This is a genomic window from Aeromonas bivalvium (genome assembly GCF_000819765.1).
Classification (GTDB): domain Bacteria; phylum Pseudomonadota; class Gammaproteobacteria; order Enterobacterales; family Aeromonadaceae; genus Aeromonas; species Aeromonas bivalvium.
Window position 1 is genome coordinate 1 of sequence record NZ_CDBT01000024.1, and the last position, 57,671, is coordinate 57,671.

Sequence of the window (57,671 nt, forward strand, 5' to 3'; positions counted from 1 at the left end):
AGGACGGGGACAGGGTCTCGACCGACTTGCCGCTCACCATCAAGGACGGCAATGCGCCGGGCTTCGTGGCGGGCAGCGGGGTGAGCCTGGATGAAGGCAACCTCGATGGCAGCAACCCTCTGACCGGCACCGGCCAGTTCCAGATTGATGCGGGCTCGGATCGGGTGAGCGAGGTGTCGTTTGCCGACATCAGCGAGCAGCCAGCCCTGACGGCCCTGGGCCAGAGCGTCAAGTACGAGCTGGTGGACGGGGATCCCGCCATTCCGGGCAACCAGATCCTCAAGGGCTATGTGGACGTGAACGGGGTGCGGGTCGAGGTGCTGCAGGTGGAGATCAGCGGCAAGCTCGACAACGCCGCCAGCAACGCGTTCGACTACAAGGTGACCCTGTTCGAGGGGGTACACCAGGCAAATGGCAGCAGCACCGAGCTGCCGTTCAAGGTCAATGTCGTCGACAGCGACAAGGGGGCGGGCAACAACGACAGCACCTCGGGCACCCTCAACATCAGCATCGCGGAAGGGGACAAGCCGACCCTCAGCCTCACCGGCGTCACCCTGACCGAGGGGCGCTTCGGCGGCGCCGCGAGCAACCAGACCGCGGACGATCAGCACGCCAGCGGCACTCTCACCATCACGGCGGACTCGGATCCCGTGGTGGATGTGCGCCTGACCCTCTCTGGCCAGGTGGTGGATGGGAGTGGCAAGGCCATCACCCACAACGGGGAGACCCTCACCTGGCAGGAGGTGCCTGGCAGCAATGGTCACGGCTTCCAGGCGGTCACCGCCAGCGGTACCCTGGTGCTGAGCGTGACCCTGCCGAGCGTGCCGGGCAGTATAGCGGCCCACAGCACTGTGACCCTGGACTATCAGGTGACGGTGCACACCAACCTGGATCACGGGGCGGATGACAGGCTCAATCTGACCCTGCCGGTCAAGGTGACCGACAGTGACGGCTCCGTGATCACCGGCGAGACCACGGCGGTGATCACGGATGCTGCCGATCCCGTGATCACCACCATAGAGAGCGTCACCGTCAAGGAGTCGGATCTCGATGGCGGCAGTGGCCAGCACGGGGGTACCAGCCCGTCTGGCACGGGAGAGGTGGCCATCGGTCAGGTGACCATCGCCGCCGGGAGCGACCGGGTGGCGTCCCTGCAACTGGATGTGGCCCGCTTCAACGCCCTCAACCAGCTGACCTCGGGGGGCAAGGCGGTTACCATCAGCGCAGACAGCCAGCCGGGTGTCTACCTTGGCAAGGACAGCGGGGGCAAGCTCATCTTCAAGCTGACCCTGGATGTGTCCGGCCGCTATACCTTCGAGCTCACCGGCAATCTGGATCACAGTGTCCAGGGCAAGGATCTGCTGGATATCCAGCTGCCGTTGCAGGCCCTGGACAGCGACGGGGATCTCAGCGCCGAGGTGATAGGCCACGTGAGCGTGCAGGATGACGTGCCCGTGGCCGTGGATGCGGGCAAGACCCTGAACGAGGGCGGCAAGGTGAGTGGCGATCTGCTGGCCACCGCCAGCGAGGGGGCGGACGATGCCGTGGTGAGATCGGTCACCATCAACGGGGTCGAACACGAGATAGCGCCCCGCGGCAACACCACCATAGCGGTCACAGACGGCACAGGTCAGCCCATCGGCACCCTGGTGATCAATGCCGAGGGCAGATACAGCTTCACCGCCCTGAGCGGGATTGACCACAACAACAAGACCCTGGTGCAGACCATCGATTTCCAGCTGGTGGACGGGGACGGAGATACCGATGATGGGGTGCTGACCCTGACCATCAGGGACGAGGCGGGCACGTTGACCGTCAGCGCCGTCACTGGAGCCGAGGACGCGGGGGCAACCGATCCTGGCCAGGGCATCCCCATCAACATGAGCCTGGACGTCGGCGACTATGATCGGGGCGAGCATGTGGAGACTTTGCTTATCCAGGCGCCCGCCAATGCCCAGGGCACCTTCTACTTCAACGGCATCGCACTGACCACCATCACCCAGGGCGGCAAGACCTGGTATCAGGTGCCGCCGGAGGCCATGGTGGCGGTGGCCAATACCGATGACAAGTTCCAGCTCAGCGGTGTCACCTTCGTGCCCGATCATGACTACTCGAGCTACAACAACGCAGGCAATCCGCTGCGCTTCCCGGTGCAGTTGCAGGTAGGGGTCACTGAGGGGAGCAAGCCCCCGGTGCTGACCGGCAACCTGGAGATCACGGTGCAGGGCATCGCCGACAAACCCCTGTGGGAGTCCGGCAGCACGCACCAGCACCACACCACGGATGAAGACAGCAACGGCATCGCCCTCAACGTCAAGGCGGGCCTCACCGACACGGACGGCTCCGAGACCCTGAGCTACCAGATAGAGTGGGCCTCCGGCCAGGGCACGCTGACCCTGAACGGCAAGGCGCTCACCCCGGGGGCGAACGGCCTCTATACGGTGGCCGGTGGCGACATCAACAAGGTGACCGTGCTGCCCGGCAAGGACTACAGCGGCGACATCAAGCTCATTGTGACCCCGGTCAGTACCGAGAAGACCCCTGTGGTCACCGGGCAGGAGACGGCCCTTGGGGATCCCATCGAGCTGGTGATCAACGTCAACCCGGTGGCGGATGACGCCAGTCTCACCATTCGTGATCTTCAGGGCAAGGAAGACACCCTGCTCGATCTGGGCAGCAAGATAGTGCTGGCCCACCCTGGCGACGCAAGTGACGGTTCAGAGACCCTGTTCGTGCGTATCGAAGGGCTGCCCGCCGGCGCCACCCTGCTGCTGGGCGGTGTGGTGGTCACCCTGGATGCCAACGGTTACTACGAGGTGCCCTATGACCAGATTGGGAACCTCAAGCTGCAACCTGCACCGGAGAGCAACGTCGACTTCACGCTCGTCATCACAGGGGTGGTGAAAGACACCGCCATCCTGACCGATGCCAATGGCCAGACCCATACCGTGGTCAACGAGAAGGTGACCGGCAGCCAGAACCTGCACGTGGATCTGGTGGGGGTGGTGGATACGCCGCTGCTGGATCTCGATACCAGTCATTGGCAGCCTGCCAGCGACAGGGGGTTCGAGATCACCATCCAGGAGGACGGTACCGCCCCTCTGGACTTCAAGCTTATCTCGGGGGAGTTCCCCAATGCGCCGGGGGATACCTCTGAAACCCTCAACCTGGTGCTCTTTGGCTTGCCAGATGGTGCTCAGGTACTCGATGGTCAAGGCAATCCGCTGACCCTGACCTATGCAGGGCTCGATGGGGACGGTCACCCCATCTATCAGGTGGACATTGGCAGTCTGGGCAACATCCAGATCAAGCCCCCCCTCAACAGTACCGAAGACATCCATCTGATCGGTCGTGTGGTGGTGACCGAGAACGACGGTGACAGCAAGTCGTTCGAGACACCGCTCACCATCAAGGTGGAGCCGGCCATCGACGCCACAGACTATGCCAAGACCAGCCATGGTCTGGAGGATCAGTTCACCGTCCTCGACTGGCATCCGATCTTGACCGATGGCGCAGAGAAGGTGACGCACCTCGGCCTCTCCGGTATCGAGCCCGGTTACGAGATCTGGATCCGGGTCGGGGGAGTGGATACCCAGCTGACGGTGAGCGGCGGCGCCGTGGACTTGAGCGACGCCGAGTTGCAGAGCCTGCTCGGCGGCGGCCAGCTGCTGGTCAAGGGGCCAGAGGATAGCGACAGGGACACCACACTCCAGAGCCATGTCACTGTGACCCAAGTGGATGTGGACTCCAGCGCCACCGCCCAGAAGGTGATCGACGGCACCCTGCATGTGGATATCCAGGCGGTGGTAGAACCCGACGGCAACCTGGTGCAGACCGGTCAGCTGGAGAGCCCGGACGGGCACGACATTCCCCTCAAGGATGTGTTCGTGTTCGAGGATCTGGACCCCAGCAGCGTCGAGACCATCGACTACCTGGTCATCAGCGATCTGCCCCCCGGCTTCGTAGTGGTGGGCGGGATCAACGATGGTCAGGGCAACTGGACCGTGCCCCACGACGCCCTCGGCAGCTATGCCCTGCGCTCGCCGGATGGCTATACGGGTACCGTCACCTTCAAGGTCAGCGCCAGGGTGATCGACCTTGGCGACAACAATGAAGGGGATGTGAGCGCGCCGGTTGTGCGGGAGATCACCGCCAGCGCCGACTTCAATGGCGCGACCCACTCGGGGCAGATTGCGGCCGACGTCGATTTCGACAACAGCACCCCCATCACGGGGGTGGAGGATCACGGCGTCGACTTCGGCAGCCAGCTCAAGCAGATGGTGACCCTGGGCACGGCGGATATCGGCGATGACGAGCTCAGCATCGTCATCACAGGCTTGCCACCGGGCGTCAACGTGCAGGGGCTCACCTATGACTTCGTCAACGGCGAGTACCTCATCAAGCTGCCGGGCGGCCTCGATGATCTCGACCGCCTCACCCTGACCTTGCCCGAGGATTACGCCGGCGACGGCCTGGGCTTCAAGGTGCGCCTGGTCAATACCGACACGGTGAGCGGTGATTCCAAGGCGGTGGAGAAGGAAGTCACCCTCTCCATCACCCCTGAGGTGGACATCAAGGGCGGGGCGGACGGCCTGCCCGAGCTGCAGCTGAACGTGAAGGATGTGAACGGCGACGGCAAACCGGACAACCTGGAAGACACCGAGATCCACCTCGATCTCTCGGTCAAGCTCGCGGACATCAGCCCCTCGGTGACCGATGGCGGTCTCGAGACCGTGGAGCGGGTGGTCGTGACCGTGGATCCCCAATATGGGCACTTCCTCGACGGCAACGGCCAGCCGGTCACTACCCTCACGGTGAATGACCCGGCGGATCTCAAGGATCTGGTGTTCGTGCCCAAGGAGCACTTCAGCGGCAAGGTGCCGCTGGCGGTGACGGTGGATATTCTCGACACCGCCACCACGGGCACGGATCGGGGCAGCTGGAGCGGCAATGCGAGCTTCGAGGTGCTGCCGGTCAATGATCCGGCCAACCTCACGGTAAAGGATGTGAGCGGCAACGAGGATGGCAGCGTGAGCCTCGGCGGGCTCGGCGCGACCCTGATTGACAATGATGGCTCCGAGCAGATAGTGGCGCTGCAGATAAAAGGGGTGCCGGATGGTTTCACCCTGTCGGCCCCGGCGGTCAACAACGGCGGTGGCGTCTGGCAGGTGCCTGTCGGCACCGACTTCTCCAAGCTGACCCTGATCCCGCCTGCGGACTTCAGCGGCACAGTGGACCTGACCCTGAGCGCCTTTACCCTGGACAAGGGGCTCACCCAGCCCCTTGAGACCAGCGCCGGCTTCACCGTCACCGTCAATCCGGTGGGGGATGCCATCATCGCCGACATAGAAAGCAAGGCGAGCGGCACTGAAGGGGATGTGATCACCCTGAACCTGGGGGTGGAGACCCGGGACACCCAGGCCACCGGCGGCAGCGCCGGCAATGTGCACGAGAACGGCCCCGAGCAGGTGCGCGTCACCCTGGAAGGGGTGCCCGATGGCGCAGAGATCCGGCTGCCGAACGGGGTGGATGGCACTGTGGTGGATCTGGGGGGCGGCCGCTGGCAGATCACCACGGAGGGCGGCAAGCTCGATGGGGTGGAGCTGGTGACCCATGACGCCAACGGCACCCTGGACATCAAGGTCACGGCCCAGAGCCTGGACAACGGCGCCCTCGGCCCCGAGGTCAGTGGCACCATCCAGGTGGAGGTGAGTCCGGTCAACGACGCTCCCGTCAATGTGCTGCCCGGGGATCCCCAGGTAGCCCAGGAGGACACGCCTTTTACCATCAATGGCTTGCAAGTGATCGACGTGGATGCGGGCAGCGGTGCCATGGAGGTGCGCCTGTCGGTGGAGCACGGCACTCTCACCCTGCCGGCAGGGAGCGGCGTGACCGTGACTGGCAACGGCACCGGCTCCCTGGTGCTGACCGGCTCTCTGGAGGATCTCAACGCCCTGCTCTCCGGTGGCGTGGTCTATCAGGGCAATGGGGACTTCTATGGTGACGACGCCCTGACCATGGTCACCAATGATCTGGGCAACACCGGCAGCGGCGGCCCCTTGAGCGACACAGACGTGCTGCCCATCGAGGTGCAACCGGTCAACGACGATCCCGTCAATATCCTGCCAGGCACCCAGGTTGCCCAGGAGGATGCGCCTCATCTGATCCAGGGCCTGCGAGTGCAGGACGTGGATGCCGATAATGGCGATATCCGGGTGACCTTGAGCGTGGACAACGGCACCCTGACGGTGGTCGATGGCAGTGGCGTCACAGTGAGCGGCGATGGCAGCGGCAATCTGGTGCTGCTGGGGTCCCAGGACGCGATCAACGCCTTGCTGGACAAGGGGGTCTCCTACCAGGGGGATGCCGACTTCAACGGCCAGGATCGCCTCACCATGGTGACCAACGATCTTGGCAACACCGGCAGCGGTGGAGGTCAGGACGTGAGCAGCACCCTGGATATCGAGGTGGCGCCGGTCAACGACGCCCCCGAGCTGACTCTGCCTGCGGGCGCACTCTCGGTGGATGAGGACGGGGATCTCATCTTGGGCGGCATCAGCGTCAAGGATCTGGATGCGGGCACGGCGCCGGTACAGGTCACCCTCAGGGTCGAGCACGGCCTGCTGGTGGCCGGTGCCGGCGCCGGGATCACAGTGCTTGGCAGCAACAGCAACAGTCTGACCCTGACCGGCTCCCAGGATGCGCTCAACGCCTTCCTGGCCGGCGAGGTGCACTATCAGCCAAGTCCCGACTACTGGGGAGACGACAACCTGAGCCTGGTGGTCTCGGATCTCGGCAACACGGGGGCGGGGGGCGCCCTGGAGGCGAGCGGCCAGGTGGGCATCGCGATCGCGGCCCAGGCCGATCAGCCCACCCTGACCCTGGACAGCCACGACGTCACCGCCCTGGCGGGGGGCTGGGTCCCCCTCAGCCTGAGCGCCTGGGTCGCCAATCCCGAGCCCGGTGAGCTCAGCATCCGGCTCAGTGGCCTGGGCGGTGCCCAGGTGCTGGATCAGGATGGCCATACCGTGGGGCAAGATCTGGGCAACGGCGACTGGCTGCTGCCCGGGGACAGCAACCTGCCCCTCTTCCTCGATGGGCTGGGGGTCGGGGATCACAGCATTGCCCTGCAGGCTGAGTCCAGTTCGGGCGGCAGCGTCATCAGCTCGCTACCGGACACATTGGCCGTGCACACGGTGGCGGGCAATGAGCTCCATGGCAGCGGCGGCGATGATCATCTGGTGGGCGGTCAGGGGGATGACATCCTCTATGGCGGCGCCGGCAATGACATCCTCACGGGGGGACTGGGCAGCGACACCTTCGTCTGGCAGTTGCCGGATGCGGGCACGGCCGGCCAGCCGGCCCTCGACACCATCACCGACTTCAACCTGGCACAGGGAGACAGGCTGGATCTCAGCGACATGCTCAAGGGGAGCGGCGCTGGCAGCATCAACGACCTGCTCGCCCATGTCCAGGTGTCGGTGACGGCGGGCAGCGATGGTGCCAGTGATCTGCGGCTGGATATCTCCCCCGATGGCAGCGGTCAGGTGACCCAGTCCATCGCCCTGAGGGACGTGGATCTTTCCAGCCTCGATCTGGGCGGGGGCAGTCAGAGCGAGATCCTGACCTCCCTCATCGACAGTCAGCACCTCATCATCAACCACCCCTGATGCAACAAGGCCGCCCTCGGGCGGCCTTGTCATGTCTGGCGCGTCAGCGTCTCACCCGCAGCACTTCTTGAACTTCTTGCCACTGCCGCACGGGCAGGGATCATTGCGCCCGGGCAGCGGCCGGGGATCGACCGCAAACTGCTCCCCGTCGGTGTAGACCCAGCGCCCCGCCAGGCGCACGAAGCGGGATCGCTCGTGCAGGCAGTGGCGCTGTCCCTGCTCGGCAAACCAGGCCTTGAACTCCACCTCGCCCTCCTCATCGCTTGCCTCGCCCCCCTGGGTGGCCAGGATCTCGAGCCCGGCCCAGCGGGTCTGCTGACGCGACAGCTCGGCGGCCGTGAGATCGCCGAGATAATCCGGGTGCCAGCTCTGCACCAGGTATTCCCCCAGTCCCAGCACGAAGGCGCTGTAGCGTGAGCGCATCAGCTGCCGGGCGCTGGGGGCCGCCTGACCCTGATGGAAGGGGGCGCAGCAGCTGGCATAGGGGAGGGTGGAATTGCAGGGGCAAGGGGTCATGGCATCGGTCGTCTGTGGATAATGGGAGCGCAATTGTAGTCAAAGCGGGGGGCCGCAGACCAGCATCGCGGCCGGTTAAGTGATCGGGGCCGGGAACTTGGTGGCGCGATTTGGGGATTGGCCGAGAATATGGGAACATTAGCCATCTTTCGCCCGCTTCGTTAACAGACCCTATGAATGAGATCGTCAAAGGCAGTATCGATTTGATCCGTCAGCTCAATTACGGCCTGGTCTATGCCAGTCTGGAGGAGCACAAGGAGCTGTCCCGCACCGATCTCTCCCGCCTGACCGGGCTCTCCCCCGCCAGCATCACCAAGATCACCCGGGAACTGCTCGATGGCGGCCTGGTGGTGCCCTGCGGCGAGAGTTCCGTTGGCCGCGGTCGGCGCCAGATCCTGCTGCGCATCAACGAGCGCCGCTTCCAGTTTCTCTCCATGCGTCTGGGGCGGGGCTATGTGGACATGGCCCTGTTCGATCTGGCGGGGCGCTCCCTGGCCCGCCATCGCCATCAGTTCAGCGACGGGGAGCGCGGCGACCTGCTGCCCAGCCTGATCCAGGCCATCGAGGCCTTCTTGCCCAAACGGGCCCTGCGCCTGGCCTGCATCGCCCTCTGTCTGCCCGGCCAGGTGGAGCGTCACTCCGGCATGGTGCGCCACTTCCCCTACTATGATCTGCGTAACTGGCCGCTCGGGCCGACCCTGGAGCAGGCCTTCTCCGTGCCCGTGCTGGTGAGCGGCGACGTGCGCACCTGGATCCAGGCCGAGCGCGAATGGGGCGCGGCCAAGAATTGCGCCGATGCGGTGCTGGTGTTCGTCCACAACGACATAGGGGTGGGCATGGTGGTCAATGGCCAGCTGATGGAGAGCGAGTCCGCCATGCTCGGGGATCTCAGCCATCTGCAGCTCGAACCCTATGGTCAGCGCTGTTACTGCGGCGGGTTTGGCTGCGCCTGTACCCTGGTCACCAATCAGGCGCTGGAGGCCCAGTATCGCGAGCTGCGCGAGCGCATGGCGGACACGGAATCCGATCTGCCCGAGAGCGTCACCATCCGCGAGCTGTGCGAGCTGGCCCTGGCGGGCAACAACCTGTGCCAGGACATATTGCACCAGGCGGCGGGGCGCCTGGCCCGGGTGCTGGCCAACCTCATCTGCCTGCTCAATCCCGGCAAGCTGCTGCTGGGGGGCGAGATCACCCGGGCCGATCGCCTGCTGTTCCCCATGCTGCATCAGGCCCTGGCGAGCCAGCTGCCCGCCGATTACCTGGTGCGCCTGCAGATCGAGTCCACCCATTTCTACGAAGATCCCACCAAGCCCACCTCGGTGCAGGTGCACAAGGCCCTGCGCGACGGCAGCCTGCTGCTGGAGCTGCTTCGCGGCGGGAGCGGCGAGTCATGAGGGGCGGCAAGGCCCGCGCCTTCGAGGCGACGGGAGGGGGGCGATGAAACTGGGACTGCAGGGACGCTTCCTTCTCATCTTGTGTTTCATCAGCCTGTTGCAACTCATCCTGCTCAGCACCGCCAGCTATTACTATGTCTCGGAGCAGCGCTACCGGGAGATAGGGGATCAGGCCCTGGACGTGGCCCAGCTGGTGGCCCGGAACCCGGCGGTGATCGCTCAGGTGCGCCGGGCCGACACGGCACGCCTCAATCCCCTGGTGGAGCGGATCCGCGCCGATGTGGGGGCCAGCTTCATCGTCATCGGCGACAGCAATGCCCTGCGGCTGGTCCACCCCAGGGCCGATCGCATCGGCAAGCCCATGGTGGGGGACGATCCGACCCGGGCCCTGGTGCATGGGGAATCTTATGTCTCCCACGCCCAGGGTTCCCTCGGGGTCTCGGTGCGTGGCAAGACCCCGATCCGGGACGAGCTGGGCCAGATCATCGGCGTGGTATCGGTCGGCTACCTGGTGCGGGACATAGATGCGGACTTGCGGGGCTTCCTGCGTTTTGGCCTCTTCATCACCCTGCTGATCGTGCTGCTCAACAGCCTGGCGGCGGGCTGGCTGGCGCGGCGCTACAAGAAGGCGATTTTCGGCTTCGAACCCGAGCAGATAGGGCGCCTCTACGCCGAGCTCGACTGCACCTTGCGCACGGTGCGCGAAGGGATCCTCACCATAGATGGCGAGGGGCGGCTCACCTCCCTCAACCCCAACGGCATCAAGTTGCTGCGCCTCGAGGAGGGGCAGGCCAGGCGGGCCATCGGTCGCCCCGTCAACGAGCTGCTGCCCGAGACCCGCATGCTCTCTCTCATCGACGATCCCACCCCGCAATATGACGAGGAGATCTGGCTCAACGGCCAGCAGCTGATCGTCAACCGCCTCCCCCTGGTGCGGGGCGGCGAGCTGATCGGTGCCGTGTCGAGCTTTCGGCGCAAGGACGAGCTGGCCGAGCTGACCGCCCAGCTCAGCCAGGTGCAGGCCTACAGCGATCTGCTGCGGGTGCAGACCCATGAACACAACAACCAGCTCGGCACCATCGCCGGCCTCATCGAACTGGGGGCCTATGAGGAGGCCCTCGCCTTCATCGGCCGGGAGGCGGAGACGGAGCAGACCCTGCTGGCCTTCCTGATGGAGGCGATCGCCAAGCCCAAGGTGGCGGCCCTGCTGCTGGGCAAGTATCACAGGGCCCACGAGCTGGGGCTGGAGCTCATCGTCGAGCCGGGCTCGCGGCTGCACGACATTCCCGCCCGGGTCTCTGGGTCCCAGCTGGTGACCCTGCTTGGCAACCTCATCGACAACGCCTTCGAGGCGACCCGCCGCCACGGCGCCCCCTATCAGCCCATCCGGGTCTCCCTGAGCGATCTGGGGCAGGATCTGGTGCTGGAGGTGGAAGATGGCGCCGGCGGCGTCGATCCGGCGCTGGCGGATCGACTGTTCGAGCCCGGGGTCAGCTGCAAGGCGGAGCCCGGCCACGGCATCGGCCTGGCCCTGGTGCGCAAGACCCTGGATGCCCTCAAGGGGCAGATCCACATCGAGCCCACCGAGCGGGGCAGCTGTTTTGTCTGTTACATTCCCAAGGACGTGTGAATGATCAAGGTATTGATAGTGGAGGACGATCCGGCCATCGCCGAGATCCACCGCCGCTTCGTCGAGCGGCTGCCGGGCTTCGTCCTGTGCGGCCTGGCCCTCACCTTAAGTGATGCTCGCGAGCAGATCGCCGTGCTCAGACCCGATCTGGTGCTGCTTGACGTCTGGCTGCCGGACGGCGAAGGGCTGGGGCTGCTCAAGCAGTTGCGCCAGGAGGGAGCGGAGGTGGATGTCATCTTGCTCACGGCGGCGCGGGAAGCCGCCACCTTGCAGGAGGCGATGCGGCTCGGGGTGGTGGATTTCATCTTGAAGCCCGTGGTATTCGAGCGGCTCAAGGGCACCCTGGAGAAGTATCAGCAGAGCAGGCTGGCCCTGGCCAGCCTGGCGGACATCAGCCAGCAGGATGTGGACGCCCTGTTTGGCGCCGGCACTGGCGCCGCCCAGCCCCTGACCCTGCCCAAGGGCATCGATGCCCTCACCCTGGAGCGGGTGCTGAGCGCCCTGGCGGGCCAGGGGGCGAGCGCCGAGGAGATTGGCGCCAGGGTGGGGGTGAGCCGCACCACGGCGCGCCGTTACCTTGAGTTTCTGGTGGGCCAGCAGCTGGCTTTCCCCGAGCTCGAATATGGCACGGTCGGGCGCCCGGAGCGGCGCTATCGTCGCCGCTGACGCCGGAGTCTGCCAAGCAAAAAAAGAGCGCCTTTCGGCGCTCTTTTCATTCATGACGGAGTATCACTCATCAAGGTCTCTGCACTTTATGGGTAGGGTACAGGGCGGCAGAGTGCCAAGGATTCAGTGATCCGTGACCGGGGTGCCCTTGGGCTCCTTGCGAGCCTGCCACCACTGCCAGAGCGGGATCAGCAGCATGGTCAGGGTGATCAGGGTGAAGGCCAGGGTGATGGGGCGCTCCCACAGGAAGCTCAGGCTGCCGTCGTTGATCACCAGGGCGCGGCGCAGGTTGTCCTCCAGCATGCCCCCCAGGATGAAGCCGAGCAGCATGGGCGCCATGGGGAAGGTGAGCAGACGCAGGCCGATGGCGATCAGCGCGACTATGGTCATCACATGGATATCCATGGTGTTGAACGACACCAGATAGACCCCGGTCAGGGAGAAGAGCAGCACCATGGGGATGAGCACGGGGCGCGGCACCGCCAGCACCTTGGCCAGATAGGGAATGAGCGGCAGGTTGAGCACCAGCAGCACCACGTTGCCCAGATACATGGAGATGATCACCGACCAGAACACATCCGGATGCTCCATGAACAGGCGCGGGCCCGGCTGGATGCCGTAGGCGACCAGGGCGCCGAGGATCAGGGCCGTGGTGCCCGAGCCCGGGATCCCCAGGGTGAGCAGGGGCACGAAGGAGCCGGTGGAGGCGGCGTTGTTGGCCGCTTCCGGCGCCGCCAGGCCGCGCAGGCTGCCCTTGCCGAACTGATCCTGATGCTTTTTGCCTGCGATGTTGCGCTCGGCACCATAGGCCATGAAGGCGGCGATGGTGGCGCCGGCCCCCGGCAGCACGCCGATGAGAAAACCCAGCACCGAGGAGCGGGCGATGGGGGGCGCTATCTCCTTGACCTCTTCCTTGCTGAGCTTGAGGCTGCCGAGCTGCTGCATCTGCTTGGCCTCTTCCTCGCTGTTGTCCTTGCCCGGGCGCAGCACCGCCATCAGGATCTCCGCGAGGGCAAAGGTGGCCATGGCCAGCAGCAGGAAGGAGAAGCCGTCGCGCAAGTCCGGCAGACCGAAGGTGAACCTGTCCACCCCGACGCTGCGGTCGATGCCGATGGTGGAGATCATGATGCCAAACAGCGCCATGATGAGGGCCTTGAGCACCTGGCCCTTGCCGGCAAACGCCGCCACGGCGGAGAGGCCCAGCACCATGAGGGCGAAGTAGTCCGCCGACTGGAAGGAGAGGGAGACCTTGGCCAGCAGGGGCGCCGCCACCATCAGCATGATGGCGGAGAGGGTGCCGCCGGTGAAGGAGGCGTAGGCGGCGATAGCCAGCGCCTTGCCCGCCTGACCCTTGCGTGCCAGGGGGTAGCCGTCGAAGGCGGTGACCACGGTGGCCGAGCAGCCGGGGGCGTTGATCAGGATGGAGGAGGTGGATCCGCCGAAGATGGCGCCGTAATAGACCCCCGCCATCAGGATGATGCCGGAGGAGGGATCCAGGCCATAGGTGATGGGGATCATCAGGGCGATGGCGGTGACGGGCCCGAGACCCGGCAACATGCCGATAAAGGTGCCGACGAAGCAGCCGAGCACCACCATCATCAGGTTGACCGGCAGCAGCGCTGTGCCGAGTCCTTGCAAGATTCCGTCTAACATGGTGACTCCTTAAAACCCGAGCAGGGTGAACAGGCGACCCGGCTCCAGATAGACGTTGAGCCCCTTGGTGAGCAGGGCCCAGAAACCGAGGGAGAAGGGGACGCTGATCATCAGGCCGTAGCGCAGGCTGGGCTCACCCAGTACCCGTATGCCCACGGTCAGGAAGGCGATGGTGGAGAGCACGAAGCCAAACCAGGTCAGCCCCAGGCCATAGACCACCATGAGCCCGAGCAGGATGAAGACCCGGCGCCAGTCTCCCTCTTCCCGGCGCAAGGGTTCGCCCCCGGGAAAGATCACCAGCAGCAGGGAGAGCAGCACTCCGAGCCCGGCCAGGGCATAGGGCAAGGTGCTGGCGGTGAAGGGTTCATACTCGTCGCCGGGGTAGCCCGGGATCTCGGTGGCGTAGTAGCCATAGGCGAGAGAGAGCAGCAAAAACAGCAGGCCTCCCAGTCGCTCCTTGGTGATGTTCATGGGTCTTCTCTCCAACATGGACGGCGGGCCAGTGCCCGCCTGTTATGTGACAACGAGGATTACTTGATGAAGCCGAGCTCGCGCATCAGGCCGCCGATCTGCTGCTCCTGGCCATCGAGGAAGGCGGTGAACTCGGGGCCGGACTTGTAGAGGTTGGTCCAGCTGTTGCGGCTGCGGACCACTTCCCACTCCGGCTTGTCGTACATCTGCTTGAGCAGGGTGGCAAATTCGGCGGATTTCTCCGGACTGATGGTGGGGGAGGCGAAGTAGCCGCGCCAGTTGGCGAAGACGGTGGGGTTGTTCTGCTCGCTGAAGGTGGGGATCTGATCCGCCCCCGGCAGACGCTGGTCGGAGGTGACCCCGAGGATCCGCATCTGGCCGGACTTGACCGCTTCCATCGCCTCGCCAAAGCCGGTGGAGATGGCCTGGGTTTCACCCGCCAGCACGGCGGCCATGGCGCTGCCACCGGCATCGTAGGCGACGTAGCGCAGCTTGCTGGCGTCGGCGCCGGCATTCTTGAAGGTCAGGGCGGCGACCAGGTGATCCAGGCTGCCACGGGCAGAGCCCCCGGCGATCTTCACCTTGGCCGGGTTCTCCTCATAGGCGGCCAGCAACTGGGCCCAGTTCTGATAGGGGGAGTCTGCCTTGACCGCCAGCGCCTGGTAGTCGGCGATGATGGCGGCGACCGGGGTCAGGTCCCGGAAGGACTGGGGCAGCTCCTTGGAGAGGGATTTGACGATGATGGGGGTGGAGTTGACCATCAGGGTCTTGTCGGACTGGGCCGAGGTCTCGATGAGATGAGCGATGGCCTTGGCGCCGCCACCGGCGGACATGTTCTGGTAGGAGACGGTCTTGATCAGGCCGGACTTGGCCAGCACTTCACCTGTGCCGCGGGCCGTGGTATCCCAGCCGCCGCCGGCGCCGCCGGGGATCAGGAAGTGGACTTCGTCGATCTGGGCATGGGCGCCGAAGCTCAGTGCGAGCAGGCTACCGATCAGGGTGCGCTTGAAGGTTCCTTGCAACATGGTGCTCTCCTTGTGATTGTTGCAGGAAGGTTAATGCGAGGTGGCCAGCCGGAAAAGATTGTGACCGAAATGGTTATTTCGGCTGTTGTGGCCATTGTGTTCATTCTGTTCGCGCCTTTCCCTGGGGCGGGATTGCCACAAGACCGGGGAATGAGGGGACGTGTCGGGTCTGCGCCGGGCCCGGGAGGCAAAGGCGGGCGAGGTCTGGGGCGACAGGGGTGCAGATAAAAAAAACCGGCGCCTTGGCGCCGGTTTTGATTCACTGCGACTGGTTTACAGCGATGCGGTGAAGGTACGGGTGATGACGTCCTGCTGCTGCTCTTTGGTCAGCGAGTTGAAGCGAACGGCATAGCCGGATACGCGGATGGTCAACTGCGGATATTTCTCCGGGTTTTCCATGGCGTCCAACAGCATCTCGCGGTTCATCACGTTGACGTTCAGGTGCTGGCCACCCTCTACGTTGGCTTCGTGGTGGAAGTAACCGTCCATCAGGCCGGCCAGGTTGGCTTTCTGGGCTTCCATGTCTTTACCCAGGGCGTTCGGCACGATGGAGAAGGTATAGGAGATACCATCTTTGGCGTAGGCGAACGGCAGCTTGGCGACGGATGTCAGGGACGCAACGGCGCCCTTCTGGTCACGACCGTGCATCGGGTTGGCACCCGGGCCGAACGGCGCACCGGCACGACGGCCATCCGGGGTGTTGCCTGTCTTCTTGCCGTACACCACGTTGGAGGTGATGGTCAGCACGGACTGGGTCGCCACGGCGCCGCGGTAGGTATTGAGCTTCTGAATTTTCTTCATGAAGCGCTCGACCAGGTCGCAGGCGATGTCATCGACGCGGGCGTCGTTGTTGCCGAACTGCGGGTATTCCCCTTCGATTTCAAAATCGATGGCCACGCCATCTTCGTCACGTACCGGCTTGACCTTGGCGTACTTGATGGCAGACAGGGAGTCGGCCGCCACGGACAGACCGGCGATGCCGCAGGCCATGGTGCGATAGACGTCACGGTCGTGCAGCGCCATCAGGGAGGCTTCGTAGCTGTACTTGTCGTGCATGTAGTGGATGATGTTCAGGGCGGCGACGTACTGCTTGGCCAGCCAGTCCATGAAGTGATCCAGACGGTCCATGACGTTGTCATAGTCCAGGTACTCGCTGGTGATCATCTCGGTCTTGGGACCGACCTGGATCTTGAGCTTCTCGTCCATGCCGCCGTTGATGGCGTACAGCATGGTCTTGGCCAGGTTGGCACGGGCACCGAAGAACTGCATCTGCTTGCCCACGATCATCGGGGAGACACAGCAAGCGATGGCGTAGTCATCGTTGTTGAAGTCGGCACGCATCAGATCGTCGTTCTCGTACTGGACGGAAGAAGTCTCGATAGACACCTTGGCACAGTACTTCTTGAACGCCACCGGCAGCTTCTCGGACCAGAGGATGGTCAGGTTCGGCTCGGGGGAGGGGCCCATGGTGTAGAGGGTGTTCAGCATACGGAAGCTGTTCTTGGTGACCAGGGTGCGGCCATCCACGCCCATGCCGGCCAGGGTTTCGGTGGCCCACATGGGGTCGCCTGAGAACAGTGAATCGTATTCCGGGGTACGCAGGAAGCGCACCATGCGCAGCTTCATGACCATGTGGTCCATCAGCTCCTGGGCTTCCTGCTCGGTGATCAGGCCCTTTTGCAGGTCACGCTCGATGTAGATGTCCAGGAAGCTGGAGGTACGACCGAAGGACATGGCGGCACCGTTCTGGGACTTGACTGCCGCCAGGTAGGCGAAGTAGGTCCACTGCACGGCTTCCTTGGCGTTTTTGGCCGGTACCGAGATGTCGCAGCCATATTTGGCGGCCATCTCTTTCATCTGATCCAGGGCGCGGTATTGATCGGAGATCTCTTCACGCAGACGGATGGTGGCTTCCAGGTTGACGCCGTTTTCGAGATCGGCCTGCAGGGACTTGAACTGGGCCAGCTTGTCGGCCATCAGGAAGTCGATGCCGTACAGGGCCACGCGGCGGTAGTCACCTATGATGCGGCCACGGCCGTAGGCATCGGGCAGACCTGTGATGACACCGGATTTACGGCAGTTCAGTATGTCCTTGGTGTAGACATCGAACACGCCCTGGTTGTGGGTCTTGCGGTACTCGGTGAAGATCTTCTTGACCATGGGGTCCAGCTCGCGGCCGTACACCTTGCAAGAGGTCTCTACCATCTTGATACCGCCGTTGGCGATGATGGCGCGCTTGAGCGGCTTGTCGGTCTGCAGGCCGACGATCTGCTCCAGGCCCTGGTCGATATAACCGGCATCGTGAGCGGTAATGGTGGAGGGCAGGTCGGTATCAAAATCGACCGGCGCGTGGGTGCGGTTCTCGATCTTGATCCCTTCCATGACCTTGTCCCACAGCTTGGTGGTCGCGTCGGTCGCGCCAGCCAGGAAGGACTCGTCACCTTCATACGGGGTGTAGTTCTTCTGGATGAAGTCGCGGGTGTTGACAGAGGTCTGCCACTCACCGGCCGCGAAGCCTTCCCATGCTGCCTGGAACTGCTCGTTAAGTTCTGCCATTTTCATTACCTCACACGGTATTGATGTAGTACCCCGTCATCATCCTTAATGATGGCGACGGAAGATAAACCAGTAAGTCAGACCAACCATGACGCCGCCACCTATGATGTTGCCAATGGTCACGGGGATCAGGTTGTGAAAGACGAAGTTCGAAACGGTCAGGTCGGCAAACTGCGCCGGGCTCTGGCCGATGGCCTGCCAAAACTCCGGGCTTGCGACGCTGTGGATTGCGATGCCAACCGGGATCATAAACATGTTTGCGATGCTGTGCTCGAAGCCCGATGCCACGAACATGGCCACGGGGAGCAGCATCACCATCACCTTGTCGGTGGCACTGCGGGCGCCGAAGGACATCCAGACGGCGAGGCACACCATGAGGTTGCACAGGATGCCGAGGGCCAGGGCCTCGAAGAAGGTGTGATGCAGCTTGTGCTGGGCCACTTTCATGGCGTTCAGTCCCCATTGACCATCCGCCGCCGTGTACTCGGCCGACATGATGATGAGGGCGACTATGATGAGGCCGCCGATGAGGTTGCCGAAGTAGACCAGGCCCCAGTTCTTGAACAGCTGGCTCCAGCTGATGCGATTCGCCGCCTTGGCCACCAGGGTCAGGGTGGTGGAGGTGAACAGCTCGGCGCCGAGCAGGACACAGAGGATGAGGCCGAGGGAGAAGCACAGACCGCCGACCAGCTTGGCCATGCCCCAGGCCATGCCGTTCGAGCCGGTGGTGACTGTGATGTAGAAGACAAAGGCGATGGCGATGAAAGCGCCTGCTGTGATGGCCAGGGGGATGACCTTGTATGCGGGCTTGGTGGCCTTGGCATAGGTGATGTCTTCGGCCAGTGCGGCTATGGTTTCGGGCTTGAGACAGTCAAAGGGGGATTCTGCTTTCAATTGTCATTGTCCTGGGATTTTGCCTGTGGAAATCATAACAAAGGGGGTGATCCCCGAAATTGATGCCGATCAAGGTTGGCCGATTGCGAATGTAATTTTACTACAGTTTTATGGCCGCAATGGCGCCGCTCTCTCGGTGCTAGTTTCAACTGATATATAAATGATATTTTTATAACTAAATGATTCTGTTCAGGTTATCAAACTCCAGTCCGGCTGAGTCCTGATCGAACCTGGCCACACCCTCCGTCCGCGTCCCCTCCGAATGCCCTCCCTCCAAAGGGGTGATTTTTGTTGGTTATTATCATGACGGGAAGCGGCGCCACCAGTATAGCCGAGGTAAAGTCGGTTACATATGACAACTATCTGTCCGGATGCCCTGACACGGGGAGGAAAGGGGGTGAACTGCGTCTGGCGCGGGCAGGCCTGGATGAGGAGACCGGGAGTGAGGGCGGGGCCGAAGCAGGGAGGGCAGGAGGGGGCGAGCCTGTGTGGTGGCCATAAAAAAAACCGGCGCCTTGCGGGCGCCGGTGTTGCTGCGAAGGGAGCGGAAGCGGGTTACACCACGCCCTGGCTGCGCAGGTAATCCTCGTAGGTGCCGCCGAAGTCGCGGATGCCGTTCTCGGTCAGTTCCATGATGCGGGTCGCCAGGGAGGAGACGAACTCACGGTCGTGGGAGACGAAGATCAGGGTCCCCTTGTAGAGCTCCAGCGCCAGGTTCAAGGATTCGATGGATTCCATGTCCAGGTGGTTGGTCGGCTCATCCATGATCAGGATGTTGGGGCGCTGCATCATCAGCTTGCCGAACAGCATGCGACCCTGCTCGCCACCGGAGAGCACCTTGACCGGCTTCTTGATGTCGTCCTGGGAGAAGAGCAGACGACCCAGCACCGAGCGTACCGCCTGCTCGTCTTCGTTGGGCTGCTTCCACTGGGACATCCAGTCGAACACGTTGAGATCGGTGTCGAAATCGTCGGCGTGATCCTGGGCGTAGTAGCCGATCTGGGCGTTCTCGGACCACTTGATGGTGCCGCTGTCCGGCGCCAGCTCTCCCATAAGGGTCTTGATCAGGGTGGATTTACCTATGCCGTTGGTCCCCAGGATGGCGACCTTCTCGCCCACTTCCAGCATCATGTTGAGGCCCTTGAACAGCGGCTCCTCACCATACCCCTTGGACAGCCCTTCGATCTCCAGGATGTTGCGGTAGAGCTTTTTCTCCTGCTCGAAGCGGATGAAGGGGTTCTGACGGCTGGAGACCTTCACTTCCTCGATCTTGATCTTGTCGATCTGCTTGAGGCGGGAGGTGGCCTGGCTCGACTTGGAGGCGTTGGCACTGAAACGGGAGACGAAGGATTGCAGATCGGCGATCTGGGCCTTCTTCTTGGCGTTGTCGGCGATCAGACGCTCCCGGGCCTGGGTGGCGGCCGTCATGTACTCGTCGTAGTTGCCTGGGTAGACCCGCAGCTCGCCGTAGTCCAGATCCGCCATGTGGGTGCAGACGGAGTTCAGGAAGTGGCGGTCGTGAGAGATGATGATCATGGTGCTCTCGCGATCGTTGAGCACCTGCTCCAGCCAGCGGATGGTGTTGATGTCCAGGTTGTTGGTCGGTTCGTCCAGCAGCAGGATGTCGGGGTTGGAGAACAGCGCCTGTGCCAGCAGCACCCGCAGTTTCCAGCCCGGGGCCACTTCGCTCATGGGGCCGTTGTGCAATTCGATGGGGATGCCGGCACCCAGCAGCAGCTCGCCGGCGCGGGATTCGGCGGTATAGCCGTCATACTCGGCCACCAGGCCTTCCAGTTCGGCGGCCTTCATGTAGTCGTCGTCGGTCGCTTCCAGATTCGCATAGATGGCATCGCGCTCGGCGATGGCGGCCCACAGCTCGGTGTGACCCATCATGACCACGTCCAGCACGCGCATCTCTTCGTAGGCGAACTGATCCTGACGCAGCTTACCGATCCGCTCGTTGACGTCCAGGCTCACATTACCGCCAGTGGGCTCCAGATCGCCGCCGAGGATCTTCATGAAGGTGGACTTGCCACAGCCGTTTGCGCCGATGAGGCCGTAGCGGTTGCCGCCGCCAAACTTGACGCTGATGTTCTCAAACAACGGCTTGGCGCCGAACTGCATGGTGATGTTGTTGCTGCTTAACAAAGGATCTGTCCCGGGTTGTCTGCCAAATGGCGCGCATTATGGCACAAGCTCCCCGAAAGTTTTAGCGAGAAGTGTGATCCGGGTCGTCCGAGGGGGTGGTTCGGGGGGAAAGCGGGGGCGCGATGGCGGCCAAAACAGGCGTCATAAGAGCCTGTTAAGACTAAAGTCGTGATTTCCTAAAGACAAACAGCTGCTAGATTGAGCGTGAAACATTTCGTTAACAAATGGAGTTGGGAAATGGCATTTGAAAGTGAAGACAAGGCCAAGGCCTACTGGCGGGAGAATCTCTCCCTGATGCTCAAGTTGCTGCTGGTGTGGTTCGCCGTCTCCTATGGGGCTGGCATCATACTGGCCGACTGGCTCAATCAGTTTCATCTCTTTGGCTTCAAGCTGGGCTTCTGGTTTGCCCAGCAGGGGGCCATCTATGTGTTTGTCGTCCTGATCTTCGTTTACGTTCACCAGATGAACAAACTGGATCGCAAATATGATGTTCATGAAGACTGAGGTGTGAAATGGATTTACAGACACTGACATACATAGTGGTCGGCCTGACCTTCGCGCTCTACATCGGGATCGCTGTCTGGGCTCGCGCCGGATCAACCAAGGAGTTTTACGTGGCCGGTGGCGGGGTCCATCCCGTTGCCAATGGCATGGCGACGGCCGCTGACTGGATGTCGGCCGCCTCCTTCATCTCCATGGCCGGTCTCATCTCCTTCATGGGGTACGATGGTGCCGTCTACCTGCTGGGCTGGACCGGTGGCTATGTGCTGCTGGCGCTGTGCCTGGCCCCTTACCTGCGCAAGTTCGGCAAGTTCACCGTGCCCGATTTCATCGGGGATCGCTACTACTCCCAGACCGCCAGAACCGTTGCCGTGGTCTGCGCCATCCTGATCTCCTTCACCTATGTGGCGGGTCAGATGCGCGGGGTGGGGGTGGTCTTCTCCCGCTTCCTCGAGGTGGACATCACCACTGGGGTGGTCATCGGCATGGCGGTGGTCTTCTTCTACGCCGTACTCGGTGGCATGAAGGGGATCACCTATACCCAGGTGGCGCAATACTGCGTGCTGATCTTCGCCTACATGGTGCCGGCCTTCTTCATCTCCATCATGATGACGGGTCATATCCTGCCCCAGACCGGTTTCGGTGCCACCTTGGTGGATGGCTCCAACACCTATCTGCTCGACAAGCTGGACACCATTTCCCAGGATCTGGGCTTTGCCTCCTACACGGACGGGATCAAGTCCAAGATGGACGTGTTTGCCATCACCTGTGCCCTCATGGTCGGCACCGCCGGTCTGCCCCACGTGATAGTGCGTTTCTTCACCGTGCCCAAGGTGCGTGATGCCCGCATCTCCGCCGGCTGGGCGCTGCTGTTCATCTCCTTCCTCTATACCACGGCCCCTGCGGTTGCCGCCTTTGCCCGGGTCAACATGGTCGACACCATCAATGGTGCCGATGGCCAGGGTACCGAGTACGCCAATGCCCCCGCGTGGGTGCAGAACTGGGAGAAGACGGGCCTCATCTCCCATGAGGACAAGAACGGCGATGGCCGCATGTTCTACTCCAACGACGATCGCAACGAGATGAAGGTGGACCGCGACATCATAGTCCTGGCCAACCCCGAGATAGCCAAGCTGCCGAACTGGGTCATCGCCCTGGTGGCGGCCGGCGGCATCGCCGCGGCGCTCTCCACGGCGGCGGGCCTGTTGCTGGTCATCTCCACCTCCATCTCCCACGATCTGCTCAAGCGCAACCTGATGCCCAACATCACGGACAAGCAGGAGCTGCTCTATGCCCGTGGCGCCGCCGCCGTGGCCATACTGGTGGCCGGCTATCTGGGCATCAACCCGCCGGGCTTCGTGGCCGAGGTGGTGGCGTTTGCCTTCGGCCTGGCCGCGGCCAGCTTCTTCCCCGCCATCATCATGGGGATCTTCTACAAGAAGATGAACAAGGAGGGGGCCATCGCCGGCATGCTGGCGGGGATCGTCTTCACCATCGGCTACATCATCTACTTCAAGGGCATCTTCATCACGCCCATGGCCGCCAACGTGCCGGAAAACTGGCTGTTTGGCATCTCGCCGGAAGGGATAGGCACGGTCGGCATGGTGATCAACTTCGTGGTCTCCTACGTGGTGAGCCTGCTCACCAAGCCGGTGCCTGACGAGGTGCAGCACATAGTGGAGAGCATTCGCTTCCCGAAAGGGGCGGGTGAAGCCCACGAGCATTGATCCACTCAGGGAGGGGCCTGGCCCCTCCCGTCGGAGGCACCATGGCCCTGGTTGAGATAAGTGACTTTCTCGCCCGAACCACCCCCTTCCAGCAGTTGGGGAAAGAAGAGCAGACCGAGTTGGCGCGAGCCATCTCGGTTTATTATTTTCGGGCCCATGAGGTGGTCCCCGCCCCGGCCGGGCGCTTGATGATAGTGCGTACCGGCCTGTTTGCCCGCCACGACGGACAGACGCTGCTGGAGAAGCTGCAAGAGGGGGACTTTGATGGCTACCAGCCGCCCGAGGGGCGCAGCGACCGGCTGATCTGCGAGGAAGACGCCCTGGTCTACTGGCTCGATGGCGAGGCGTTTGGCCGCTGTCGGCAGCGCTGGCCCGTGCTAGACAACTTCTTCCTGCGCCTGGCGGCCCGCACCCTGCACCAGCAGACACTCCCCCCGACCGAGGGCTACTTCACCCTCAAGGTGCGGGATCTGGTGCAGGATCACAAGATAGTGACAGGTCCCCGGCAGACGGTGCAGGCCGCGGCGCAGCTGATGAGCGAGCGGCGCGTCTCCTCCCTGCTGGTGGAGGAGGAGGGGCGGCTGCTTGGCATCATCACGGACAGGGATCTGCGCAGCCGGGTGCTGGCGCTGGGATTGCCTGCGCAGACACCGGTGGCCCAGGCGATGACCCGGGATCCTATCACCATCGATCGGGAAGCCTATCTGTTCGAGGCCCTGCAGCAGATGGGGCGTCGGCGGGTGCATCATCTGCCGGTGATGGGGGAGGGGCGGGTGGTCGGCATGGTGACGGTCACGGATCTGGTGCGGGCCCAGCAGGAGCATCCCGTCTATCTCCTGACCGACATAGAGCGCCAGCCCGATCTCGAGGGTCTGGTGCGCTGCAGCCGGCAGATCCCCAGGCTGACCCGTATTCTGGGGCGCCAGGGGGTGCCGGCCCACGAGGCGGCTCACATCCTGGCCACGGTGACGGACGCCTTGACCGAGCGGTTGATCGCCCTGGCCCTCTCGGCCCTGGGGCCGGCTCCTTGCGAGTTCTGCTGGCTCGTGTTTGGCTCCTTCGCCCGCCGGGATCAGGGACTGAACGGAGATCAGGACAACGGCCTGCTGCTGGCCGAGCCCGCGGTGGGGGCGGTGGCCGAATACTTTGCCCGCCTGGCGCGCCTGGTGTGCGACGGCCTGGCCCGCTGCGGTCTGCCCTATTGCCCCGGCAACATCATGGCGACCAACCCGGAGCTGTGCCTGGACGAGGCCGCCTGGCTCGCCCGGTTTCGGGGCTGGTTCCAGACTCCGACCCCCCAGGCCCTGCTCAACGCCACCGTCTTCTTCGACGTGCGTCTGGTGGCGGGCAGCCAGGCACGCTTCGATGCCATGTTCGGCGCCATGGTGGCGCAGGCGGCGGCCCAGCCCCTCTTCCTGCTGCACCTGGCCCAGACGGCGTTGCAGCGGCGGGCGCCCCTTGGCCTGTTCAAGCATTTCATCCTGGAGCCGGACGGGCAGCAGCACAGGGGGCTGGATCTCAAGACCCGGGGGCTCAGCCTCATCACGGATCTGGTGCGGGTTTATGCCCTGGCCGCCGGGGTGACCGCCGTCGGAACCCGCCAGCGTCTGCGCGACCTCGAGGCGGCTGGCGCCATGGACAAGACGCTGTGCCGCAACCTGGGAGATGCCTTCGATCTGCTGGCCGAGCTGCGTTGGAAACTGCACCTCGAACAGCAGGAGGCGCAGGAGGCGGATCACCTCTCCAATCACCTGGATCCCGGTACCCTCTCTGGGTTGCAGCGCCATCAGCTCAAGGAGTGCTTCGCCGTGATCGAGGAGGGGCAAAGCCTGCTCTCTTACCGCTTCTGCCGCCAGCTATGAGCGCGACAACCTGGTTTGGCCGCTGGCCCCACCTCTGGAGAGCCATGAGATCGGGACAGACCCTGACCGAGCGCCGCTGTCTGGCCATCGATCTGGAGCTGACCGGCCTGGATCCCCGCCGGGATCACATCGTCAGCCTGGGATGGGTGCCCATCGAGGGGCGCGAGATCCGGCCTGCCCAGGCGCGCTACTTCCTGGTACGCCCCCCCGTCAGCGTGGGACAGAGCGCCATCTACCACGGGGTGCATGACAGGGACTTGCAGGAGGCTGAGTCCCTCGAAACCGCCCTGCGCGCCCTGATGGATGCGGCCCAGGGCTGCCTGCTGGTGGCCCATAACAGCGCCCTGGAGCGTCGCTTTCTCGGGGCCGCCTGTCGGCAGACCTTCGGTCATGAGCCGGGCTGGCCGTTTCTCGATACCCTGCGCCTCGAGCTGGCCCAGTTGCATCGGGCGGGGCGCACGGTCGGGGATGATGCCCTCACCCTGGCCCGCTGCCTGGCGCGCCACCACCTGCCCCCCCTCACCAGCCACCATGCCCTGGAAGATGCCTATGGCTGCGCCCTGCTGCTGCTGGCCCAGACCCGGCCAGAGACCCGGCTCGCCTCGCTGCTGCTGCAAGCCGGTTGAGGCGCTTGTGCTCCACCTCCTTCGCGCTTAGTCTAGTGGTTCGACCAGTTTCCACGACAAGGATGACCCATGGAAATGACAGCAAGGGCGCCCATATCGGGCCGGCCCAGGGTGAGCCTCACCTTCGATGAGGGCATCGCCGAGGTGGCGCTGACGCGCCCGGACAAGCTCAACGCCCTGGATCTGGCCATGTTCCGGGCGCTGGCGCAGACGCTGGAGCAGTTGCAGCAGACGCGCGGCTTGCGGGCGGTGATCCTGCGCGGCGAGGGGCGGGGCTTTTGCGCCGGGCTGGATGTGAAATCCATGCTGAAGCAGCCGGTGGCGGCCCTCGATATCCTCAAACGCGAGGCGGACGAGGCGACCAACCTGGCCCAGCGGGTGGCGTACGGCTGGCATCAGCTGCCGGTGCCGGTGATTGCGGTGACCCAGGGGGTCTGTTTCGGCGGCGGTCTGCAGATTGCGCTCGGGGCCGATTTTCGTTTCAGCACCCCGGATTGCCGCTTCTCTGTGATGGAGATCAAGTGGGGCATCATCCCCGACATGAGCGGCAGCGTCACCCTGCGCAACCTGATGGGGGTGGACAGCGCCATGGCGCTGGCCATGAGCGGCCGCGAGCTGGAGGCCACCGAGGCCAGGGCGCTCGGGCTGGTGAGCCGGGTGTGCGAGGATCCCCTGGCCGAGGCGCGCGCCTTTGCCCGCACTCTGATCACCAAGTCGCCGGATGCGCTGGCGGGGATCAAGCGACTCTACCATCAAGCCTGGGCCCGTAGCGACGAGGTGATGCTGAAGGAGGAGACCCGGCTGCAAAAGCAGATCCTGGGGCGCCCCAACCAGTGGCGGGCCACCCTCAACAGCCTGCTGCGCTGGCGGCTGCGGTTCGGGCCGCGTCGCAACGCCCTCTGAGCAGGAGCAGGAAAAGAAAATGGCAGCCGAGGCTGCCATTTTTGATGGTGGTGTACGTGTGCTTATTTGGCGATGGTATCGGGATCCGCCTCGAAGGGGTGACCCGTGTTCTCGCGCATCAGGTTCACTTCGGCACGGTTGTCGATCCAGTAGTCCGCGTTCTTGATCCCCAGTTTCTCCGGGTGGAACACGGGGTCAACCCCTTGTGCCAGCTGGGCCTCGTAGTCCTTGAGGCAGACGAAGGCGGTCTTTTGCAGCAGCAAGATGGCGACGATGTTGAGCCAGGCCATCAGACCGACGCCAATGTCACCCAGACCCCAGGCCAGATCGGCGGTCTTGACGGTACCGTACACTGTGGCGGCCATCAGGGCGATCTTCAGCAGGAAGGTGAGCCAGGGGCGGCGGATCTTGCGGTTGATGAAGGCGATGTTGGTTTCGGCAATGTAGTAGTAGGCGACGATGGTGGTAAAGGCGAAGAAGAACAGGGCGATGGCGACGAAGTAGTTGCCAAAGCCTGGCATCATGCTCTCCATGGCCGTCTGCACATAGCCAGGGCCTGCGGCAATGCCGGCGATGCCGGTGTAGATGGCGGCGCCATCCGGCCCTTGTACGTTGTACAGGCCGGTGATCAGCAGCATGAAGCCGGTGGCGGAGCAGACGAACAGGGTGTCGATGTAGACGGAGAACGCCTGCACCAGACCCTGCTTGGCCGGGTGGCTCACCGCCGCCGCGGAAGAGGCGTGGGGGCCGGTGCCCTGGGCCGCTTCGTTGGAGTAGACGCCGCGCTTGACGCCCCACATGATGGCCAGACCCAGAATGGCACCGAAACCGGCTTCCAGACCGAAGGCGCTCTTCCAGATCAGCAGAATGATGGAGGGCAGCTGGCCTATGTTGAGGGCGATGATGACGCAGGCGACGATGATGTAGCCCAGCGCCATGAAGGGCACCACGGTACTGGCGAAGTGAGCGATGCGCTTGACGCCGCCGAAGATGATGAAGCCCAGCAGCAGGGCCAGCACGGCCGCGGTGACGTTGGGGCTGATATCAAAGGCGGTCTGCAGGCTGGAACCGATGGAGTTTGCCTGTACCCCTGGCAGCAAGACGCCGCAGGCGAAGATGGTGGCGATGGCGAAGATCCAGGCGTACCAGCTCATGCCCAGGCCCTTCTCGATGTAGAAGGCGGGGCCGCCGCGATACTCACCGTTGATCTTCTCCTTGTAGACCTGACCCAGGGTGGATTCGACGAAGGCGGAGCTGGCGCCGAGGAAGGCCACCATCCACATCCAGAACAGGGCGCCCGGGCCACCGAAGGTGATGGCGGTGGCGACACCGGCGATGTTACCGGTACCGACCCGGCCCGCCAGGGTCATGGAGAGCGCCTGGAAGGAAGAGACCCCGGCGTCGTTGGATTTTCCCTTGAACATCAGGCGGATCATGCCTTTGAGGTGACGCAGTTGCAAAAAACGGCTGCGCAGGGAGAAGTAGAGGCCGACCCCCAGGCACAGATAGATGAGCGCAGGGCTCCAAATCACGCCATTGATGGCATTCACGATCTCGTTCATGTACAACAACTCCTTTGTTGTGGGTCTCATGGCGGGCTTTTGCCCACTCGATGCTTGTTATTTGGTCATTTCTGCTGTCGGCATTGGCCGAGGCGTCTAACATATCGACTTGTTTCGGCGCTTCCCAGTGAAATTTGCGATCATGTTGCCAATTTGTGAACTGGTAGTGGTGTCGGGCCTGATCACTGGGCTATACCGGTGGGGTTAACTGGGTTATTTTCTCCTGAAACAGTACCTTGGCAGTGATTAAGCAAATTTGGGGCCAACCATGAAAGAGCAGCAAGACGCGACTCGAGGGGCCGGACTGATCCGCACTGTGTGCGGTGAGGATGTCGAGGCGGTGGCCAGGTTGCTGGGGCAGCTTGGTTATGAGCAGGAGACCAGGCGACTGGCTGCGGCCCTGGCCGAGGACGAACCCGAACGCCGGGTGCTGGTGGCCGTGGAGAGGGACAGGGTGGTGGGCGTCCTGGTGCTCCACCTGTTGCGCCCGCTCCACCTGGCCAGCGGCTGGGGCCTCATCTCGGCCCTGGTGGTCGATGAGCAGGCGCGGGGCCTGGGGATCGGAGCCGCCTTGCTGGCGGCGGCCGAGGCGTTGGCCCGCTCGGCCGGCTGTGGTCAGATGGAGCTTTCCAGCAGCCTGCATCGGGAGCAGGCCCACCATTTTTATCTGGGTCAGGGCTATCTGGACAAACCCAGGCGTTTCGTCAAATCCCTGGTCGTCACGGCAACATGAAGAGGAGTCGAGCAGTGGGAGTTGCATCATGGTGGGCAGGGACCCGCGTCGGTCGCTGGCTAAGCCGGCGGTTGGCTGCACCGAGTCAGTGCAAATCCAGGGCGGATGCCCGCACATCGGGCACCGTGATGGGGGAGGAGTGGCGTGAGTCGCTCTCGGCCATTCCTATCTTGCAGGGACTGAGCGAGGGGGAGGGGGCACGGCTGGTGGCCCTGGCCGAACGACTGCTCGCCCGCAAGAGCTGGACCCTGATCGGGGTCGAGCTCAGCGAGCGGCAGCGCCGTATCCTCGCCCTGCAAGCTGCCCTGCCGGGGCTGGCCCTGGGCCTGGAGTGGTATCGCGGCTTTCACGAGATCATCATCATTCCCGAACCCGTCTCCCGCCGTCAGCAGGTGCAGGACGAGTTTGGTCTGGTCAGCGAGTTTGAAGAGGAGAACGCCGGGGAGGCCTGGCCCCAGGGACCTCTGGTGCTGGCCTGGAGCGAGTTGCAGCAAGACGGTGACTGGGATGGCTACAACCTGATCATTCACGAGCTGGCCCACAAGCTCGACATGCTGGGAGGGGAGGCCGACGGGGCGCCGCCGCTCCCAAGCGGCATGGATCAGCGGCAATGGACCCGGGCGCTGCAGTGCGCGTTCGACGAGATGAACGACCAGCTGACCAGGGGGGAGGTGACGCAGATAGACCCTTATGCTGCCTCCCATCCCGCCGAGTTCTTCGCGGTGTGCAGCGAGAGCTTCTTCACCGATCCCCTGCGCCTTCGCGCCGTCTATCCTGCCGTTTACCAGCAGCTCGCCCGCTTCTACGGCCAGGAGCCCGCCACTCGCTTCCCGGCCACCCGATGGCTGGCGGGGGATCCCGAGGGCACTGGCTGACAGAGCGCTGGCCTGGGCGGCACAAAAACAAAAAGGCACCCGAGGGTGCCTTTTTCACATCAGACTGTCTGGCTTGAGCGGTGCAGCTTACGCGGCAGCCTTGAGCTGGGCGGTAGCGGCTTTCTTCTGCTCGCCGATGGGAAGCACGGTGCGACCGAACTGCTCGTTGATCACGGTAGCCATGGCCAGGTAGATGGCGCTGGCGCCACAGATGATCCCTTCGAAACCGGCGATGGTGCCGATCAGGGTGCTGCCGGTGAAGTCACGGGCGGCCAGCAGGAAGAAGAGCACGGTCAGGGAGGCGAACACGAACTGCTTCACGCGGGGGAAGTTGACGGTCCCGATCAGCATGAACAGGGTGAACATGCCCCACATCAGCAGATACCAGCCCATGTAGGCGTGGGGCGTGGCGTCGGCCAGACCCATGGTCGGCATGACCAGCAGGAACACCAGGCTCCACCAGAAGGTGCCGTAGGAGATGAAGGCGGTGACACCGAAGGTGTTGCCACGCTTGTACTCCATGATGCCGGCGATGATCTGGGCCAGACCGCCATAGCACAGACCCATGGCCAGGATCATGGCGCTGATGGGGAAGAAACCTGCGTTATGGATGTTCAGCAGAATGGTGGTCATACCGAAACCCATCAGACCCAGAGGGGCAGGGTTGGCCAATTTTTCGCTCACTTGGTGTTCTCCAAAAGATAGAGGTGGGGGGTTGATCAAAGGACGCGGGATTTTAGGCAGGGCCCCACGCCCTCGCAAGGGGGGAGGGGGGATTAATGATAAAAAAACTGCAACTCGGACCAGAATGGCAAGAAGTCGTGGAAAACTGGTAGTTATCTGGTAAATGAAAAGCGTTTTTTAGGTTATTTTTTTGTGTTCGTCCGCAACGGGAAAGCCATGCCCAGGCACGCCCCTGGCCTGTTTCGTTCCGGGTATGGCTCGTCTGGCCCCTTGTCTTGTCCTCAGCATACCGTCAGCCGCGCAGAAGCGTGCAGATCAGCCTCGCCAGCAGGCGGTTCAGACCCTTGCCCGGCGATGAGTTGCCAGGGGAAATCGGGATAAAGGGCCCTTTCACTCTCCCTTGGTGGTGAATGCCTAGAGAACCAGAGCCCGGGGCCCGGCTCTGCACAGCCGTGCCCTTGGGATTCCTGCATGTTTTTCAATCAGATATGCCATCAAACTAGAGGCGTTAAAAACCACAATGCGCTGCCGCCAGCCCCGGGGAAGGAACCCGCCATCAGCATGAAAGAGGCCTGGACCAGAGGACACCTCAGCCAGCAATAGGCCAGTGGGCTCCGTCGTCAGAGTGGGGGAGAGGGCCTGGGGTCATATCATCTGCGCCAGCAATGTACGTCAGCAGCAGGGGTGATGGGGCAGAGAGGGCGGCGCCGGGGGAGCGCGACGGGGCGCTGTATTCTGGGCCATCCAGTGCGAAGGTGTCGCCAGTCGCCAGGGTGCGGGAAAATTGGCGCCATGACGAGGGGGCGGCGCCGGGCACGAGGAAAAGCGTGGCTGATGACATTGAGCTGCTTGCCCCGAGCAATGGACCCTAGATCCAATGGGGGATAGGGAGGCATAGGCTAGTGTGCGGCACCGAAGCCATCCCGTCAGCGCCAGGGGCGCATTGCCAGCCGCCGAGGGAAAGGCAGGATGCAATGACAGGGCCGCCAGGAGCGTTGCATCATAGCTTCAACGACAGGGATCACCGCCAGTCGCCAGGGGGAAGTAAAAGCCATGGCCTGCCCTGTCCCCGGGGCGGTCAAGAGGTCTGGCTGCGGGGCTGGCCGTCCCGAGCCGCCAGCAGATCCAGGGCGCCGCTGCAGCGGCGCTCCGCCGCCTCCAGCTCGGCCAGCACCATCTGGATATCTTCTTGCTGCTGGCGCAGGGCCTCGCGCTTGGCCTCTATCAACTGCACCATGGAGAGCAGCTGGGTACGGCTGGAGCGGTCGGTGTCATACATGTCAAACAGCTCGCGGATCTCCGCCAGGCTGAAGCCGAGCCGCTTGCCGCGCAGGGTAAGTTTCAGCCGGATCTTGTCCTTGTGGCTGTAGATGCGGTTCTGGCCCTCCCGGGTCGGCGAGATGAGCCCCTCGTCCTCGTAGTAGCGGATGGTGCGGGCCGTGATATCAAACTCCTGGGCCAGCTCGGAGATGCTGTAGGTGACCTCCTTGCCTGCGTGATCATGTGGCATGGCAGTTCCCCTCCTGGGTGTCCACGGTATGACCCGTTCTTCGGGCGGACAGGGCCCGCCCTACCCGGGAGCCGTTGGGACGGCCGAGCTGCTCGCTCACCCACTGGCCGGTGGCGGCCAGGGCGTCCAGCTTGACCCCGGTGCTCATGCCAAGGCCCTGTAGCAGATAGACCACCTCCTCCGAGGCGACGTTGCCCGAGGCCCCGGGGGCATAGGGGCAGCCGCCTAGCCCGGCCACCGAGCTGTCTATGGTGCGGATGCCCCGCTCCAGGGCGGGGATCAGGTTGGTCAGGGCCTGGCCATAGGTGTCATGAAAATGCACCGCGAGGCGCCCAGCCGGGATCTCCCTCAGCACCGCATCGAGCATGGGGACTACGGTGCCCAGGGTACCGACCCCAGTGGTGTCCCCGAGGGAGATCTCGTGGCAGCCCAGATCCAGCAGGCGTTCGGCCACGGCGGCCACCCGCTTGGGGGAGGTGGGTCCGTCGAACGGGCAGGCGATGACGGTGGAAAGATAGCCGCGCACCTTGATGCCGAGGTGACGGGCCTCTGCCACCAGGGGGGCGAAGCGTACCAGTGACTCCTCCACGCCGATGCCGATGTTGGCGCGGGTGAAGCCGTCGGAGCAGGCGGTGAAGAGGCCAATCTCGTCGACTCTGGCCTGGATCGCCGCCTGCAGACCTTGCAGGTTGGGCACCAGGGCGCCATAACGGACCGGGCCTTGGCGGGGCAGCATGGCCAGCAGTTCGGCGGAGTCCGCCATCTGTGGCACTCGCCTGGGGGAGACGAAGGCCCCTACCTCGATCCGCTGCAGGCCGCTGGCCGCGAGCCGGGTGATCAGCTCTCGCTTCTGGGGCAGGGTGAGGCGGACGGCCTCGTTCTGCAGGCCGTCCCTCGGTCCCATCTCGACCAGGCTGACCCTGTCATCGCCCTCAATGATGTGCGTCATCTTGCCTCCTCATGGTGACTCTTCATGCGCTCTCCTGCTCTGTGGCTGCTGGCTCGGCGCCCTCCCGGGCCGCGTCTTGAAAGCGCACCAGGGAGGCGCCCTGACTGATCTGCTGCCCCACCTGGCAGAGCAGCTCGGCGATCACCCCATCCTGCTCGGCGCGCACCTGATGTTCCATCTTCATGGCCTCCATCACCAGCAGGGGTTGCCCCCGGCTGACGGATTGCCCGGCCTCGACCAGCAGGGCCACTACCAGGCCATGCATGGGGGCGCTCGCCCCCTGGGAACCCGGGGCCTGGTGATCATCATGGTGCTGATGGCGGTGATCATCGGTTGCGAAGGGAATGCGGCGGCCCTCGAGTTGCAGCACCCAGGCCCCGTCTGCCGCCGGTGTGACGGGGCAGCGTAGCCAGCGGCCCGATCGCAGCAGGCGGAGATGATCCGCGTGCAGCTCATAGGGATACTCTTGCCCTTGCCAGGTGAGCAGGCCCGTACGTCCGATCAGGGTCAGCACCCGGGCCTCCTCGCCGATCCGTACCGCCGCCGTCAGGCTGAGGTCCGGGCCGAGCCGAAAACCGGGGGCCTGCTGCCAGGGGGAGGGGCCGGTGCGACTGGCGAGCCAGAGGGTGGCGAGCGGCCAGGCGAGGTCCGGTATGGCCAGGGGCTCGGTCGGAATGGGCCACTGGGTGTGGTGCGCCATGGCCAGCACGTCCGGCTCCTGGCACAGGCGCAGCAAGAGCGGGCCATTGTGCACCAGGGGACCGAGGCTCAGGGCCGCCAGGGCATCGGCCAGTCTGGCGAAGGCCTCGGCGCGGCTCTGGCCGTGGGCGATCAGCTTGGCGATCATGGGATCGTAATAGGGGCTCACCGCGTCACCGGCGCTCACACCGGTATCGATGCGCACCCCCTGTGGCCAGTGGAGCCAATGGATGGGGCCGCTCGCTGGCAAGAAACCGGCCTCTACGTCCTCGGCGTAGAGGCGCGCCTCCACCCCATGGCCGCGCAGCACCACCTCCTCCTGGGTGAGGGGCAGCGGTTGGCCCTCGGCGACCGCCAGCTGCCAGGCCACCAGATCCTGGCCGGTGACGGCCTCGGTGACCGGGTGCTCCACCTGCAGCCGGGTGTTCATCTCCATGAAGAAGAACTCGTCCCCGCACAGCAGAAACTCGATGGTGCCGGCCCCCACATAGTCGATGGCCCGGGCGGCGGCCACGGCGGCCTCGCCCATGGCGCGGCGAAGTGCCGGGGCTATGTCGGGGGCGGGGGCCTCTTCGATCACCTTCTGGTGGCGGCGCTGCAAGGAGCAGTCCCTGTCCCCCAGATAGATGGCATGGCCCAGGGTATCGGCGAAGATCTGCACCTCCACGTGGCGGGCGCGGGGGAGATAGCGCTCCAGCAGCACGTTGTCATCCCCGAAGGCGGCGCTGGCCTCCCGCTTGACCGCCGCCAGCGCCGCGTCAAATTCGCCAATCTGCTCGACCCGGCGCATCCCCTTGCCGCCGCCACCGCTGGCGGCCTTGATGAGCAGCGGAAAGCCCACCAGGCTCGCCTGATGGCGCAACGTGTCGGGACGCTGATCCGCGCCGTGATAGCCGGGCAGTACCGGCACCCCGGCCGCCTCCATCAGCGTCTTGGCGCCAGACTTGTCCCCCATGGCGAGGATGGCGGCGCCGCTCGGGCCGATGAAGCGCAATCCCTGTCCGGCGCAGGCGTTGGCAAAGTCGCTGTTTTCCGACAGAAAACCGTAGCCGGGGTGGATGGCATCGGCGTTGGTCTGCTGGGCGATGCGCAGCACCTTGTCGGTGTCGAGGTAGCTCTCCCGGGCCGGGGCGGGCCCCAGATGCCAGGCCTCGTCGGCTTGCCGCACATGCATGGCGCTGGCGTCGGCGTCCGAGTAGAGGGCGATGGTGTGAATGCCGAGGCGGCGCGCGGTCTGGATGATGCGCACGGCAATTTCGCCTCTATTGGCAATCAGCAGGCGCTTGATGGGCTGGTATTGAGTCATGTCTCATCCTTGAAACGGGGGCGCCAGCTGGGGGGGCGCTTGTCGAAGAAGGCCTGGATCCCCTCCTGGGCCTCGAGGCCGACCCGCACCCGGGCGATGGTCTCGACGGTTCTCTCTTCGTGCTGATGGCCGGGCTGGTGTTCGATGGCGGCCAGCAGCCGCTTGGTCTCCTTCATCGCCTGTGGGCCGTTGCGGCAAAGACGCATGCCGAGGGCCCGTCCCTCAGAGAGCAGCGTCTCAGGCGCACAGAGCCGGTGCGCCACGTTGAGGCGGCAGGCGGTGATGGCATCGAAGGGCTCGGCGCTCAGCATGTAGCGGCGGGCCTGGCGCATCCCCATGGCGCGCACCACATAGGGGCTGATCACCGCAGGCACCAGCCCCAGGGTCACCTCGGAGAGGCAGAAGCGGGCGTCCTCGCTGGCCAGCACTATGTCACAGGCACAGAGCAGACCCAGCGCTCCGCCATAGGCTGCCCCCTGCACCAGGGCCACGGTGGGGAAGGGCAGCTCGTCCAGGGCTTGCATCAGGTGCGCCAGCACCCGGGCATCCTCGCGATTCTTGTCGAAGGCTGCGGGGTCGAACTCCCCCTCGGCCATCTTGCGCATCCAGTTGAGATCGGCGCCGGCGCAAAAGTGCCTGCCCTCGGCCCGCAGCAGCAGGGCATGGGGGCGGTCGGCCTCGGGCTGGCCGTGGGCCAGCTCCCTCAGGCAATCGAGCAAGCCCTGCATCAGCGCGGCGTCCAGCGCGTTGTGGCGGGCGGGGCGCGCCAGCACCAGCTCAACCAGCGGACCGTGGCGCTCAAGGCGACAACCGGCCAGGGGGTCATTGCACAGTGGGTCGGACATGTTAACTCCTTACATCCGGAAGATGCCGTACTGTTCCGGGCCTGTCTCGGCCCCCTGGCAGGCGGCCAGGGCCAGGGCCAGCACGGTGCGGCTCTGGGCGGGATCGATGACGCCGTCATCCCAGAGCCTGGCGCTGGCGTAGTAGGGGTGGCCCTGGCGCTCGTACTGCGCGATGACGGGGGCGCGCATGGCGTCCGCCTCCTGCTCGCTCAGGGATTTGCCCTCGGCCGCCAGCTTGTCCCGCCGTACCTGTACCAGCACGTTGGCGGCCTGCTCGCCCCCCATGACGGAGATGCGGCTGCCCGGCCAACTGAACAGAAAATCGGGCTCATAGGCGCGGCCGCACATGCCGTAGTTGCCGGCGCCAAAGCTGCCGCCGACGATCAGGGTGATCTTGGGCACCCGGCTGCAGGCGACGGCGGTGACCAGCTTGGCGCCATGCTTGGCGATCCCCTCCTTTTCCGCCTGGCTGCCCACCATAAAGCCGGTGATGTTCTGCAAAAACAGCAGGGGAATGGCGCGCTTGTTGCACAGCTGGATGAAGTGGGCCCCCTTCTGGGCGCTGTCGCTGTGGAGCACGCCGTTGTTGGCGAGGATCCCCACCGGCATGCCCTGGATGCGGGCAAACCCGGTGACGAGCGTGGTGCCGAACAGGGCCTTGAACTCGTCCAGCACAGAGCCATCCACCAGGCGGGCGATGAGCTCCCGGGCGTCATAGGCGCGCTTGAGGCTGGTACCCACCAGGCCGTAGAGCTCCTCTATGGGGTAGAGGGGCTCGTCGTAGCCTGGGTTGCGGGGCGCGAACTCCGAAGCCGTGTTTTCCCCCAGATTGCTCACCAGGGTGCGGGCGATGGCCAGGGCATGGGCATCGTCCTCGGCCAGGTGGTCCGCCACCCCGGAGTGGGCGCAGTGCACCAGGGCGCCCCCCAGAGCCTCGGCGCTGATCTCCTCGCCGGTGGCGGCCTTGACCAGGGGCGGGCCCGCCAGAAAAATGGTGGCCTGTTCCCTGACCATGATGGATTCATCCGCCATGGCGGGCACATAGGCGCCCCCTGCGGTGCACAGCCCCATCACCACGGCGAGCTGGGGGATGTTCTGGGCCGACATGCGGGCCTGGTTGTAGAAGATGCGGCCAAAATGGTCCCGATCGGGGAACACCTCGTCCTGCATGGGCAAGAAGGCGCCGCCGGAATCCACCAGATAGAGGCAGGGGAGGCGCAGCCGCTCGGCGATGGCCTGGGCGCGCAGGTGCTTTTTCACCGTGAGCGGGTAGTAGGTGCCCCCCTTGACGGTGGCGTCGTTCACCACCAGCAGGCAGAGCCGACCCGCAATCTGGCCAAGCCCCGTGATGATGCCGGCGGCGGGCACGGGGTCGTCATAGACCTGCCAGGCGGCCAGGGCCGAGAGCTCGAGGAAGGGGGAGCCGGGGTCCAGCAGCCGATTGATGCGCTCTCTGGGCAGCAGCTTGCCGCGCCCCTGATGGCGGGCATTGTTGGCCGCGCCCCCGCCCTGGGCTATCTCGGCGAGGCAGGCATCGAGATCGGCCACCAGGGCCTGCATGGCGGCCCGATTGGCGGCAAACTCGGCGCTGGTGGTATCCAGGCGGGAGTGGATCTGGCTCATGGGTTCTCCCCCATCTGGTTGTTGTTGCCGATGGCAGGTGACAAAGGGAGCAACATCATGGGTTATCTCCCATCAGCTCGCGGCCGATGAGCCAGCGGCGGATCTCCGAGGTGCCTGCTCCTATCTCGTAGAGCTTGGCGTCCCGCAGCAGGCGGCCCGTGGGGTATTCGTTGATATAGCCGTTGCCGCCGAGCAGCTGGATGGCATCGAGCGCCATCTGGGTGGCGTTCTCGGCGGCAAACAGGATGGCGGCGGCGCAATCCTTGCGGCTGGTGCGGCCCTTGTCGCAGGCGCTTGCCACCGAATAGACCAGGGCGCGGCTGCTGGCAAGGCGGGTATACATGTCGGCGAGCTTGCCCTGAACCAGCTGAAACTCGCCGATGGCCTGGCCGAACTGCTTGCGCTCGCGCACATAGGGGAGCACCACATCCATGCAGGCCTGCATGATGCCAAGGGGGCCGGCGGCCAGCACCACCCGCTCGTAGTCGAGGCCGCTCATCAGCACCCGGGCCCCGCCGTGCAGGGCGCCCAGCAGGTTCTCTGCTGGCACGGGGCAATCCTCGAACACCAGCTCGCAGGTGCTGGAGCCGCGCATGCCGAGCTTGTCGAGCTTCTGGGCGGTGGAAAACCCCGGGGTGCCCGCCTCGACGATGAAGGCGGAGATCCCCTTGGCCCCGGCAGCGGGATCCGTCTTGGCATAGATGACGAAGGTGTCCGCATCCGGCCCATTGGTGATCCACATCTTGTTGCCGTTCAGCACATAGTGATCCCCCTCGCGCACTGCGGTCAGCCGCATGCTGACCACGTCTGAGCCGGCCCCCGGCTCGCTCATGGCCAGCGCTCCCACCTGTTTGCCGCTCACCAGATCGGGCAGGTAACGAGTCTTCTGGGCGTCGGTGCCGTGGCGGTGGATCTGGTTGATGCAGAGGTTGGAGTGGGCGCCGTAGGAGAGGCCGACCGAGGCGCTGGCGCGGCTCACCTGCTCCATCACCAGCACGTGGGCGAGATAGCCCAAATCCACTCCGCCACAGGACTCCGCCACCGTGATGCCGTGCAGTCCCAGCTCACCCATTTGGGGCCAGAGATCCCGGGGGAAGCTGTTGCTCTGGTCAATCTCGGCGGCCCGCGGCGCGATCACTTTCTGGCAGAAGGCCTCGACCTGCTCGGTCAGGGCGCACAGGGTCTCGTCCATCACTGTGTGCATCCTTGCTCTCCTCGTTGAAGGGGGGGGGGGTCAATGGGCCCCGTATGGGTTCAGGCAGGGGCCAAACTGGTCAGTCCATCACTCGAATAAGTTTACGTTAGCGTAAACGTAAATCAATTGTTAGTCTAAGGTAAATTCCGGGCAAGCGAGGGGCGCCGCCGTGCCAGCCCCTGCCACCCATTCGGCGAACAAGACTCAAAGGAGTGAGGAAGATGACCAGCCATGCCACCTTGTACGGGGATCTGCCGCTCTATATCCATGGCGGGCCCCACGCCTCGACCACGGATCAGTGGATCGAGGTGACCAATCCGGCGGATCAGAGCCTGCTGGCGCGCGCCCCCAGGGCCACGGCCGAGGAGGTGGATCTGGCGGTGCGGGCCGCTCACGACGCCTATCTGCTGTGGCGAGAGGTGCCGGCCCCCGAGCGGGCCCGGGTCATGTTCAACTATCAGCACCTGCTGAAACAGCATCACGACGAGCTGGCGACCCTGCTGGCCCAGGAGACCGGCAAGAACTTCGCCGATGCCAGGGGGGATGTGTGGCGCGGCATCGAGGTGGTGGAGCAGGCCTGCGGCGTCGCCAGCCAGATGATGGGGGAGACCATGGGCAATGTGGCGCGCCGGGTGGATGGCCACTCCTGGGTGCAGCCGCTCGGGGTCTGCGTCGGCATCACGCCGTTCAACTTCCCGGCCATGATACCGCTGTGGATGTTTCCCCTGGCGGTGGCCTGCGGCAACGGCTTCGTGCTCAAGCCCTCCGAGCAGGATCCCCTCACCCCCATGCGCCTGGCCGAGCTGTTTACCGAGGCGGGGGCCCCCCCAGGCATTCTCAGCGTGGTGCACGGCGGCGCCGAGCAGGTGGATGCGCTGCTCGCCCACCCGGACGTGAAGGCGGTGAGCTTCGTGGGCTCGGCGCGGGTCGGGGCCCACGTCTATCGCACCGCCACCGACCACCTCAAGCGGGCCCAGTGTTTCGTCGGCGCCAAGAACCACATGGTGATCATGCCGGATGCCAACAAGGCGCAAGTGCTCGGCAACCTGGTGGGGGCCGGGGTGGGGGCCGCCGGTCAGCGCTGCATGGCCATCAGCGTGGCGGTGTTCGTGGGGAGCGCGAGGGAGTGGATCCCGGATCTCGCCGCCGAGTTTGCCAGGGTCAGACCCGGGGTGTGGGACGATCCGCAAGCAGCCTATGGCCCCCTCATCAGCCCGGAGGCCAGGGTGCGGGTGGAGAACCTGATCGAGGCCGGCAAGCAGGAGGGGGCCGAATGCCTGCTCGATGGCACCCTGTGCCAGGTGCCGGGCTACCCGGTGGGCAACTGGGTGGGGCCCACCCTGTTTCGCGGCGTCACCCCCGAGATGCGCATCTATCAAGAGGAGATCTTCGGCCCCGTGCTCGCCTGCCTGGAGGTGGAGAGCCTGGACGAGGCGCTCGCCCTCATCAACGCCAACCCCTATGGCAACGGCACCTCCCTCTTCACCGGCTGCGGCGCAGCGGCCCGCAAGTTTCGCCACGAGGTGGCGGTGGGCCAGGTGGGCATCAATGTCCCCATCCCGGTGCCGCTGCCCTTCTTCTCCTTCACCGGCTGGCGCGGCTCCTTCTACGGGGATCTGCATGCCTACGGCAAGCAGGCGGTGCGCTTCTACACCGAGACCAAGACGGTGACCGAACGCTGGTTCGATGAAGACATACCCACCGGCCCCAACATGACCATCAATCTGCGCTGAAGGAGGCGAGCTGCCCATGAATTTCAATCTGACCGAGGATCAGCGCGCCTACTGCGAGGCCGCTACCGCCTTTGCCAACGAGGCGCTCAAGCCCAATGCCGCCCGCTGGGACAGGGAGCACGAGTTCCCCATCCCCACCATCAGGGAGGCGGCGGCGCTGGGCTTTTGCGGCCTCTACACCCCGGAGCAGTACGGCGGTCTTGGCCTGTCACGGCTCGATGCCAGCCTCATCTTCGAGCGTCTGGCCATGGGCTGCACCTCCACCACGGCCTACCTCACCATCCACAACATGGTGAGCTGGATGCTGGGCAGCTGGCTGCCGAGTGAGGTGGCCGCAGAGTGGGTGCCAAGGCTTAGCTGCGGCGAGCTGCTGGGCTCGTATTGTCTCACCGAACCGGGGGCGGGATCGGATGCCGCCGCCCTCAAGACCCGGGCGGTGCGCGAGGGTGACGATTACCTCATCGAGGGCAGCAAGGTGTTCATCTCGGGGGCGGGCAGCACGGACGTGCTGGTGGTGATGGCCCGCACCGGAGGGGAGGGGGCCAAGGGGATATCTGCCTTTATGGTGCCCGCCGATACGCCGGGTGTGAGCTACGGCAAGGCGGAGGAGAAGATGGGCTGGCACAGCCAGCCGACCCGGGAGGTGAATTTCAGCGCCGTGCGCATTCCCGCCCGCTACCGGCTGGGGGAGGAGGGAGAAGGGTTCAGGTTCGCCATGCAGGCCCTGGATGGCGGGCGCATCAACATCGCCAGCTGCTCGGTGGGCACCGCCCAGCAGGCGCTGGATGACGCCCTGGCCCATGTACAGCAGCGTCAGCAATTTGGTCATCCCATCGGCGAATTCCAGAGCGTGCAGTTTCGTCTGGCGGACATGGCCACCGAGCTTGCCGCCGCCCGCCTGCTGGTGCGCCAGGCTGCCGACAGGCTCGATGGCGGCAGCCCGGACAAGAGCGCCTGGTGCGCCATGGCCAAGCGTCTGGCCACGGACGTGGGTTATCGGGTCTGCGACGAGGCCCTGCAACTCTTTGGCGGCTATGGTTATATCCGCGAATACCCGCTCGAACGCTACCTGCGTGACACCCGGGTCCATCGCATTCTGGAGGGAACCAACGAGGTGATGCGACTCATCATCGCTCGCCGCCTGCTGGCGAACCCTTCCCTGATCCTGGAATGAGGGGCGCCAGATGCCGCCTACACACAAGGATGATCCCATGACGAGGATACAGCTCGAATATCACGGCCACGTGGCCTACATCACCCTCGACCATCCCCCCGCCAACACCTGGACCCTGGCCAGCCTGCGCGCCTTCGTGCAGATGATGGCCGAACTCGATGGCAAACCCGAGATAGTGGCCCTGGTCGTGCGCGGGGCCGGCGACAAGTTTTTCTGCGCCGGCGCCGATCTCAAGATGTTTGCCGATAGCGATAGCCAGCATGCCGAGCAGGTGGCCCAGGCCTTTGGCGAGGCGTTCGAGGCCCTGGCCCGCTTTCACGGGGTCAGTATCGCCGCCATCAATGGCTTTGCCATGGGAGGGGGCCTGGAGGTGGCGCTGGCCTGCGACATTCGCATCGCCGAGCAGCAGGCCATCATGGGGCTGCCGGAGGCGTCGGTGGGCCTGCTGCCCTGCGCCGGCGGCACCCAGCGCCTGACCGAGCTGGTGGGGCCGGGCTGGGCCAAGCGGATGATACTGTGCGGCGAGAAGGTGGATGCCACCCTGGCCTATCAGATTGGCCTGGTGGAGGAGGTGGTCAAGGTGGGTCGCGCCTGGGAGGCGGCGCGCCAGATGGCGGCCCATGCCGAGCGCCAGAGCCCGGCCGCCCTGCGTGCCTGCAAGCAGCTCATCAACGAGGGGCGCCGTCGCCCCAGGGATGAGGCCCTGCCCATGGAACGTACCCTCTTTCTTCGTCTCTTCGAAGACCCCAATCAGCGGGAGGGGGTGGCCGCCTTTCTCGAGAAACGGGCGCCGCGCTGGCGTTATGGGGCGACAAGCGAGCGCAATGAACCGAGCCAGCAGCCAGGATGAGGGGGTATCGATGACGTCTGAGATGAGAGAGGGAGTCCGGGCAGAGCGGTTGCCGACCCGGGATGGACGATGGCTCGGGGTGTTGACCCTGGACAGCCCCGCCTCCCTCAATGCCTTGAGCCTGCCGATGATCCAGGCCCTGACTCGGCACCTGCGCGACTGGGAGCAAGATCCCCGGGTGTGCGCCGTGCTGCTGGAGGGGGCAGGGGAGAAGGCATTTTGCGCCGGGGGGGATATTCGCTCCTTCTACCATGAGCGCCAGCGCATGAGCGATGGCGAGCTGTTTCGCTATGCGCGGGACTTCTTCTTGCAGGAGTACCGGCTCGACCTGTTGATCCACCAGTATGGCAAGCCCCTTGTCTGCCTCGCCAACGGCATCTGCATGGGGGGGGGCATGGGACTGCTGGCGGGGGCCCGTTTTCGGCTGGTCACGGAATCGAGTCTGCTGGCCATGCCGGAGGTGAGCATAGGCCTCTACCCCGACGTGGGGGCGAGCTGGTGGCTGAGCCGCCTGCCCGGGCGGCTCGGGCTCTGGCTCGGCCTCACCGGGGCCCGCTGCAACGGCGCCGATGCCCTGGGGCTGGGGCTGGCGGACTGGGCCCTGGCCCGCACCGATCGCCCGCGCCTGATGGCGTCGCTGCTGGCGCTGGACTGGCAACAGGAGGGCGAGGCCCTGGATGATGCGCTGGCGTTGTGCTTTGCCGCCCTGGCGGATCAGGCGACCCTGCCGCCCCCCCTCTTGCTGCCCTGTCGGGATCAGATTGATGCCTTGCTGGCAGGCCTCAGCCTGGAAGGGGTATTGGCCCGCCTGTTCGAGGCCCCCCTGGAGGGGGCGCTGGCCCAGCAGCGTGAGACCTGCCGCGGCGGCAGTCCCTTGAGCCGGGCCTTGCTGTGGCGCCAGTATTGGCAGGGGCGTCACCTCTCCCTGGCCGAGGCCTTCGCCGAGGAGCTGACCCTGTCGGTGAACTGCGTGCTCAGGGGCGATTTTATCGAAGGGGTCAGGGCGCTGCTCATCGACAAGGACAAGGAGCCTCACTGGCAGGGACCCCAGGCCCTGGACGGGATCGCGGACTTCTATCGCTGGCCGGCCCTGGCGGGAGAGACTGACAACCCGTTGTGGCGTGAGCTGAAGGAACAAACGGACAAGCAAGGGAGAGCATCATGATCACAGGGGTAGGGTTTATCGGCCTTGGCAACATGGGGGGGCCCATGGCGGCCAACCTGGCCAGGGCGGGGCTGAGGGTGCAGGTGTTCGATCTGCTGCCCGATCATCTTATCGCCGCCGGGCAGGCGGGTTGTCATTGCGCCGCCAGCGCCGCCCAGGCGGTCGCGGGCTGCGATCTGGTGATCAGCATGCTGCCCGCCGGGGAGCATGTGGTGGGACTCTGGCTCGGCACGGGATCTGGGGACATAGTGGGCAACGGCCTGCTGGCGGCCCTGAGCCCGGACACCCTGGTCATCGACTGCTCCACCATAGACGTGGCCTCGGCCCGCGCCGTGGGGGAGGCCGCCCGGGCCCTGGGCCATCGCTTCATCGATGCCCCCGTCTCCGGCGGGGTGGCCGGGGCCGCGGCCGGTACCCTCACCTTCATCGTCGGTGGCGAGCGTGCCGATTTCGAGGCGGCCAAGCCCATCCTGGCCCACATGGGGCAGAACCTGTTCCATGCCGGGGCCCTGGGGGCGGGCCAGATCGCCAAGATGTGCAACAACATGCTGCTCGCCATCCAGATGGCGGGCACCGCGGAGGCCCTGGCGCTGGGGGTGAAGGAGGGGCTGGATCCGGCCGTGCTCTCCGGCATCATGGCCAAGAGCTCGGGCAGCAACTGGAGCCTGGAACGCTACAATCCCTGGCCCGGGGTGATGGAGAAGGTGCCCGCATCGCGCGGGTATGAGGGAGGCTTCATGACCCGGCTCATGGTGAAAGACCTTGGGCTGGCCATGGCCCTGGCCGAGCATGCCCACAGCGCCGTCCCCCTGGGGGCCCTGGCCCGCAACCTGTTCAACCTGCACGCCAGCCGGGGGGAGGGGGAGAGGGATTTCTCCAGCATCCTCAACCTCTATCGGGAACCCGAGTGAGGCGAGATGGCCAAGGGGCGGGCCGCCGCGGGCCCGTCGACAGAGACAAGGAGGAGCCGAGATGGAACTGAACAACAAGCTGATCGCCGTGACAGGGGCGGGGCGGGGACTGGGGCGAGCCATCGCCCTGGCATTGGCGGCACGGGGGGCCAGGCTGGCCCTGATCGATGTCAACCGGGCGGATCTTGAGATCACCGAGGCCGAGCTGCAGAGCCGGGGCGGAGTCTGCTCGCTCCATGTCTGCAACGTGGCCGACGAGCAGGAGGTGGAGGCGAGCTTTGCCGCCATCCAGCACCTGGGTTCCCTTGCCGGCCTCGTCAACTGCGCCGGGATCCTGCGGGACGGCATGCTGATCAAGGTGAAAGGGGGAGAGCTGGTGGGGAAGATGAGCCTGGCCCAGTGGCAGGCGGTGATCGACGTCAATCTGACCGGCACCTTCCTGTGCGGCCGCGAGGGGGCGGCCCTGATGGCGCGCCACGGCGAGGGAGGGGTCATCATCAACATCTCATCCATCGCCCGGGCCGGCAACATGGGGCAGAGCAACTATGCCGCCAGCAAGGCGGGGGTGGCGGCCCTGGTGGTGACCTGGGCGCGGGAGCTGGCGCGCCACGGCATCCGGGTGATGGGCATAGCCCCCGGGGTGTTCGCCACCGAGATGACGGCGGCCATGAAACCCGAGGCCATGGATCGCATGCTGCAAGCGATCCCCGCGGCTCGCCTGGGGGAGGCCGATCAGCTGGCCGATGCGGTGGCCTTCATTCTCGGCAACGACTATCTCTCCGGACGCATGATAGAGCTGGACGGCGGCCTGCGGCTCTAGCCCAAGACGGCCACAGGCGGCCAGCGATGGGGAGCCCTGGGCTCCCCGTCGTCATTTGCAGTGGGCGCCATCTGCATGGCCATGCAGCCATGCCATGGGGCGTGCAGAGGGAAAAAATGGCGGGATCTGACCCCAATCCGGCAGAGTTTGACCCAGCTCACACGCCGATCCCCGTACTTCTGTAAAATTGCGCCCGGTCAAGGTGGTCAACGATTGATATGGCGAAGGATTGCGAGCCGTATAGTCATGCAATATAGTTGCCGCCTTTTTCAGGGGCAGGGATAGTCGCTCCCAGATGATGCGAGTCGAATTGAGCAGGGATCCTCAACCGCCGCCCAGACAAGCAACAGGATAGCGATGGACAAGAAACTCGGGCTCGGTGCGCTCATCTCCCTGGTGATCGGCTCCATGATAGGGGCGGGGGTGTTCAGCCTGCCGCAGAATATCGCCGCCCATGCCAGCGTCGGGGCCGTGGCCCTGGGCTGGACCATCACCGGGCTTGGCATGATCTGCCTGGCCCTGGTCTATCAGACCCTCTCCCTGCGTCGCCCGGATCTCGATGGCGGCATCTTCAGCTATGCCAAGGCCGGTTTCGGCGACTTCGTCGGCTTCAACGCCGCCTGGGGCTACTGGATCTGCCAGCTGCTGGCCAACGTCTCCTATGCCGTGGTGGTGTTCAGCGCCCTGAGCTACTTCTTCGACACCCCTGACAGGGTCATCTTCGGCGATGGCAACACCCCGATCGCCATCACGCTCGCCTCCCTGCTCATCTGGTCGGTACACGCCCTGGTGCTGCGGGGGGTACAGGTGGCGGCCCTGGTCAACATAGTGACCACCATCGCCAAGATGGTGCCCCTCATCGTGTTCTGCGTCGCCGTGCTGCTCGCCTTCAATCTGGATACCTTCACCCTGGATATCTGGGGCCAGGGCAATAGCGAGCTTGGCTCCGTGATGGAGCAGGTCAAATCCACCATGAAGGTGACCCTTTGGGTCTTCATCGGGATCGAGGGGGCCGTGGTGGTGTCGGCCCGGGCCCGCCATCGCAAGGACGTGGGGCGTGCCACCGTGCTGGCCCTGCTCGGTGCCCTGACCCTCTACGTCATGGTCACCCTCTTCTCCCTGGGGGTGATGAGCCAACCCGAACTGGCGACCCTGAAAAATCCCTCCACCGCCATGATACTGGAGGCCGTGGTCGGCCCCTGGGGCGCCTGGCTCATCAACATAGGTCTGGTGATCTCCGTGATGGGGGCCTTGCTGAGCTGGACAGTGCTGGCGGCTGAGGTGCCCTTCATCGCCGGCAAGACAGGGGTCTTTCCGGCCTGGTTCGCCCGGGAGAACGAACGGGGCTCTCCCAGCGTCGCTCTCTGGTGCTCCACCTGCCTGGTGCAGGCCTTCCTCATCATCATCTATTTCCAGAGCAGTACCTATCTGGCCCTGGTCAACATCACCACGGCCGCGGCCCTGGTGCCTTACGTCTTCTCCGGCGCCTATGGTCTCAAATTGGCCCTGAGCGGCCAGACCTATCAGGGCCAGCCCCATCAGCGCAAACGGGACATGCTGCTGGCCCTGGTGGCCACCGGCTACGGCTGCTGGCTGGTCTATGCCGCCGGGATCGAGTACCTGCTGCTGGTGGCCCTGCTCTACAGTCCGGGCATCTTCATCTACTGGAAGGCGCGTCAGCACCATGGCCTGCGTGGCCTCAACCGGCTGGAGCAAGGGATGACGGCGGCCCTGCTGGGGTTTGCCGTGCTGGCCTTCTACAAGGTGATGGACGGTACCATTCCTCTGAGTTAGTCGGCACAATAGCGAGGTGGCCCCTGGGCCACCTCTTTTTTTTGCCCAGGCCGTCGTCCAGCCGGACGGCCGCCTGGGCTGGTCACAAGGACACGAGATGCTGTTTCTGGGTTATCTGTTGCTGGGAGCCTTTGCGGGCATATTGGGGGGGCTGTTTGGCATAGGAGGCGGCCTCATCATAGTGCCCGTGCTGGTGGTGAGTTTTCATGCCCAGGGCATTCCCGGCGAGATAGTGACCCACCTGGCCCTTGGCACCTCCATGCTCACCATGATCTTCACCGGCCTGAGCTCCCTGCGGGTGCACTACAGCAAGGGAGTGGTACAGTGGCCCCTCATTCGCCGGCTGGCGGGGGGCATGATGGTGGGGGCCTGGCTCGGCGGCATGACGGCCAACCTGCTCAGCGCCGGCACCCTCAATCTCATCATCGGCTGCTTCGCCTGGGCCATGGCGCTGCAAATGGGCCTCAACCTGAGGCCCAAGGCGGAGCGGCACCTGCCCGGCCCGGTGGGAACAGGCATCGCCGGCACCCTGATTGGCTGGCTCTCCGCCATGTTTGGCATCGGCGGCGGCTCCCTGACCGTACCCTATCTCACCTGGAACAGCGTGCCCATGAAGCAGGCGGTGGCCGTCTCGGTGGCCGGCAGCATTCCCATCGCCCTGGCGGGGAGCCTGAGCTATCTCTACGCCGGCTGGGGTCATGCCGCCTTGCCAGAATGGAGCCTGGGCTATGTCTATCTGCCCGCCTGGCTCGGCATAGTGCTGACCAGTACCCAGTTTGCCCGGCTCGGCGCCCGGTTGGCACATCGCCTCTCTCCCCAGCGTCTGCGCCAGGGATTTGCCCTGCTGCTGCTGTGCGTCGGCGCCAAATTCATGATTTTTAGCTAGATTGCCGACTCTTTGCCCAGGTTGCTGGAAAATCCGCCAGTCGGGGCGCGGCAGGGCAGAAAGCCATTGCATTGACCGGCCAGTTTGCCTATTCTCCTCGCCGGTGGTCCCATTGGTCCTCTCGCATTGATAACCCGTCGACCTGGTCAGGACCGGAAGGTAGCAGCCAAGGTGGGGGACTCGAGTGCCGGGATGTGGCTGGTGGGACCACCACCTGTTTGTGCAACGCAGCCAGGTATCATCACTCCTCTTCTCTGTCTCTTCTTGTCATCCACCTTGTCTTGATGCCCGCTCTCGCAGTGGATCCCTGCTGGTTTCCTCCAATCATCCTGCTCTTCTTCAGCATCGCCGGTTTCTAGTGCTCAACGTCAAACCGTCAAACCGTCACAACTCGGGCTGTCTCTGCGACCCTTTGGTCGCAGGCAGAGTAGCGCCCACCGCCTTGGAAGAAAAACACCCCTCCCAGCCATGGAATACCCTCGCCATCGGCCGTACTCCCTTGGCCGTTGCCTCAATACATAGGGAGGGAGCGGCCGCCTTTAGAGGGCAAACGGCGATATGTCTGCCACTCCATTCTGCTTTTTGGTCGTTCGACCCATGGGAGGCATGCTAGTCGAGCCACTCTTGCAACTCCCGTGATGCCAGATCCACGAAGGCGCGCAGCCTGGGGGCCATGAAGCGTTGCCTGGGATAGACGAGATGGATGGGATCCGCCTTGCCATGCCATTCGGGCAGGACAGGCACCAGACTCCCCTCCTCGCAGGCCTGACGACACAGGTAGGAGGGCAGCAGGGCCACCCCACCGCCAGTCTGCACCATGGTCATGATCAGGCCGACATCGTTGATCAGTGTCTGCCGGGCCAGAGAGACGGTCACACTGTTGGCGACCCCGTCGTGGAGTACCCAGGCCTCCTTGCCCAGTGGCGTGAACTGCAGGCAGGCATGATGCCGCAGCGCCTGCGGTGCATCTGGCATCCCGGCGCTGGCGAGGTAATCGGGGCTCGCAAACAGGGCCCAGCGCGCAATGCCCACCTGCTTGGCGATCAGCGTCGAGTCCTTGAGAGGCCCGGTGCGAATGGCCACATCGACGCCCTCTGCGACCAGATCCACGTAGCGGTTCATCAACACCAGCTCCACGTCGACCTTTGGCCACTGGCTGCGCATCTGCCCCAGGATGGACGACAGGATCCGGTTGCCGATATCCACGGGAGCCGTGATCCGCAGCAGCCCGCAGGGCTCCTCCCGCGCTTCGGTCACCGCCGCCTCGGCATCAAGCACATGCACCAGGCCGGCCGAGGCGTGGTCGAAATAGATCTGCCCGGCATCGGTCAGGTGCAACCGACGGGTGGTTCGCTGCAATAGGGTGACGCCCAGACGCTGCTCCAGCATGGCCACCCGATGACTGACGGTGGAGGTCGGCAACCCCAGCAGACGCGCCGCCGCGCTGAAGCTGCCGGCTTGCACCACCTTGACGAATACGACGATCTGATTGAAGTCCATTTTCCAACTCATTAGAAAGTGTTTTCTTATTTAACCATCTAGTCCGGTAAATGGCGACTTTCTACACTGTGTCCATTGATCCAACGGAGGCATTGAGATGAAAGAACTGGCATTTATCAAGCGCAGCAACGAGAGGCACTGGGTCGGCGATGGCTTCCCGGTCAGGAGCATCTTCTCCTACCAGGATATCGCGGAGGAAATGTCCCCCTTCCTGCTGATGGACTACGCGGGCCCGGCCAATTTCCCGGCCACCTCCCATCAGCTTGGCGTCGGCCAGCACCCTCATCGCGGGTTCGAGACGGTGACCATCGTCTATGAAGGGGGCGTCTCCCACAGGGACTCCTCGGGGGGCGGCGGCACCATAGGCCCGGGTGACGTGCAATGGATGACGGCCGCATCCGGCCTTATCCACGAGGAGTACCACAGCCCGGCCTTTGCCAGAACGGGCGGCGCCTTCGAAATGGTGCAGCTGTGGGTGAACTTGCCCGCCAAAGAGAAGATGGCGGCTCCTGGCTACCAGGGCATCACCGCCAACGAGATCCCTCGCGTGGCACTGCCAGAGGGCGCAGGAGAGGCTCGCATCATTGCCGGGCAGTTCGGCGATACCCGCGGCCCCGCCCGCACCTTCACCCCGATGAACGTCTGGGACATGCGCCTGAAGGCCCATCATCAGGTGACGCTGGCACTGCCAGCAGGGCACACCACGGCCCTCTTTGTGCTCAAAGGCGCCATTCGCCTCGGCAACCGCCACGCGGTCCGCACCGCCGAGCTGGCCGTCATGGAGCGCCGTGGCAGCAAACTGGTGATCGAGGTCGAGGAGGAGACCACGCTGCTGCTGCTCAATGGCGCCCCCCTAGATGAACCCATCGTCGGCCACGGCCCCTTCGTGATGAACAGCCAGGAAGAGATAGTGCAGGCCATCAATGACTACAACAGTGGCCGTTTTGGCCAGATAGGACACTGAGCCTCTGGCCCAGCAACAGGAATGCATGCTGCACAAGCAGACAATGCGTCCAGGTGCTGACGCGCTGAAAACCATCGACCGACAGCCGTTGATCGAGCGCGCCGCAAGGTGCTGCAACATAACGAAGTGCTGGATTCCCAGCGCTGATACCCGCAACAACCAAGGAGAGTCATCATGGCTAAACCCTACGTCAAACTCGACAAGCACAACGCTGCCGTACTGCTGGTGGATCACCAGGCAGGGCTGTCTTCGCTGGTGCGTGACATAGAGCCGGACAAGTTTCGCAACAACGTGCTGGCGCTGGCCGCGCTGGCCAAGTACTTCGAGCTGCCGACCATACTGACCACCAGTTTCGAAAACGGGCCCAACGGCCCGCTGATGACAGAGCTCAAGGAGACCTTCCCGGATGCCCCTTACATTGCCCGCCCCGGGCAGATCAACGCCTGGGATAACGAGGAGTTCGTCAAGGCGGTCAAGGCCACCGGCAAGAAGCAGCTGATCATCGCCGGCATAGTCACCGAGGTGTGCGTGGCATTCCCGGCCCTGTCCGCCCTAGAGGAAGGGTACGAGGTGTTTGTCATCACAGATGCCTCCGGGACCTTCAACGAGATCACCCGTCACTCGGCCTGGGATCGGATGTCATCCGCCGGGGCGCAGCTGATGACCTGGTTTGGGGCCGCCTGTGAACTGCACCGCGACTGGCGCAATGATGTGGAAGGCCTGGGTACCCTGTTCGCCAACCACATCCCCGACTATCGCAATCTGATCAACAGCTACACCACAGTCCAGAGCAGCAAGTAATGCACGCTTGCCCCGGGAAACCGGGGCCAATTCATGCCAGTCGTACCCTGAGCACAGCCTCTGTCAACGCCTCCCAACCCATGTGAGTGCCGGACCACGAGGCGAGTCACCTGGGTGAAAAGCGATTGCAGCATGAGCCACCGCTAGACGCACGGTGACGGGGGCGGTACGCCGCGCAGCGAACCTGTTGCACGCCGGCGCTGTAGGGGCGGCAAGCTGCTTTCCCTACATCTGTCATGGATATTTTCCCCAACCTGATGTCATGGCCATGAAATATGGTGCTTTACCCTGATGCTTTATTTTCAATATGGGGCGCCCATCCCTGTAGGATTTTTCTGATATTACTCGCATTGACCCATTGATGTATTTTAAATGACACGACGCCAATGTGTTGTTGGTCATTAGTTGACGAGGAAAAATGTCAGATTTAATTACCTGTCAGATTTGACAGTTGCGGTCAAAATAATGTCGCATGAGGCCATATATACAGCGGATGTCAGTAAAGTGGTCCGATGTGTTTGCGCTGCTTTTTGCGCTTTAAAAATCAGACTTTTACAGCAGTTTATGCTCTGGTTTTTGGTGGCTTTCCTGGAGAGATAAACGTCAACTGTCATTTCTTACAGGTTGTCTCGCCCCTTCATTGCGACCACCCTAATGCACCTGAGTGGACTCAACATGGTATTTTAAGCATGGGAAAGGGAATCGATGGCGCCACTGTAGCGCCGAAAGAACGTATCAATATCAAATATGTTCCTGCCACAGGTGGCCAACAGGCGGAAATAGAACTTCCGCTGACCATGATGGTGGTAGGAAATATGAAAGGCCGGACGGAAGAGACGCCCATTGAAGAGCGTCAGACCGTCTCCATCGATAAAAACAACTTCTCTTCCGTCATGAAGGAATCGGGTCTGGAGCTGAAATTCTCCGTACCCAATCGCCTGGAAGAAGGGAGTCAGGATGACCTGCCTGTCTCCATCCAGATCCAGTCTCTGGAGGATTTCACCCCGGACCGCGTGGCCCAGCAAGTGCCCGAACTGCGCAAGCTGCTGGAACTGCGTGAAGCCCTGGTGGCCCTCAAGGGACCCCTTGGCAACATACCGGCATTTCGTAATCGCCTGCAGGACTTGCTGTCCAGCGATGAGGCCCGTGAGCAGCTGCTCAAGGAACTGGATCTGATTAAACCCGCCGAGTGATAGGCCGGAACTGATTGACGAGAAGGGAAATAGACATGTCTTTGGTCGAAGAACAGGTACAGGCAGGGGCCGCCAGCGCCTCTGGGTCCTTGCTGGACGAAATCATGGCGCAGGCCCGCATCAGCACAGAAGATGAGGGTTATAGCGTTGCGAAACAAGGGGTTGCCGCCCTCATTGCCAACATCTTGGACAATGGTTCCACGGCAGAGCCCGTCAACAAGGCCCTGGTTGACAGCATGATTGTCGAGCTCGACAAGAAGCTGAGCAAGCAGATGGACGTCATCCTGCACGCCAGCGAGCTGCAGGAGCTGGAATCTTCCTGGCGCTCCCTCAAGCTCCTGGTGGATCGCACCGATTTTCGCGAGAACATCAAGATCCAGGTACTCCATGCCACCAAGCAGGAGCTGCTGGAAGACTTCGAGTTCTCCCCCGAGATCACCCAGTCCGGCCTCTACAAGCACGTCTACTCGACCGGCTATGGCCAGTTTGGTGGTCAGCCCATCGGCGCCGTGATAGGCGACTATGCCTTTACTCACAGCTCCCCCGACATCAAGCTGATGCAGTATGTCAGCGCGGTCGGCGCCATGGCGCACGCCCCCTTCATCTCCTCTGTCGCACCCGCTTTCTTTGGCGTGGACAGCTTCACCGATCTGCCGTCCATCAAGGATCTCAAGTCGGTGTTCGAAGGCCCGTCCTACACCAAATGGCGCTCGCTGCGTGAGTCCGAGGATGCCCGTTACCTGGGGCTGACGGCGCCCCGTTTCCTGGCCCGTCTGCCGTACGATCCGACCGAGAACCCCATCAAGGGCTTCAACTATCAGGAAGACATCAGCTCGGATCACGATCACTACCTGTGGGGCAACACCGCCTACCTGATGGGCTCCTCCCTGACCGACAGCTTCGCCAAGTACCGCTGGTGCCCGAACATCATAGGCCCCCAGAGTGGCGGTGCCATTCATGACCTGCCGGTCCATGTCTATGAGGCCATGGGTCAGCTGCAAGCCAAAATCCCGACCGAGGTGCTGATCACCGACCGTCGCGAGTATGAGCTGGCAGAAGAGGGCTTCATCACCCTGACCATGCGCAAAGACAGCGACAACGCCGCCTTCTTCTCCGCCAACTCGGTGCAAAAGCCCAAGGTGTTCCCGAACACCAAGGAAGGCAAGGAAGCGGAGACCAACTACAAGCTGGGTACCCAGCTGCCGTACATGTTCATCATCAACCGCCTGGCACACTACATCAAGGTGCTGCAGCGCGAGCAGATCGGTTCCTGGAAGGAGCGTCAGGATCTGGAGCGTGAGCTCAATGGCTGGATCAAGCAGTACGTTGCGGATCAGGAAAACCCGCCCGCAGACGTGCGTAGCCGCCGCCCGCTGCGTGCCGCCCAGATCAAGGTGCTGGACGTGGAAGGGGAGCCGGGCTGGTACCAGGTTGCCATGTCGGTGCGTCCGCACTTCAAGTACATGGGCGCCAGCTTCGAGCTCTCTCTGGTAGGCCGCCTGGACAAGGAATGATGACTCATGCCGTATCTCTCTTCCTGGGATAGAGGAAATGCGGCCAGTCTGTTTGACAGGATACGGGGGGAGGGGCTTGCAACTCCCCCCGCTTCGGATGTTGAGCAGCTGATAGGCTCGGTGAAACGCCAGCTCGATCAGGTGCTCAACACCCGTCCCGGCAGTTGTGCCAGTGCCCCCGACCTGGGTGTCATCGACTTGAACGATGCGACCCAGGGGCGGGCGGACATCAAGGGGCGGGTCCGGGAAGCGATCCGGCAGTGCATCCGACGCTATGAGCCGAGGATCACCCATGTGGAGGTCAGGACACCCGACTATCAGGACGATCCGCTGGAGATCTCCTTTCAGGTGACCGCCCACATCCGACTGGAAAATCTGGAGCAGATTGCCTCGTTCAATGTCCACATGGACAACCACCGTCACTACCGCATGGTCTGATCAATGCCACTGGAACACTACTTCAGGGATGAACTCGCCTTCTTGCGCCTGCAAGGGCGTGAATTTGCCGATGCTCATCCTGAACTGACTCGATTCTTGTCGGATCAGAATACCGATCCCGATGTCGAGCGCCTGCTCGAGGGCTTTGCCTTCCTGACGGGCAACTTGAGGGCGAAGATCGAAGACGAATTCCCCGAGCTGACCCATGGTCTGCTCGGCATGCTCTGGCCAAACTACCTGCGTCCCGTGCCCAGCATGACCATGATGCAGTTTTCCGTGATCCCGGGATCCATCGCCCAGCCTGCCCTGGTCAAGCAGGGCTGCATGGTCGACAGCCATCCCCAGGACGGGGTGAGCTGCCATTTCCAGACCTGCCGGGATGCCTGGGTCTACCCCGCCGAGATAGCGCGCATCGAGGCCCAGAGCGGCACGGATCTCTCGACCATCAGCCTGGACATCGCTCTCCATGGCCCGCTGCCCCTTTGCGAATTGCAACTCGACAAGCTGCGCCTCTATCTGGGGGGGGATGGCTACACCGCCTATGAGCTCTACTTCTGGCTCTCCCATCAGCTCTCCCATATCGAGCTGGAGGTGGAGGGCAAGCGCTTTCGCCAGGATGCCAAGGCGCTGCGCAGCGTGGGCTTCGGGCGCGACGACGCCTTGCTGCCTTATCCCAACAACGTCTATTCCGGCTACCGGATCTTGCAGGAGTTCTTCTGCTTTCCCCAAAGCTTCCTGTTCTTCGAGCTGTCCGGCGGCGACTGGCCGCGCCAGCCCCTGCCGGTCAGTGCCTTCAAGATCCATTTCTGTTTCACCCGGCCCTTGCCTGCGGATCTCAAGATCCGGCCGGACTCCTTCATGCTCAACTGCGTGCCGGCCATCAACCTGTTCCAGCACGACAGCGAACCCATCAACCTCAATGGCCGTCAGACCGAGTATCCCCTCAAGGCGAGCTATCGCCACAGCGACAGCTTCGAGATCTTCTCGGTGGACAAGGTCGAAGGCTGGGCCGAAGGCAACCTGGGACGGGCCCGGGGGGCACCTCGCCTCTATCAGCCGTTCGAGAGCTTCCAGCATCAGATAGAGCGGGCCAAGGGGCGTCTGGCGCTCTACTACCGGGTGCGGGTCAAGGAGTCGGTGGCGGGGCAGGGGTTTGAACACCAGCTCTCCTTCGTGCGCGGTGACGAGACCAGCATGGTCCAGCTCGACGAGTCCATCTCGGTGACCTTGACCTGCACCAACCGGGGCAAGGCGGCGCGGCTCAAGGCCGGCGATGTCTGCGTCCCGACCGGCAGCTCCCCCTCGTTTGCCACCTTCAAGAACCTGATGCGGCCGACCCGGCCCCTGCATCCGGCCCTCGATGGCAGCCTGCACTGGACCCTCATCTCCAACCTCTCTTTGAACTACGTCTCCTTGCTGCGCCGGGATGCCCTGGTGCAGGTGCTGCGCACCTATGATTTTCCCGCGCTGCAGGACAAGCAGGCGGAGCAGGCGTCGCGCAAGCGGCTGGCGGGGATCGAGGAGATCAGTACCCAGCCGGTGGATCGGCTGGTGAAGGGCATGCCGGTGCGGGGACTCAAGTCTGTGCTCTCCATTCGTCAGTCGGCCTTTGGCAACGAGGGGGAGCTTTATCTGTTCAGTACCGTGCTGGCGCATTTCCTCTCGCTCTACGCCAGCGTCAACGCCTTCCACCTGCTCGAGGTGGTCAATCTGGATAACAAGGAGTGCTACAAGTGGCCGGTACAGATAGGTCAGCACTCCCTGATGTGAGGTCCGCCCAGGAGGCGGCCCGCTTCAACTTCTTCCAGCTGGTGGAGTTGTTGCGCCAGCAAGATGGTCTGGATCAGGAGCGGGAACTCGATTTCCTGCCCGAGCGGGAGCGGATCCGCTTTCGCGCATCCGCCTCCCTCGGCTTTCCGACCAGCGACGTGCTGGCCATCGATCGGGACGGCAGGGGCCGCCACCAACTGGAGGTGGCCTTCCTTGGCCTGCATGGCAGCCAGTCCCCCATGCCGGGTTACTACCTGGACTCCCTGGCCTGGGAGTATGCCCAGGGGGAGCAGAAGCTCGGCCTGTTTCTGGACTTCTTCCACCACAGACTGCTGACCCTGCTCCATCGCATCTGGCGCAAGTATCGCTACCACGTGCGCTTTCAAAACGACGGGGAAGATGGCTTCTCCCGTTTGATGTTTGCCCTGGTGGGCCTTGGCAACGATGAGGTGTGCCACAGCCTGCCGGTCAATCGCGCCAAGATGCTCTCCTATGCCGGCATGCTCGCCAGCCCCAGCCGCTCCCCCGAGGTGGTGGCGGGTCTGGTGGCCCACTGCTTCGACCTGGAGGCGGTGGAGGTGGTCGCCTGGCAGCCCAGGCGGGTCGCCATTCATCCCGAGCAGCAAAACCGCCTAGGCCGGGCCAACGCCTCCCTGGGGGGGGATCTGGTGATCGGCGACGGGGTCAAGGATTGTGCAGGTAAATTTTTGTTGAAAATAAACAACTTAACTCATGAAGAGTTTCTCACTTTTCTTCCGAACGGCGAGCATTTCCAACCTCTGGTGACCTTCGTCTCCTTCATATTGCGCGACCAGCTGGCCTGGGATCTGCGGCTGGGCTTCGCCCCTGCCCAGGCCCATGGCATGTGCCTCGGGCAGGAGCAGAGCGGTCGGCTGGGGTGGAGCAGCTTCCTGGGTCAGCCGCCGGAAGAGCCTTTCGTGACCATCTGTGTGCAGGAGTGAACGTGGAGACCTTGAATCAACAGCTGTCCCTGGTGGTGCTCAACAGCGAGCAGCTCGATGGCAATCACAGGGTGCAATACAGCTTCGATGAGCTGGGGGGCACCCTGGGGGCATCGGAACAGGATGACTGGCAACTGAGGGACAGGCTCGGCATCGTCATGCCGGGCCATGCCCGCATCGAGCAGCATGACGGTCGCTTCTGCCTGTGCGATCTCAGCGGCCAGACCTACATCAATGGCGCTACCTCTCCTATAGGACGGGCCCGCAAGGTTCATCTGGAGCAAGGCGACGAGCTGGTGGTGGGGCCCTTTCGCCTCAAGGCCTATCTCGGCGCCATCCGTGCCGAGCCGGATCTGCATCAGGTGCTGCACAACCGGCCATCCGAGCAGCTCGATGACTGGCTCGCCACCGAGGAGCCGGCCCCGGCCGAGGGGATGCATCCGGATTTGGCGTTCGATCCCCTGGCGGCCCTGCAGCAGGAGCGCCAGCAGAGCCCCCTCGTCGACAGCCGCCCGCCCCTGGTGCAGGGGATTGATGCCCTGCTGGCCACCTCGGCCCAGGGCGATGGCGGCGAGCGCTCGCACTGGCGCGATCGCGTCCAACCCACTTTCACATCTGCCATTACCGAGGACACCATGAGTCAGGAATATCTCGACATGCCCACCATCACGGGGACCGGCCAGGACTACCCGACCCCCCACGACGAGGCGAGCCATGTGGCGCTCACCCCCCTGATGCGCGGCCTGGGCCAGGCCCTGCACACCGCCGACACCATGCAGGCGCACGACATGCTCGAGGAGATGGGCAAGACGCTGCGCGCGCTGGTGGAGGGCTTGCTGCTGTTGCAGGCGGATCAGACCGCCCTGACCGACAAGCACCTGAGGCCCATCGAAGACAATCCCCTGCGCCTGGGGCTGGGTTATGAAGAGACCCTGGCGCTCCTGTTCGCCGAGCAGCAGAGCCCGGTTCACCT

General features: G+C 63.9%; 43 protein-coding genes and 1 other RNA gene (1 of these 44 running past the window's edge). 28 read left to right on the forward strand and 16 right to left on the reverse strand.

Annotated elements, in window-relative coordinates:
• Positions 1 to 7,670, forward strand: a 7,670-nt coding sequence (locus BN1119_RS08770; protein ID WP_041996735.1) for a T1SS-143 repeat domain-containing protein, incomplete at its 5' end; no start/stop codon positions are given.
• A 51-nt stretch (positions 7,671 to 7,721) separates the two neighbouring features.
• On the opposite strand, the gene BN1119_RS08775 is transcribed toward BN1119_RS08770, so the two are convergent.
• On the reverse strand, positions 7,722 to 8,186 hold the full coding sequence (locus tag BN1119_RS08775) for a YchJ family protein (RefSeq protein WP_084205374.1): 465 nt from the start codon (positions 8,184 to 8,186) through the stop codon (positions 7,722 to 7,724).
• Between the two features lie 173 nt (positions 8,187 to 8,359).
• Between BN1119_RS08775 and BN1119_RS08780 the strand changes: the two genes are divergently transcribed.
• Genes BN1119_RS08780 through BN1119_RS08790 form a run of 3 tightly spaced genes read left to right on the forward strand, consistent with a single transcriptional unit; the run spans position 8,360 to position 11,876 of the window.
• Positions 8,360 to 9,580 carry an ROK family transcriptional regulator gene (locus BN1119_RS08780; protein WP_041996738.1) on the forward strand — a complete coding sequence of 407 codons (1,221 nt, stop codon included), beginning with the start codon at positions 8,360 to 8,362 and terminating at the stop codon, positions 9,578 to 9,580.
• 43 nt (positions 9,581 to 9,623) lie between these two features.
• Entirely contained in the window at positions 9,624 to 11,210 is a 1,587-nt protein-coding gene (locus tag BN1119_RS08785; RefSeq protein ID WP_041996740.1) for an ATP-binding protein, read from the forward strand.
• Complete coding sequence (locus BN1119_RS08790) at positions 11,211 to 11,876, forward strand: response regulator (RefSeq protein ID WP_041996742.1); 666 nt, start codon at positions 11,211 to 11,213, stop codon at positions 11,874 to 11,876.
• A gap of 123 nt (positions 11,877 to 11,999) precedes the next feature.
• On the opposite strand, the gene BN1119_RS08795 is transcribed toward BN1119_RS08790, so the two are convergent.
• From BN1119_RS08795 to BN1119_RS08820, 6 genes are all read right to left on the reverse strand, one after another.
• Positions 12,000 to 13,529 (reverse strand): tripartite tricarboxylate transporter permease, encoded by a 1,530-nt coding sequence (locus tag BN1119_RS08795; RefSeq protein ID WP_041996744.1) that lies wholly within the window; start codon positions 13,527 to 13,529, stop codon positions 12,000 to 12,002.
• Positions 13,530 to 13,538: 9 nt separating this feature from the next.
• The gene (locus BN1119_RS08800; protein ID WP_041996746.1) at positions 13,539 to 14,000 is read right to left on the reverse strand and encodes a tripartite tricarboxylate transporter TctB family protein; all 462 of its coding nucleotides are present in this window, start codon (positions 13,998 to 14,000) and stop codon (positions 13,539 to 13,541) included.
• A 59-nt stretch (positions 14,001 to 14,059) separates the two neighbouring features.
• Positions 14,060 to 15,025: a tripartite tricarboxylate transporter substrate binding protein gene (locus tag BN1119_RS08805; RefSeq protein WP_041996748.1), complete on the reverse strand. Its 966-nt coding sequence runs from the start codon at positions 15,023 to 15,025 to the stop codon at positions 14,060 to 14,062.
• 273 nt (positions 15,026 to 15,298) lie between these two features.
• Positions 15,299 to 17,581 (reverse strand): formate C-acetyltransferase, encoded by a 2,283-nt coding sequence (gene pflB / locus BN1119_RS08810; RefSeq protein WP_041996750.1) that lies wholly within the window; start codon positions 17,579 to 17,581, stop codon positions 15,299 to 15,301.
• Positions 17,582 to 17,626: 45 nt separating this feature from the next.
• Entirely contained in the window at positions 17,627 to 18,475 is an 849-nt protein-coding gene (focA, locus tag BN1119_RS08815; protein ID WP_041996752.1) for a formate transporter FocA, read from the reverse strand.
• Positions 18,476 to 19,030: 555 nt separating this feature from the next.
• Positions 19,031 to 20,623: an ABC-F family ATPase gene (locus BN1119_RS08820; protein WP_041996754.1), complete on the reverse strand. Its 1,593-nt coding sequence runs from the start codon at positions 20,621 to 20,623 to the stop codon at positions 19,031 to 19,033.
• 237 nt (positions 20,624 to 20,860) lie between these two features.
• On the opposite strand from BN1119_RS08820, the gene BN1119_RS08825 reads away from it, so the two are divergent.
• The 5 genes from BN1119_RS08825 to BN1119_RS08845 all read left to right on the forward strand — a co-directional run bounded on the left by BN1119_RS08825 (position 20,861) and on the right by BN1119_RS08845 (position 26,242).
• On the forward strand, positions 20,861 to 21,127 hold the full coding sequence (locus BN1119_RS08825) for a DUF4212 domain-containing protein (protein WP_041996756.1): 267 nt from the start codon (positions 20,861 to 20,863) through the stop codon (positions 21,125 to 21,127).
• A gap of 8 nt (positions 21,128 to 21,135) precedes the next feature.
• Positions 21,136 to 22,851 (forward strand): sodium:solute symporter family protein, encoded by a 1,716-nt coding sequence (locus tag BN1119_RS08830; RefSeq protein WP_041996759.1) that lies wholly within the window; start codon positions 21,136 to 21,138, stop codon positions 22,849 to 22,851.
• 41 nt (positions 22,852 to 22,892) lie between these two features.
• Positions 22,893 to 24,713, forward strand: coding sequence for a DUF294 nucleotidyltransferase-like domain-containing protein (locus BN1119_RS08835; protein WP_041996762.1), 1,821 nt, complete (start codon positions 22,893 to 22,895; stop codon positions 24,711 to 24,713).
• A 44-nt stretch (positions 24,714 to 24,757) separates the two neighbouring features.
• On the forward strand, positions 24,758 to 25,339 hold the full coding sequence (locus tag BN1119_RS08840) for a 3'-5' exonuclease (protein ID WP_041996765.1): 582 nt from the start codon (positions 24,758 to 24,760) through the stop codon (positions 25,337 to 25,339).
• A 69-nt stretch (positions 25,340 to 25,408) separates the two neighbouring features.
• A complete protein-coding gene (locus BN1119_RS08845; RefSeq protein WP_167335465.1) occupies positions 25,409 to 26,242 on the forward strand; it encodes a crotonase/enoyl-CoA hydratase family protein in 834 nt (277 codons plus the stop codon).
• A gap of 62 nt (positions 26,243 to 26,304) precedes the next feature.
• On the opposite strand, the gene BN1119_RS08850 is transcribed toward BN1119_RS08845, so the two are convergent.
• Positions 26,305 to 27,804, reverse strand: coding sequence for an alanine/glycine:cation symporter family protein (locus BN1119_RS08850; protein ID WP_041996768.1), 1,500 nt, complete (start codon positions 27,802 to 27,804; stop codon positions 26,305 to 26,307).
• A gap of 268 nt (positions 27,805 to 28,072) precedes the next feature.
• Here BN1119_RS08850 and BN1119_RS08855 point away from each other — a divergent pair, with 268 nt between their 5' ends.
• Positions 28,073 to 28,537 carry a GNAT family N-acetyltransferase gene (locus BN1119_RS08855; RefSeq protein ID WP_084205376.1) on the forward strand — a complete coding sequence of 155 codons (465 nt, stop codon included), beginning with the start codon at positions 28,073 to 28,075 and terminating at the stop codon, positions 28,535 to 28,537.
• Between the two features lie 128 nt (positions 28,538 to 28,665).
• The gene (locus BN1119_RS08860) at positions 28,666 to 29,412 is read left to right on the forward strand and encodes a M90 family metallopeptidase (protein WP_041996771.1); all 747 of its coding nucleotides are present in this window, start codon (positions 28,666 to 28,668) and stop codon (positions 29,410 to 29,412) included.
• 87 nt (positions 29,413 to 29,499) lie between these two features.
• On the opposite strand, the gene BN1119_RS08865 is transcribed toward BN1119_RS08860, so the two are convergent.
• From BN1119_RS08865 to BN1119_RS08895, 7 genes are all read right to left on the reverse strand, one after another.
• On the reverse strand, positions 29,500 to 30,096 hold the full coding sequence (locus BN1119_RS08865; protein ID WP_041996773.1) for an acetate uptake transporter: 597 nt from the start codon (positions 30,094 to 30,096) through the stop codon (positions 29,500 to 29,502).
• 1,078 nt (positions 30,097 to 31,174) lie between these two features.
• Positions 31,175 to 31,606, reverse strand: coding sequence for a MerR family transcriptional regulator (locus BN1119_RS08870; protein ID WP_041996775.1), 432 nt, complete (start codon positions 31,604 to 31,606; stop codon positions 31,175 to 31,177).
• Entirely contained in the window at positions 31,596 to 32,555 is a 960-nt protein-coding gene (locus BN1119_RS08875; RefSeq protein ID WP_041996777.1) for a hydroxymethylglutaryl-CoA lyase, read from the reverse strand. The genes BN1119_RS08870 and BN1119_RS08875 overlap by 11 nt, the downstream gene beginning before the upstream one ends.
• Before the next feature lie 22 nt (positions 32,556 to 32,577).
• A complete protein-coding gene (locus BN1119_RS08880) occupies positions 32,578 to 34,560 on the reverse strand; it encodes an acetyl/propionyl/methylcrotonyl-CoA carboxylase subunit alpha (RefSeq protein WP_041996780.1) in 1,983 nt (660 codons plus the stop codon).
• Entirely contained in the window at positions 34,557 to 35,405 is an 849-nt protein-coding gene (locus BN1119_RS08885; protein ID WP_041996783.1) for an enoyl-CoA hydratase-related protein, read from the reverse strand. The genes BN1119_RS08880 and BN1119_RS08885 overlap by 4 nt, the downstream gene beginning before the upstream one ends.
• Before the next feature lie 9 nt (positions 35,406 to 35,414).
• Positions 35,415 to 37,028 (reverse strand): carboxyl transferase domain-containing protein, encoded by a 1,614-nt coding sequence (locus BN1119_RS08890; protein ID WP_041996785.1) that lies wholly within the window; start codon positions 37,026 to 37,028, stop codon positions 35,415 to 35,417.
• A gap of 55 nt (positions 37,029 to 37,083) precedes the next feature.
• The gene (locus tag BN1119_RS08895) at positions 37,084 to 38,232 is read right to left on the reverse strand and encodes an isovaleryl-CoA dehydrogenase (RefSeq protein ID WP_041996789.1); all 1,149 of its coding nucleotides are present in this window, start codon (positions 38,230 to 38,232) and stop codon (positions 37,084 to 37,086) included.
• A gap of 212 nt (positions 38,233 to 38,444) precedes the next feature.
• Between BN1119_RS08895 and BN1119_RS08900 the strand changes: the two genes are divergently transcribed.
• The 9 genes from BN1119_RS08900 to ffs all read left to right on the forward strand — a co-directional run bounded on the left by BN1119_RS08900 (position 38,445) and on the right by ffs (position 47,763).
• Positions 38,445 to 39,956, forward strand: a complete 1,512-nt coding sequence (locus BN1119_RS08900) for a CoA-acylating methylmalonate-semialdehyde dehydrogenase (protein WP_041996790.1) — start codon at positions 38,445 to 38,447, stop codon at positions 39,954 to 39,956.
• Between the two features lie 16 nt (positions 39,957 to 39,972).
• Positions 39,973 to 41,130 (forward strand): acyl-CoA dehydrogenase family protein, encoded by a 1,158-nt coding sequence (locus BN1119_RS08905; RefSeq protein WP_041996792.1) that lies wholly within the window; start codon positions 39,973 to 39,975, stop codon positions 41,128 to 41,130.
• Between the two features lie 37 nt (positions 41,131 to 41,167).
• Complete coding sequence (locus BN1119_RS08910) at positions 41,168 to 41,980, forward strand: enoyl-CoA hydratase (protein ID WP_041996794.1); 813 nt, start codon at positions 41,168 to 41,170, stop codon at positions 41,978 to 41,980.
• Positions 41,981 to 42,002: 22 nt separating this feature from the next.
• Positions 42,003 to 43,145 carry an enoyl-CoA hydratase/isomerase family protein gene (locus BN1119_RS08915; RefSeq protein ID WP_041996797.1) on the forward strand — a complete coding sequence of 381 codons (1,143 nt, stop codon included), beginning with the start codon at positions 42,003 to 42,005 and terminating at the stop codon, positions 43,143 to 43,145.
• Positions 43,145 to 44,056 carry a 3-hydroxyisobutyrate dehydrogenase gene (mmsB, locus tag BN1119_RS08920; protein ID WP_041997183.1) on the forward strand — a complete coding sequence of 304 codons (912 nt, stop codon included), beginning with the start codon at positions 43,145 to 43,147 and terminating at the stop codon, positions 44,054 to 44,056. The genes BN1119_RS08915 and mmsB overlap by 1 nt, the downstream gene beginning before the upstream one ends.
• A 61-nt stretch (positions 44,057 to 44,117) precedes the next feature.
• Positions 44,118 to 44,876, forward strand: a complete 759-nt coding sequence (locus tag BN1119_RS08925; RefSeq protein ID WP_041996799.1) for an SDR family NAD(P)-dependent oxidoreductase — start codon at positions 44,118 to 44,120, stop codon at positions 44,874 to 44,876.
• A 357-nt stretch (positions 44,877 to 45,233) separates the two neighbouring features.
• Positions 45,234 to 46,670 carry a basic amino acid/polyamine antiporter gene (locus tag BN1119_RS08930; protein ID WP_041996802.1) on the forward strand — a complete coding sequence of 479 codons (1,437 nt, stop codon included), beginning with the start codon at positions 45,234 to 45,236 and terminating at the stop codon, positions 46,668 to 46,670.
• A 97-nt stretch (positions 46,671 to 46,767) separates the two neighbouring features.
• Complete coding sequence (locus BN1119_RS08935; RefSeq protein ID WP_041996805.1) at positions 46,768 to 47,556, forward strand: sulfite exporter TauE/SafE family protein; 789 nt, start codon at positions 46,768 to 46,770, stop codon at positions 47,554 to 47,556.
• Positions 47,557 to 47,666: 110 nt separating this feature from the next.
• Positions 47,667 to 47,763, forward strand: an RNA gene (ffs, locus tag BN1119_RS19950) — signal recognition particle sRNA small type.
• 402 nt (positions 47,764 to 48,165) lie between these two features.
• Here the strand turns inward: ffs and BN1119_RS08940 are convergent.
• Positions 48,166 to 49,056: a LysR family transcriptional regulator gene (locus BN1119_RS08940; protein WP_041996806.1), complete on the reverse strand. Its 891-nt coding sequence runs from the start codon at positions 49,054 to 49,056 to the stop codon at positions 48,166 to 48,168.
• 97 nt (positions 49,057 to 49,153) lie between these two features.
• Here BN1119_RS08940 and BN1119_RS08945 point away from each other — a divergent pair, with 97 nt between their 5' ends.
• From BN1119_RS08945 to tagH, 8 genes are all read left to right on the forward strand, one after another.
• Positions 49,154 to 50,020, forward strand: coding sequence for a pirin family protein (locus BN1119_RS08945; protein WP_041996809.1), 867 nt, complete (start codon positions 49,154 to 49,156; stop codon positions 50,018 to 50,020).
• 174 nt (positions 50,021 to 50,194) lie between these two features.
• Positions 50,195 to 50,821 (forward strand): isochorismate family cysteine hydrolase YcaC, encoded by a 627-nt coding sequence (gene ycaC / locus BN1119_RS08950; RefSeq protein ID WP_041996811.1) that lies wholly within the window; start codon positions 50,195 to 50,197, stop codon positions 50,819 to 50,821.
• A gap of 689 nt (positions 50,822 to 51,510) precedes the next feature.
• The gene (tssB, locus tag BN1119_RS08955) at positions 51,511 to 52,014 is read left to right on the forward strand and encodes a type VI secretion system contractile sheath small subunit (RefSeq protein ID WP_041996814.1); all 504 of its coding nucleotides are present in this window, start codon (positions 51,511 to 51,513) and stop codon (positions 52,012 to 52,014) included.
• A gap of 35 nt (positions 52,015 to 52,049) precedes the next feature.
• Positions 52,050 to 53,528 (forward strand): type VI secretion system contractile sheath large subunit, encoded by a 1,479-nt coding sequence (tssC, locus tag BN1119_RS08960; protein WP_041996817.1) that lies wholly within the window; start codon positions 52,050 to 52,052, stop codon positions 53,526 to 53,528.
• Positions 53,529 to 53,534: 6 nt separating this feature from the next.
• On the forward strand, positions 53,535 to 53,966 hold the full coding sequence (gene tssE / locus BN1119_RS08965) for a type VI secretion system baseplate subunit TssE (RefSeq protein WP_041996820.1): 432 nt from the start codon (positions 53,535 to 53,537) through the stop codon (positions 53,964 to 53,966).
• A gap of 3 nt (positions 53,967 to 53,969) precedes the next feature.
• Positions 53,970 to 55,736: a type VI secretion system baseplate subunit TssF gene (gene tssF / locus BN1119_RS08970; protein ID WP_041996822.1), complete on the forward strand. Its 1,767-nt coding sequence runs from the start codon at positions 53,970 to 53,972 to the stop codon at positions 55,734 to 55,736.
• A complete protein-coding gene (gene tssG, locus BN1119_RS08975; protein ID WP_041997185.1) occupies positions 55,700 to 56,698 on the forward strand; it encodes a type VI secretion system baseplate subunit TssG in 999 nt (332 codons plus the stop codon). The genes tssF and tssG overlap by 37 nt, the downstream gene beginning before the upstream one ends.
• Positions 56,699 to 56,700: 2 nt before the next feature.
• Positions 56,701 to 57,671, forward strand: partial view of a type VI secretion system-associated FHA domain protein TagH gene (tagH, locus tag BN1119_RS08980; RefSeq protein WP_041996825.1) — the 5' portion only. It continues 316 nt past the right edge of the window; the window shows 971 of its 1,287 coding nt (coding positions 1–971); it begins with the start codon at positions 56,701 to 56,703; the stop codon falls past the right edge of the window.

What these genes read in the sequence shown, in the direction of transcription:
- BN1119_RS08775 (WP_084205374.1), bottom strand. Translation starts at nt 8,186, where the DNA reads ATGACCCCTTGCCCCTGCAATTCCACCCTCCCCTATGCCAGCTGCTGC.
- BN1119_RS08780 (WP_041996738.1), top strand. Translation starts at nt 8,360, where the DNA reads ATGAATGAGATCGTCAAAGGCAGTATCGATTTGATCCGTCAGCTCAAT.
- BN1119_RS08785 (WP_041996740.1), top strand. Translation starts at nt 9,624, where the DNA reads ATGAAACTGGGACTGCAGGGACGCTTCCTTCTCATCTTGTGTTTCATC.
- BN1119_RS08790 (WP_041996742.1), top strand. Translation starts at nt 11,211, where the DNA reads ATGATCAAGGTATTGATAGTGGAGGACGATCCGGCCATCGCCGAGATC.
- BN1119_RS08795 (WP_041996744.1), bottom strand. Translation starts at nt 13,529, where the DNA reads ATGTTAGACGGAATCTTGCAAGGACTCGGCACAGCGCTGCTGCCGGTC.
- BN1119_RS08800 (WP_041996746.1), bottom strand. Translation starts at nt 14,000, where the DNA reads ATGAACATCACCAAGGAGCGACTGGGAGGCCTGCTGTTTTTGCTGCTC.
- BN1119_RS08805 (WP_041996748.1), bottom strand. Translation starts at nt 15,025, where the DNA reads ATGTTGCAAGGAACCTTCAAGCGCACCCTGATCGGTAGCCTGCTCGCA.
- pflB (WP_041996750.1), bottom strand. Translation starts at nt 17,581, where the DNA reads ATGGCAGAACTTAACGAGCAGTTCCAGGCAGCATGGGAAGGCTTCGCG.
- BN1119_RS08825 (WP_041996756.1), top strand. Translation starts at nt 20,861, where the DNA reads ATGGCATTTGAAAGTGAAGACAAGGCCAAGGCCTACTGGCGGGAGAAT.
- BN1119_RS08830 (WP_041996759.1), top strand. Translation starts at nt 21,136, where the DNA reads ATGGATTTACAGACACTGACATACATAGTGGTCGGCCTGACCTTCGCG.
- BN1119_RS08835 (WP_041996762.1), top strand. Translation starts at nt 22,893, where the DNA reads ATGGCCCTGGTTGAGATAAGTGACTTTCTCGCCCGAACCACCCCCTTC.
- BN1119_RS08840 (WP_041996765.1), top strand. Translation starts at nt 24,758, where the DNA reads ATGAGATCGGGACAGACCCTGACCGAGCGCCGCTGTCTGGCCATCGAT.
- BN1119_RS08845 (WP_167335465.1), top strand. Translation starts at nt 25,409, where the DNA reads ATGGAAATGACAGCAAGGGCGCCCATATCGGGCCGGCCCAGGGTGAGC.
- BN1119_RS08850 (WP_041996768.1), bottom strand. Translation starts at nt 27,804, where the DNA reads ATGAACGAGATCGTGAATGCCATCAATGGCGTGATTTGGAGCCCTGCG.
- BN1119_RS08855 (WP_084205376.1), top strand. Translation starts at nt 28,073, where the DNA reads ATGAAAGAGCAGCAAGACGCGACTCGAGGGGCCGGACTGATCCGCACT.
- BN1119_RS08860 (WP_041996771.1), top strand. Translation starts at nt 28,666, where the DNA reads ATGGGGGAGGAGTGGCGTGAGTCGCTCTCGGCCATTCCTATCTTGCAG.
- BN1119_RS08870 (WP_041996775.1), bottom strand. Translation starts at nt 31,606, where the DNA reads ATGCCACATGATCACGCAGGCAAGGAGGTCACCTACAGCATCTCCGAG.
- BN1119_RS08875 (WP_041996777.1), bottom strand. Translation starts at nt 32,555, where the DNA reads ATGACGCACATCATTGAGGGCGATGACAGGGTCAGCCTGGTCGAGATG.
- BN1119_RS08880 (WP_041996780.1), bottom strand. Translation starts at nt 34,560, where the DNA reads ATGACTCAATACCAGCCCATCAAGCGCCTGCTGATTGCCAATAGAGGC.
- BN1119_RS08885 (WP_041996783.1), bottom strand. Translation starts at nt 35,405, where the DNA reads ATGTCCGACCCACTGTGCAATGACCCCCTGGCCGGTTGTCGCCTTGAG.
- BN1119_RS08890 (WP_041996785.1), bottom strand. Translation starts at nt 37,028, where the DNA reads ATGAGCCAGATCCACTCCCGCCTGGATACCACCAGCGCCGAGTTTGCC.
- BN1119_RS08895 (WP_041996789.1), bottom strand. Translation starts at nt 38,232, where the DNA reads ATGCACACAGTGATGGACGAGACCCTGTGCGCCCTGACCGAGCAGGTC.
- BN1119_RS08900 (WP_041996790.1), top strand. Translation starts at nt 38,445, where the DNA reads ATGACCAGCCATGCCACCTTGTACGGGGATCTGCCGCTCTATATCCAT.
- BN1119_RS08905 (WP_041996792.1), top strand. Translation starts at nt 39,973, where the DNA reads ATGAATTTCAATCTGACCGAGGATCAGCGCGCCTACTGCGAGGCCGCT.
- BN1119_RS08910 (WP_041996794.1), top strand. Translation starts at nt 41,168, where the DNA reads ATGACGAGGATACAGCTCGAATATCACGGCCACGTGGCCTACATCACC.
- BN1119_RS08915 (WP_041996797.1), top strand. Translation starts at nt 42,003, where the DNA reads ATGAGAGAGGGAGTCCGGGCAGAGCGGTTGCCGACCCGGGATGGACGA.
- BN1119_RS08925 (WP_041996799.1), top strand. Translation starts at nt 44,118, where the DNA reads ATGGAACTGAACAACAAGCTGATCGCCGTGACAGGGGCGGGGCGGGGA.
- BN1119_RS08930 (WP_041996802.1), top strand. Translation starts at nt 45,234, where the DNA reads ATGGACAAGAAACTCGGGCTCGGTGCGCTCATCTCCCTGGTGATCGGC.
- BN1119_RS08935 (WP_041996805.1), top strand. Translation starts at nt 46,768, where the DNA reads ATGCTGTTTCTGGGTTATCTGTTGCTGGGAGCCTTTGCGGGCATATTG.
- BN1119_RS08940 (WP_041996806.1), bottom strand. Translation starts at nt 49,056, where the DNA reads ATGGACTTCAATCAGATCGTCGTATTCGTCAAGGTGGTGCAAGCCGGC.
- BN1119_RS08945 (WP_041996809.1), top strand. Translation starts at nt 49,154, where the DNA reads ATGAAAGAACTGGCATTTATCAAGCGCAGCAACGAGAGGCACTGGGTC.
- ycaC (WP_041996811.1), top strand. Translation starts at nt 50,195, where the DNA reads ATGGCTAAACCCTACGTCAAACTCGACAAGCACAACGCTGCCGTACTG.
- tssB (WP_041996814.1), top strand. Translation starts at nt 51,511, where the DNA reads ATGGGAAAGGGAATCGATGGCGCCACTGTAGCGCCGAAAGAACGTATC.
- tssC (WP_041996817.1), top strand. Translation starts at nt 52,050, where the DNA reads ATGTCTTTGGTCGAAGAACAGGTACAGGCAGGGGCCGCCAGCGCCTCT.
- tssE (WP_041996820.1), top strand. Translation starts at nt 53,535, where the DNA reads ATGCCGTATCTCTCTTCCTGGGATAGAGGAAATGCGGCCAGTCTGTTT.
- tssF (WP_041996822.1), top strand. Translation starts at nt 53,970, where the DNA reads ATGCCACTGGAACACTACTTCAGGGATGAACTCGCCTTCTTGCGCCTG.